Source organism: Luteimonas sp. J29 (genome assembly GCF_000472505.1).
In the GTDB taxonomy this organism is placed as follows: Bacteria; Pseudomonadota; Gammaproteobacteria; order Xanthomonadales; family Xanthomonadaceae; genus Luteimonas.
This window is the reverse complement of sequence record NZ_AWZR01000013.1, coordinates 56,832-110,561: the sequence shown is the minus strand read 5'-3', so window position 1 is coordinate 110,561 and position 53,730 is coordinate 56,832. Positions and strand designations below refer to the sequence as shown.

The following is a 53,730-nucleotide window of genomic DNA, read 5'->3' as shown; positions in this document are numbered from 1 at the left end:
CCGTTGGCCCGCGCGGCGAGCGCGTCCACGAAACGGAACCCGGCGTTGTGCCGGGTCCGTGCGTATTCCTGCCCCGGGTTGCCGAGGCCGACGATGAGCCGCAGTCCTTCCATCGGTCGGGTCCGGGCGGACGGAGCGAACCGCCGTCAGGCGGCGGAGGCCTGCGCGGCCCCCGCCTTCCCGAGGCGCGTGTGCCCCGCGCCATCGGCGCGGGACGCGCTCCATCCGGCAATCCGGATCACTCGGCCTTGTCGGCCTCGTCCTCGCCCGCTTCGGCGTCCGCCGCCGGCTCCGCGCGGCCGAGCTTGGCGGTCACCACGGCGTCGTCGTGGTCCTTGCCCAGCTTCAGCTGCGGGATCTCGACGCCCTTGGGCAGCTTCAGGTCCGACAGGTAGACGATGTCGCCGACCTTCAGCTCGGACAGGTCGACCTCGATCACCTCCGGGAGGTCGGATGGCAGGCACTCGACCGTGATCTCCTTGAGCTCGTGGGTGACCACGACCTCGGCCGACTTGCCGGCCGGCGACTTGTCCTCGTTGACGAAGTGCAGCGGCACCGACGTGCGCAGCGTCTCCTTCTCGTTCACGCGCTGGAAGTCCAGGTGCATGATCAGCTGCTTGTACGGATGGCGCTGGATGTCGCGCAGCAGCACCTTCTGGATGTCGCCGTTGAGGCTCAGGTCCAGGATCGACGAGTAGAACCACTCGTGCTGGCTCGCCAGCCACACCGGCTCGTGGTCGAGCTGGATGTTGACCGGGGCGAGCTCGCCACCGTAGACGATGGCCGGGATCTTGCCGCTGCGGCGAAGGCGGCGGCTCGCACCCTTCCCTTCGTCCGTACGGCGCTCGACCTTGATTTCGTGCGTCGTTGCCATGTTTGCTTCTCTTCTTCTGCAGGTAAATCCGCCTCGCGGCGGTGGGGATCGCTCACCCGCGACCAGGTGAGCGGCGGCGTCAGTCCACGTAAAGCGAGCTGACGGATTCTCCGAAGGCGATCCGGCGGATCGTCTCGGCCAGCATCTCGGCGACGCTGAGCTGGCGGATGCGGTCGCAGGCGCGGGCCGCTTCCGACAGCGGGATGGTGTCGGTGACCACCAGTTCGTCGAGCTGCGAACGGGTGATGTTGTCGATCGCCGCGCCCGACAGCACCGGATGGGTGCAGTAGGCCACGACCTTCTGCGCACCGTTGGCCTTGAGCGCACCGGCGGCGGCGCACAGCGTGCCCGCGGTGTCGACGATGTCGTCGACCAGCACGCAGGTCTTGCCGGCCACGTCGCCGATGATGTTCATCACCGTGGCCACGTTGGCCTTGGGGCGGCGCTTGTCGATGATCGCCAGGTCGGCGTCGTCCAGGCGCTTGGCCAGGGCCCGGGCGCGGACCACGCCGCCCACGTCCGGCGACACCACGATCACGTTGTCGGTGCCGTGCACGCGCCAGATGTCGGCGAGCAGCAGCGGCGAGGCGTAAACGTTGTCGACCGGGATGTCGAAGAAGCCCTGGATCTGGTCCGCGTGCAGGTCGACGGTGAGCATGCCGTCGGCGCCGGCGGCGCTGAACATCTTCGCGACCAGCTTGGCGGTGATCGGCACCCGCGACGAACGCATGCGCCGGTCCTGGCGCGCGTAGCCGAAGTACGGCACCACCGCGGTCACCGAGCTGGCCGAGGCGCGCTTGAGCGCGTCGATCAGCGCCAGCAGTTCCATCAGGTGCTCGGCCGAGGGCGCGTTGGTCGGCTGCAGGACGAACACGTCCTGGCGGCGCACGTTCTCCTCGATCTCGACCTGGACCTCGCCGTCGGAGAACGTCGAGACCAGCGCCTTGCCCGGCCGCACCCCGAGCTCGCGGCACACGGCCTGCGCCAGCGGCCGGTTCGCGTTGCCCGAGAAGATCAGCAGGTTCCGGTCTTCTTTCATGTCCTACTGCTCCGCCCCGACCGTGCGGTGGTGTGGGTTGTTGCGTGACAGGTTGCGGTCCGCCATCGCCAGCCCGCGCCAGGGGCTGGAATGGCAGGGGCGGAAGGATTCGAACCTACGCATGCCGGGATCAAAACCCGGTGCCTTAACCACTTGGCGACGCCCCTGCAGAGGCGACCGGTTGTTCGTGGCTGGGCGCTCGCCGCGCGAACCTCCAGCCACCAGCCACCGGTCATTGCGAATTCACCACACTCCCGCCACGTCCAGTCCTTCGAGCGCATCCAGCAACGGGGACCGCCGCGCGCCTGCCGCCACCCAGGCCCGCAGGCCCGGCGACAGCCGCGGCAACGCGGCGACGGCGGAGTCGCCATTGGCGAACTCCACGAAGCAGCCGCTGCCCGACCCGGTAAGCTGCGGCCGGCCGATCCGCGCCAGCACCGCGAACGCCGCTTCGACGGCGGGCTCGCGGCGGCGCAGCACCGGCTCGAACGCATTGCCGAGCCACGCTCCCGAAACGAAGTCGGCTATTGTCGCGGGCGCGGCATTTCGCGTCAATTCAGGGGCCTGGAACAGGTCGGCGGTGCGCGCGTGGACGCCCGGGTCGGCGAGCACGTACCAGGCGTCGGGGAGATCGAGCGGGGTCAGCCGCTCGCCCACCCCTTCGGCCCAGGCATTGCGGCCGCGCACGAACACGGGCACGTCGGCGCCCAGCGCCAGGCCCAGCGCGGCCAGCCGGTCCTCGCCCAGGCCCAGGCCCCAGAGCCGGTCGAGAGCCCGCAGCACGGTAGCCGCATCGGACGAGCCGCCGCCGAAGCCGGCGCCCGCCGGAATGCGCTTTTCGACGGAGATATCGGCACCAAGGCCGACGTTCGCCTCCGATTGCAGCAATCTGGCGGCGCGGACCAGGAGGTCTGCGTCTTCGTCCACGCCGGCCGCGGAAGGGCCGACGCGGCGGATGGCGCCGTCCCCGCGCAGCCGGATCCGGACCGTGTCGCCCCAGGCCAGCATCCGGAACACCGTCTGCAGCTCGTGGTAGCCGTCGGGCCGGCGCCGGGGGATGCGCAGGAACAGGTTGAGCTTGGCCGGCGCCGGCCAGCGGGTCCAGCCGTCGACGGGGTCCAGCCGCGCCACCGCTCAGCCCCCGTCGTCGCCCGCGCCGGCGGGTCCGGGCGGATCGCCCGACGGGCCGCCCGGCAGCACGGTCCAGCCATCCACCACCAGGCGCACCCGCGCATCGCCGCGCGTGGCCTCGATCCGGCGCGGCAGCGGCGGCTGCCCGATGCCGGCGGCGAACCACTCGCCATAACCGATCGTCCAGCCCGCCTGTTCCAGCCGGACCGGGAGCGCGTCCGCGCCGTAGTCCACCCGCGCCGGCCCGTGCATCGCCTCGGGCGCCGCCACGCCCCGGACCCAGGCCACCAGGGCCCGGACCGGGATGTCCCAGCCGGTGGCCTCGAACAGCAGCGCTTCGACGTCCGCGCCCTCGCGCGGCCCGCCCTCGACGCCCTCGAGCCGTGCGTGCCGGGCGTCCCCGCTCAGCCGCCACCCCTGCCGGGTCACCGGCGCCGACAGCGTGACGTCGTAGCGGCCGCCCGCCTGCGCCCAGTCCAGCCGTCCGCTGCCGCCCTGGCGTCCACCGGAGATCGCCACCCGCCCGGCCAGGCGCCAGGACTGCAGCGAGGCGCGCTCGGCATCGGCGCGCCCGGCCACCATCGGATCGACCTGCACCGGCGCGCGCACCGGCGGCGTGGCGCAACCGGCGAGCAGCAGTGCCGCGGCCAGCGCCGCGGCGGGGAGGCGGAAGCGGTTCATGCGCCGAGCTTCTCCAGCGCGCGCCGCAGCGCGCGGTTGTCGGGATCGAGCCGGCGCGCGTCGTCGAAGTAGCGCTGCGCCTCGTCGCGCCGCCCCAGCACCCACAGCACCTCGCCGATGTGCGCCGCGATCTCGGCGTCCTTCTGCAGGGTGTAGGCACGACGCAGTTCCGACAGCGCTTCCTCATGGCGGCCGAGGCGGTACAGCACCCAGCCGTAGCTGTCGATGATCGCGGCATTGCCGGGCTCGGCGACGCGCGCCCGGTCGATCAGCTCCAGCGCCTCGCGGTAGCGATCGGTGCGGTCGGCAAGGGTGTAGCCCAGGGCGTTGAGCGCGGCCACGTTCTCCGGATCGGCGACAAGGATCTTGCGCAGGTCGGCCTCGGCGCGCGCGATGTCGTCGTGCCGCTCCCACATCAGGGCGCGGGCATACAGCAGCGAAGGCTCGTCCGGCCAGTCGGCCAGGGCGCGGGCGTAGACCTCGTTCTCGGCCTCCAGGTCGCCGTCGCGCGCGCGCAGTTCGCCCTCGACCAGGTAGGCGGCGCGGCGCGCCTCCTCGTTGATCGAGCCATCCACCTGCATCCGCCGCAGGGCCGCGTACGCCTCTTCGCGCCGGTCCAGCTCGTGCAGCACGCGCGAGGCCTGCAAGCGCGCCTGCAGCCGCGCGTCGCCGCCGGCCACGCTCTCGTACCACTCCAGCGCCTCGGCATGCAGGTCGAGGAACTCGGCCACCTGGCCGAGCAGCAGGCGGTAGCCCGGGTCGGGATTGGAGGCTCCGCGCCGCAATTCCTCGTACAGGGCCCGCAGCGACTCCCGGTCTTCGGCCTTGGCCAGCAGCGAGGCCCGCACTGCCTGCACGTGGCGGTCCTGCGGCCCCCTCGCCAGGAGCTGCTCGGCGGTCGCCGGGTCGCCGATGGCGTCGTACTCCGCGGCCAGCGCCAGGCGCAGTTCGGGCAGGACCTCGACCACGGCGCCGGCCTCGGCCAGCGCGGCTCGCGCGCCCTCCAGATCGCCGGCCTCGCGCAATTGCGAAGCCCGCAGCAGCGCCACCCGCGGCTCGCCGGGGAAGCGTTCGACGATGCGGGCGATCACCCGCCGGGTCAGCTGCTCCTCGTCCAGGCGCTGGGCCAGATCGCCAAAGGCCAGCCAGGCCTGCAGGGTGCCCGGCACGGCGTCCTCGTCAAACAGCGCGCGCATGACCTTGGCCGAGACGGCCGGATCCCGCGGGCCGGTCGCGACCACCGAGAGAGCGTGCCGCCAGCCGGCCGGGTCCGGGTCGGCCATCAGCGCGCGCAGGTGGCGCAGCGCGCGGCGGCTGCGGCCGGTGCGCAGGGCCAGGGTGGCCTCGGCCGCGCGCATCGCCAGCGACGCCGGGGCGCGCTCGCGCCAGAGGTCCAGGGCCGCGGCCGCGGTGCGGTCGTCCTTGCCCAGCAGGGCGATCCGGGTGGCGCGTTCGGCCAGCCCGGCATCGTCCGGACCGGCCGCGCGGGCCGCGTCCAGGTACCAGCCGGCGGCCTCGTCGAGGCGTCCGGCCTGGAGCGCGAACTCGCCGGCCATGGTCGCGCCCAGCACGTCTTCACGCAGCCGATCGTCGGCCTGCGCCGGCGCCAGCCAGGCCAGCCAGAGGCAGCCCAGCAGGGCCGCGCGCGGCAGGAACCGGCGCACGGGATTCGGGAAAACGGGCATCGACGTCGGCCGGACCTTAGAATGGAGCACTCGAACCGGAAGCTTATCGCAAGCGCCTGAACGGTCACTCCGTACGGGCCGCCAGCCAAAGCGCATGACCCTGTACGCCCTCGGCATCAACCACCAGACCGCCCCGGTCGCCCTGCGCGAGCAGGTCGCGTTCGCCGAACGCGACGTGCCCGCCGCGCTGGCCGGCCTGCGCGCGCTGCCGGGGGTGCGCGAGGTGGCGCTGCTGTCGACGTGCAACCGCACCGAGCTCTACGCTTGCGCCGACGACGACGCGGCGCTGGCCGGATGGCTGGCGTCGCAACCGGGCGGCGGCGACGACCTGCACGCCTACCTGTACCGGCACGCGGGCGAAGGCGCGGCGCGGCACCTGTTCCGCGTCGCCTGCGGCCTGGATTCGATGGTGCTGGGCGAGCCGCAGATCCTGGGCCAGGTCAAGCAGGCCTGGTCGATGGCGCGCGAGTCCGGGACCCTCGGCAACGAACTCGACCGCCTGTTCCAGCACGCCTTCGTGACCGCCAAGCGCGTGCGCACCGAGACCCGGATCGGCTCGAGCCCGGTGTCGGTCGCCTCGCTGGCCGTGCGCCTGGCGCAGGAATCGTTCGCGCGCCCCGACGACTCGGTGGCGCTGCTGATCGGCGCCGGCGAGACCATTGAACTGGTCGCCCGCCACCTCGCCCAGGCGCGGGTGAAGCGGCTGCTGGTCGCCAACCGCACCTACCGCCACGCCCAGGAGCTGGCCGAGCGCCACGGCGGGGTGGCACTGCCGCTGGAGGAACTCGAGCACCACCTGTTCATGGCCGACGTGGTGTTCTCCGCCACCGCCAGCCAGACCCCGGTCCTCACCCGTGCCCGGGTCGAACAGGCGCTGTCGCTGCGCAAGCGCAGGCCGATGATGCTGCTCGACCTCGCGGTGCCGCGCGACATCGAACCCGAGGTCGCGGCGCTGGAGGATGCGTTCCTCTACACCGTCGACGACCTCGACCGCGTCGTCGAGCAGAACCGCCGCAGCCGCGGCGACGCCGCGCAGGAAGCCGAGACGATCGTCGACCTGCAGGTCGCGCGCTACGCCCAGGCGCTGGCGCTGGGCGCGCGCAACGAGCCGCTCAAGCGGCTGCGCGCGCACGGCGACGCGACCCGCGCCGAACTGGTGTCGCGCGCGCACCAGCAGCTGGCGCACGGGCTCGATCCGGCGGCGGTCGTGGACCAGCTCGCCCACGCCCTGTCCAACCGCCTGCTGCACGTGCCCACCGCCGTCCTGCGCGACGCCGCCGCGCAGGGCAACCTGGACCTGCTGCGCGCATTCGAGCCGCTGCTGCCACCGCTCCAGAACCGCGACGATGCTGCCGACCCTGCGCCGTAAGCTGGAGGCGCTGGCCGAACGCCGCGACGAACTCGAACGCCTGCTCGCCGACCCGGCGGTGGCGGGCGACCAGGAACGCTTCCGCGCGCTCTCGCGCGAGTTCTCCCGGCTCCAGCCGCTGGCGACCGCGATGGCCGACCAGGCCCGCGCCCGCGCCGACCTCGAGGCCGCGCGGGAGATGCGCAACGACCCCGAGCTGCGCGACCTGGCCGAGGAGGAGATCGCCGCCGCCCAGGCCCGCCTCGACGCGCTTGAGGAGCAGCTGATGGCGCTGCTGGTGCCGCGCGACGCGCGCGACGACGGCGGCCTGTACCTGGAGATCCGCGCCGGCACCGGCGGCGACGAGGCCGCGATCTTCGCCGGCGACCTGCTGCGCATGTACACCCGCTACGCAGAGCGCCAGGGCTGGCGGGTGGAGATCGAGTCGGCCAACCCGGGCGAGCACGGCGGCTTCCGCGAGGTCATCGCCCGGGTCGAGGGCGAAGGCGCCTACGCGCGGCTCAAGTTCGAATCCGGCACCCACCGGGTGCAGCGCGTGCCCGAGACCGAATCGCAGGGCCGGATCCACACCTCCGCCGCGACGGTCGCGATCATCCCGATCGAGGACGACGGCGAGCCGGTGGAGATCAACCCGGCCGACCTGCGGATCGACACCTTCCGCTCCTCCGGCGCCGGCGGCCAGCACGTCAACAAGACCGATTCGGCGGTGCGCATCACCCACCTGCCCACCGGCATCGTGGTCGAGTCGCAGACCGAGCGCAGCCAGCACGCCAACCGCGACAAGGCGATGAAGCGCCTGCGCGCCACCATCGCCGGGATGGAGGCCGAGCGCCGCGCCGCCGCGACCGCGGCCAGCCGCAAGCTGCAGGTCGGCAGCGGCGACCGCAGCCAGCGCATCCGCACCTACAACTACCCGCAGGGGCGGATCACCGACCACCGCGTGGAAGGACTCACCCTGTACGACCTGCCCAACGTGCTCGAGGGCAACATCGACCCGCTCGTCGACCGCCTCTCGCGCGAACACCAGGCCGATGCGCTGGCCCGGCTCACCCAGGAATCCTGACCATGGCCGTCACCATCGACCACGTCCAGCCGGCAGACCTCGACGCGCTCGCGGCGCTGTTCGACGCCTACCGCCAGTTCTACGGCCAGCCCTCCGACCCTGCGGCCTCCCGCGACTGGCTGCGCCAGCGCCTGCGCTTCGGCGAGTCGCGGGCGCTGCTGGCGCGCCTGGACGGCAAGGCGGCCGGCTTCGCCCAGCTGTATCCGATGTTTTCATCGGTGCGGCTGGCGCGGATCTGGATCCTCAACGACCTGTTCGTGCTGCCGCAGATGCGCCGCCGGGGCGTGGCCCGGCGACTGCTCGACGCGGCCGCGGACTTCGCCCGCGAGGACGGCGCCGCCTGGATCCAGCTCGAGACCGCGCGCGACAACGAGGCCGCGCGCGCCACCTACCGCGCCGCCGGCTGGCGCGAGGACGCGACCCAGTGGTATTCGCTGGCCCTGCGCCAGGCATGACGCCACGCCGGCCGCGCGACTGCGGTACGCTCCGGCCATGACCGCCGCCGACGCCCCGATCCCGCTCACCCTCTGCGTGCTGACCGTCTCGGACTCGCGCACCCTGGCCGAGGACGGCTCGGGCGACTACCTGTGCTCCGCGCTGCAGGCCGACGGCCACCGCCTGGCCGAGCGCGCGCTGCTGCCGGACGACCGCTACGCGATGCGCGCGCTGGTGTCGAAGTGGATCGCCGACCCGGCGGTCGACGGCATCCTGGTCACCGGCGGCACCGGCTTCACCGGGCGCGACTCCACCCCCGAGGCGCTGCTGCCGCTGCTGGACAAGGTCATGCCGGGATTCGGAGAGTTGTTCCGCGCGCTGTCGTTCGAGGAGATCGGCACGTCCGCATTGCAGTCGCGCGCATTCGCCGGCCTGGCCAACGGCACCTTCCTGTTCGCGCTGCCCGGCTCGACCTCGGCCTGCCGCACCGCGTGGGAACGGATCATCCGCGCCCAGCTCGACGCGCGCACGCGCCCCTGCAACCTGGCTACCCTGCGCCCGCGCCTGAACGAATCCCGTTGACCCCGTTGTCGCGGCGTCCACCCCGCACGCCCCGCCCGGCACCATGCGCGCGACCGATGACACGAGGGCACGCCGGGATGATCCGATCTCCACGCCGTCGCGGATGCCCTTGACGCGAGGCCGGCGCCGGGCGGCGGCAATGCTGGCCGCCGTGGCCGTGTCCTCCGGCTGCATCGCCCCGTCGGCCGCCGGCGCCCGCCAACCTCCGGCAGACGCACGCGACCGGTCCGACGGGTCCGGGGGCGAGGTCGAACTGGCGCCGGTTCGCGTCGTCGCGCCGCGTCCGCCGGCCGACCCGTTCGCGTTCCGGAATCCGGTCGAGGTCGGGGGCACCGTGTTCTCGCGGCGCTGGGACGAGTCGCCGAGCCTGGAGGAGGTCGGCATGCGCGGCGGCTACGTGCAGATGGCGGTCAACCGGGGCCTGGGCGCAGTGGCCAAGGGCGTGCGCAGGCTGCCGGGCTGGCAGGACCAGGTGGTCGCGGCCGAGGTCCGGCCGCCGCCGCTGGAACACGACCACGCCGAGCGCGCGCGCCGGCTGTACGAGGGCGGAGCCGACCCGTCGGCCACGACGCCCTGACGCCGGGTGCGCGTCCGCGTCGCCGGCGCTAGTCGCCGGCGATCACGAAACCCTGGGGCACGTCCGGCGCCTGCGGCAGGTCGGTGCGCGCCAGGTGCTGCACGCGCGCCGCCGGCGGGCCGTCCTCCAGCCACTGCGCCAGCGCCTCGATCGCGGCATCACCGCCGACCGCCAGCACCTCCACCCCGCCGTCGACGAGATTGCGCACATGGCCGCGCAGCCCCAGCGCCAGCGCCTGCGCCCGGGTGGCGGCGCGGAAACCGACCCCCTGCACCCGGCCGTCGACCCGGAACAGCGCCGCCTTCATCACGCCTCCCCCGGCCCCGGCAGGCTCGACAGCGATTCGAGCGAGGGACCGCCACTGCCGGCGATCGCGGTCTCGATGTCCTTCGCCGTGACCGGGCCGAGGAACTGCCGCGCCACCTTCCCGTCGGGGGCGATCAGGTAGGTCATCGGCAGCCCGCGCGGGGTGTCGAAGTCGGCCGGCGGGTCGTAGACGTCGATGATCGCGATCGGGTAGGCCACCGGACGCTCGGCGAGGAACGACCGCATCGCCGGCACGTCGATCTCCTCGTAGGCCAGGCCGACCACGCTGATGTGCTCGCGCATCGTGTGCAGGGCGGAAAGCTCGGGCATCTCCTTCAGGCACGGCGAGCACCAGGTCGCCCAGAAGTTCACCACCACCCACTGGCCGCGATGCTGGGCGAGGTCGTATTCGCCGCCATCGACGGTCGTCACCTGCAGGGCCGGGGTATCCGGGCGCACCGGCTCCTCCGCGTCCGGCGCCCCGGCCTCGTCGGCGGGGACGGCCACCGCGGGCGCGCCCGCATCGCCATCGGCGGCCGGCTCGTCCGCCGGCGCGGTCGCCTGCCGGCACCCGGCCAGCAGCAGGAGGACGAGAAGGACTGCGGGGATCCTGGGGTTCATGCGGGTTCACCTGAGCGGGGGTAGAGGTTGGACACGTTGCGCCGGAGCAGGTCGCGCAGCGGCAGGCGGAGTTCGTCGAGCGCAGCCACGGCATCGGCGCCGAGCGGATCGTCCCGGCACGGCAGCCATGCCTCCGAGACCGGGATCCGCAACCTGCACGCCTCGTACAGGTCGGCGAGCGTGAGCGTATCGAGGTCGCGCGCGAGCAGCCACTGGCCGTCCTCGGCGCGCTTGAGCAGGTCGATTCCGGCCAGCTGGGCGAGGAAGCACTTGAGCTGCGAATCGGTGAGCATCGGCTCGATGTCGAGGATCTCCTCGGTGTGCAGCCCGCGCCCTTGTCGCCGCGACTGCACGAAGCGCCCGAGCAGGCGCAGCAGCCCGTACAGCTCGTAGCCCTCGGGCAGCCGCATCGCCGCCGGCTGGTAGCGGAACGCCGACACCGCGGAGGCGAACGAGGCACCCAGCAGCACCGACACCCAGCCCAGGTAGATCCAGATCATCAGGATGGGCAGCGCGGCCAGTGCGCCGTAGATGCGCTGGTAGGTCGTGAAGGTGCCCAGGTACACGCCCAGGCCCCACTTCACGATCTCGAGCAGCACCGTGGCGATCACCGCACCGGCCAAGGCGTGGCGCAGCGCCACCGTGCGGTGCGGCACCACGCGGTACAGCGCGGTGATCAGCAGCAGTTCGATCAGCACCGGCGCCGCCCGCAACGCGAACCCCGACAGCGCCCTGCCCTCGCTCGTGGAGAAGACCGGCAGCGCGAACAGCCACGCCGACAGCGCCAGCGAGGCGGCGGCCAGCATCGCGCCGAGGGTGAGCACGGTCCAGTACACCAGGAACCGCCCCAGCCGCGGGCGCGAGGCCGGCACGCGCCAGATCTGGTTGAACGTGCCTTCGATGCTGTTCAGGGTGATCAGCAGCGAGGCGATCAGGCCGATCGCGCCGGCCACGGTGATCGTGGTCGCGTCGCCCACCAGGCGCAGCAGGGTTTCCTTCACCGTGGCGGCTGCGCTGGGGACGAAGTTGGAGAAGATGTACTCGGTGAGCTGGTCGCGCCATTCGCCGAACACCGGGAACGCCGACAACACGCCCAGCACCACGATCGCCAACGGCACCAGGGCGAAGATCGTGGTGTAGGCCAGCGCCGCGGCGGCCTGGAACAGGCGGTCGTCGAGGAAGCGGCGGGCGAGGAAGCGGGCGAAGGTGCCGGCCCGCTCCCGGTCGCGGATCCGCTCCATCCACAGGTTCAGCGTCGCCAGCGGCTGCATCCGGGCAGCGTAGCAAATGCCCGGCGCGGTGAGCCGCGCCACAAAGCCTGTCAGAATGGCGCCCCGGCCGACGGAGGCAGCATGCCCGACATCCTGGTCCTGTATTACAGCCGCAACGGTTCGGTGGCGCGGCTCGCGCGCCAGGTCGCACGCGGGGTCGGCGAGGTGCCGGGCATGGCGGCGCGCCTGCGCACCGTGCCGCCGGTGGCGCCGGTCACCCGGGTCGCCGAGCCGCCGGTACCGGAGTCGGGCGCGCCCTACGTGGAGCGCGCGGACCTGGACGAATGCGCCGGCCTCGTCCTGGGCAGCCCGACCCGCTTCGGCAACATGGCCGCGCCGCTCAAGCACTTCGTCGACGGACTCGGCGCCGAATGGGCCAGCGGCACCCTGGTCGGCAAGCCCGCCGGCGTGTTCACCTCGACCACCAGCATGCACGGCGGCCAGGAATCGACCCTGCTGAGCATGATGCTGCCGCTGCTGCACCACGGCTGCGTGATCGCCGGCATCCCGTTCACCGAGCCGCGGCTGGCCACCACCCGCAGCGGCGGCACGCCGTACGGCGCCAGCCACGTCGCCGGCACCGGCGACGATCCCGAGCCAAGCGAGGACGAGGCCGTGCTGGCTCGTGCGCTGGGCCGGCGCATCGCCACCCTGGCCGCGAGGCTGGGCTGATGCCGGCGCGTTCGCACCGCACCGTGCCGTGCGCGCTGCTGGCTGCGCTGGCGGTGCTGTACCTGGCGTGGTTCGCCGGCGACGACCATTTCCTCGCCGCCCTGCTGGTGTTCGTGCTGCCGATCGCGCTGATGCTCGCGGCCGTCACCGCCGGCGGTGCCAGGGCGCCGTTCTGGGCCGCCGTGCTGGGGCTGCTGCTGTTCTGCCACGGGGTGATGACCGCATGGTCCGAACCGGGCGAGCGCGGCTTCGCCCTCGCCGCCACGGCGCTGTCGGTCGCGCTCGTGTTCGCCGCCACCTGGCCCGGCGTGCGCGCGCGCTTCGCCCGCGGGCGCTGAGCGCATTCAATATCCGGAGTCAACCCAAGATGGAAGAGCTTCTGATCGTCACCACCGGCGGGACCATCGACAAGACCTATTTCGACGACAAATCCGACTTCCAGGTCGGCGACCCGCAGATCGGGCGGCTGCTGTCGGAACTGGACGTCGCGTTCCGCTTCCGGGTCATCCCGATCCTGCGCAAGGATTCGCTGCACCTTGACGACCGGGACCGCGAACTCGTGCGCGCCGCCATCGCCGCACAGCCCACGCGCCACGTGCTGGTCACCCACGGCACCGACACCATGGTCGAGACGGCGCGGGTGCTGTCCACGCTCACCGACCGCACCATCGTGCTCACCGGCGCACTGAGCCCCGCCCGGTTCCGCGGTTCGGACGCGGAGTTCAACATCGGTACCGCCGTCGGCGCAGTCCAGGTGCTGCCCCCGGGCACCTACATCGCCATGAACGGCCGCATCTGGGACCCGGCGCGGGTGCGCAAGAACGTCGAGGCGAACCGCTTCGAGGCGATCGACTAGGCGCGCGCCCTCAGCGCTCGCGCATCGGCCGCCTGCCCGGCGGGTCGAACCCGAGCATGCGGTCGACCTCGATCGATTCGACCTCCGGGTCGGCGAGGAACGCCTCCACCAGGCGCCGCGCGGCCGCGCGGTCGAGGGGCCGGTCGAGGACGAACACGTCGCCGCCCACCGCCAGCCGGCGTTGCCACGACGCCGACGTCGCCGGTGCGAGGCCGGCTTCGTCCACGGTGCGCTGCAGGCGCCTGGCGGCCGCGGCCGGGTCGCCGGCCCCGGCGCTGTCGGCGCGGTAGCGGACGATGAACCGCTGGAACGGTCCCTCGCCCGGCAAGATGGCGTCGGCGGCGGGTGCCTGCATCGGCGTGTCCTCCTGGGCGTGGGCACAGCCTGCCAGCAGCAGGCAGGCCGTGGCCAGCATCGCCGCCATCGCGAACGGACCGCAACCGCGCCCGGAGGGACCCATGGTGTCTCCTGCCGCCGGTGGCACCTTCCCGGGTGCGCCGTACCGCCGCCCGGCCCCGGCGAACCGGGACCGGGCAGGCGCCAGGCGCACTCAGAACGTGATGCTCCAGCTGTTGATGTAGCCGGTGTCACCCGACCAGTTGTCGTTCACCCGCAGCCGCCACGTGCCGTTGCGCGGCTCGCTCGAGAGGTTCACGGTGTAGGTGCCGATGATGTTGTCGGCGCTGCCGCCGGTGCGGTTGTGCAGCACGTAGACGCTGCCATCCGGGGCCACAAGGTCGACCTTCAGGTCCGCACGGTAGGTGTGGCGGATGTCCACCGCCACCGGGGTGTTGGACGGCGCGTTGCCGCTGCGCCCGGACACGGTGATCGGGCTCTCCACCGTCGCATGGTCGTTGATCGGATAGTCGGTACTGTTGGTATAGGTCTGGGTGCCGCCGCTCCCGGCCTGGTAGGACGCGGTGAGCGTCACCCCGGAGAACGCCGAGTAGCCGCGCAGCATCACGTACCAGGTCCCGGACTGCGGCGAGGCGAACGTGCAGGTCTCGTTGTTGCCGGTGAGGTACGGCCTGCAGTCGTAGCTGGTGGTCGTCGGCGGCGAGCCGCGGCGCACGTACAGGTCGGCATCGCCGCTGCCGCCCGCGATCTTCACGACCAGGTTGTTCGCCCCGGCCGGGACTTCGATGGTCCAGGTGCGCGTGCTTCCCGATGCACCGGACAGACCCGTCACCGGCACGCCGTTCTGGAGCACGTCGCCGCCGCCGGCGCCGACCGTCACCGCGCGCGTGCGGCTGCTGCTGGCGCCGTCGTCGTCGGTTACCGTGAGCGTCACGTTGTAGCTGCCGGCCGAAGCGTAGGTCTTGGACGGGTTGGCGGCGCTGGAACTGGTGCCGTCGCCGAAGTTCCAGCTGCGCGAGACGATGCTGCCGTCGCTGTCGGTCGAGGTGTCTGTGAACTGCACCGTGAGCCCGCTGACCGTGCTGGTGAAGTCGGCGTTGGGCGGGTTGTTGCCCGGCCCCGAGCCGCCCATCGCCGCGACCACCGCGGCATTGGCATCGACGATGCCCGCGCCGCAGCCGCCGCTGCAGCTGCCGGGCAGCGGCCGCGCGGTCTGCTTGAGGATCGTCTCGACCTGTGCCGGCGTGAGCGGGCTGGGCGCGGCCGCCTGCATCAGCGCGACCACGCCGGCCACGTGCGGCGCGGCCATCGAGGTGCCCTGGTAGGACGCGTAGGACTCGCTGCCGGGGGTCGTGCTGCCGCTGTTGAGCGTCGACCACACGCCCTGCGCGGGCGTGGCGGTCGAGCTGCAGCCGGTGTTGCTCGCGTTCGGCACGCAGGTCTCGCCGCCCGGCGCGGTGACGTCGATCAGGTTGCCGTAGTTGGAATACCAGGCGCGGTTGCCCTGGCGGTCGTTGGCGGCCACCGACACCACGTTGGCGCAGTTGCCCGGCGAGTATCCCGACACGTTCGCGTTGTCGTTGCCGGCGGCGACCACGATCGTGGTGCCGCGGCCCACCGCGCCGTTGATCGCGTTCTGCCACGTGGTCGAGCACGGCCCCTCGCCGCCGAGGCTGAGGTTGATCACCTCGGCCGGGTTGGCGTTGGCGGGCACGCCGGAGACGATGCCGCCGGAGGCCCAGGTGATCGCATCGATGATGTCCGAATCGTAGCCGCCGCCGCGCCCGAGCACGCGCACCGGCACGATCTTCGCGTTGAACGCCACGCCGGCGGCGCCGACGCCGTTGTTGGTGAGCGCGGCGATGGTGCCGGCGACATGGGTGCCGTGCCAGCTCGACGCGTAGCCACCGTAGAAGTCGCCCGGATCGCTGGGATCGCTGTCGCGGCCGTTGCCGTCGCCGGCCACGGTGGCGTTGGAGATGAAGTCGTAGCCCGGCAGGCGGTTGCCGTTGAGGTCGCTGTGCGAGGTGATGCCGGTGTCGAGCACCGCCACCACCACGCCGGCGCCGGTGGACTTGTCCCAGGCCGACGGCAGGTTCAGGCCGCCGGTCGCTTCGAAGTAGTGCCACTGGTCGGCGTAGCGCGGATCGTTGGGCGTGAAGAACGGCCGGTTGAGCTTGTCGACCTCGACGTACTCCACGTTCGGATCGGCCGCCAGCTGGCGGATCAGGGCCTCGGCATCGGCGCGCCCCAGCTTGCGGTCGACGCGGACCACGTCCGCGCCCACCGCCAGCCGGCGCTCGTGGGTCAGCCGCAACGACACGGCCGAGCCATCTGCCGCACGCAACGCACGGGAGCCTGCGGCGACGCTGCGCGCGGCGGCCTCGAGCCCGCGCGCGCGCAACGCCGGATCGGTGCGCTCGGGCGCGCCGTCCCGGTACCTGACGATGAACTGGTCGAAGGACGTGGCCGACTGCAGGCCACCAAGGTCGGCGCGGCCGGCGATCGCCGGCGCGGCCAGCGACGACAGCGCGAACGCGGTCGCCGCGAGTGCATGCACGGGCATGCGGCGGAAGGACATGCTGGACATCGGATACCTACCCTGGAAAAGGAAATGCCGCCTGGGCGGCGGGAGGGCCGGCCGGCACGGGACAGGAGGGCGTCTTGTCGCGTGGAACATCCCTGTGTCTCGCGTCATTCGACGTGAACGCGAACTGACAGCGCGGTTCGCGAATCGACGCTACACGACGGGAAAATCAGGCCGCAACGGGCGCGCGGCGATTGGTTGCACGTGAAATCGTGATTCCTTTCACGAATCCGGATTGTCTTCCGCTGTCTGCTGCCCTACAGCATGCCCGTTTCGAGGCGCGCGGCCTCGGACATCATGGTCTGGTTCCACGGCGGGTCGAACACCAGTTCGACGTCGGCCTCGACGACCGTCGGGATCAGCTCCAGCTTGTTGCGCACGTCGTCGACCAGGATCTCGCCCATGCCGCAGCCCGGGGCGGTCAGGGTCATCTTCACGTCGACCGCGCGCTTGCCCTCGCCGAGCGGGCGCAGCGAGGCCTCGTAGATCAGGCCCAGGTCCACCACGTTGATCGGGATCTCGGGATCGAAGCAGGTGCGCAGCTGCTTCCACACCAGCTGCTCGACCGCGGCGTCGTCGGCGCCGTCGGGCAGGGTCAGCGGCTCCGGCGGCTCCTTGCCGATCGCGTCGCCGTCCTTGCCGGCGATCCGGAACAGGTTGCCCTCGACGAACACGGTCCAGCTGCCGCCCAGCGCCTGGGTGATGTAGCCGACGCTGCCTGCGGGCAGGGTCACCGATTCGCCCTGCGGGACGAGGACGGCCTCGCAATCGCGCTCGAAGCGCACCGGTTCGCTGCTGCGTGAATACATGGGGTTGAGATGGAGGCGGCGTCGCGCCGCTCAAGGGCCGCCATTGTACCGGCGCCGAACGGGTATCCTGCCGCACCTGACCGTTTCGCCGTCGCGCATGACCGCTTCGTCCCCCGCCCGCTCCGCCCGGCTCGCCTTCCCGCTGCTCGCGCTGTCCTGCCTGGGATTCGCCGCCGCCTGGGTGCTGCTGGCCGCCTGGACGGGCCGCGGCTGCAGCGGCATGGCCGTGGTCGCCGGGCTGGACATGGCGCTGGTGCTGCGCATGGCGCGGGTCCCGCCCGGCGCAGGGCGCGCGGCGGCGGCCGTGCTCGCCACCACGATCACCATCCTCCTCGCGTGCTGGGGCATCGCCGCCGCATGGATCGGCGGGCCGCTCGGGCTCATGCCCTGGGAATCACTGTTGCGCATGGGCACGGAATTCGGCTGGCTGCTGGTGCGCCTGGGCACCTCCGCCTGGGACCTGGCCTGGTTCGCCGCCGGGCTGCTGGCCGCCATGCTCGCCTCACGCTGAGGGCGTCGGGAACAGCTCGTCCAGGCAGCCGGCGAAGAGCCACATGGCCTCGCGGATCTCGCGCACGGACAGGCCGCAGTAGCCCATCAGCAGGCCGGCGCGGTCCGGCGGGTCGGCATAGTAGGGCGCGATCGGGTACAGGCCGAGTCCGCGCGAACGGGCCAGCTCGATCAACGCATCGCCGTCGGCGCGGGAGCGGTCCCGCAGCCAGACCACCAGGTGCATGCCCGCGTGCGCATCGGCGATCTCCAGGCGCCCGCGGCTGCAGGCACGCAACCCCGCGATCAGGGTCGCGCGCCGCTCCTTCAGGGTGCGTGCGCTGCGCCGCAGGTGGCGCTCGAAACCGCCGTCGCGCATGAAATTGGCCAGCGCCACCTGCTCGATCGCAGGCGAGCCGAAGTCCTCGGCCCATTTCGCGGCCAGGAAATCATGACGCAGGGCCGGCGGCATCAGCAGGTATCCCATGCGCAGCGCGGGGAAGATCGCCTTCGAGAAGGTCCCGACGTAGACCACCCTGCCCTGCCGGTCGAGGGAACGCAGCGCCGCCAGCGGCCTACTGTCGTAGCGGAACTCGCCGTCGTAGTCGTCCTCGAAGATCCAGCTGCCGTGGCGCGCGGCATAGTCCAGCAGCTCCATGCGTCGGGCGAGCGACATCACCGCGCCGCTGGGGAACTGGTGCGATGGCGTGACGCAGACCAGCCTCGGGGCCGGTTCGGGCAGCAGGTCCACGCACAGGCCCTCGGCGTCGACCGGCACCGTGCGGACCCGCGCGCCGTGGATCTCCAGCCCCATCCGGATCGCGAAGTAGTGCGGATCCTCGATCGCGGCCGCCTCACCGGGGTCGAGCAGCACCCGCATGGTCAGCGAAAGCGCCTGCTGCGTACCCGCGACCACAAGCACGTCGTCGGGATCGGCGTGGATCCCGCGGCGGCGGGCCAGGTAGTCGCAGACCGCGGCGCGCAGCTCCGGCAGCCCCCGCACCCCGGGATAATCGGGCCGCGTGTAGCCGACCGCGTGCGACAACGCGCGCGCCCACGCCGTGGTCAGCAGCGGATTGGTCAGCGGTACGCCGTACTGGAACGAGTAGCGGATCCCCGCCACCGCGCGCCCGGGCATTCCGTCCGGGTCGTACACCGCGCGGGCACGCGCCGCGTAGCGCGATTGCGCGGCGACCGTCTCCGGCTGCGGGGCACGCACGTCGGCGGATGCGAACCGCTGCCGTGCGACATAGCTGCCCGATCCCACCCGTCCCTCGATGAAGCCCTCCGCGCGCAACTGCTCGTACGCGGCCAGGACCGTGTTGCGCGAGACCCCGAGCTCCTCGGCGAACCAGCGGGTCGGCGGCAGGCGGGTGCCGGCCGCGAACCTGCCCTGCAGGATGCCGGCCCTCAACGCGCGCGTGAGCTGCGCGTGCAGCGGCCCGTGCCCATCGAGAATCATCGCGTGTCCCCTGCGGGTGGAATTGGCACCATTCGATTACGCGCGATTGGCCCTTGATAGTACCAATTGGCTGCGGCCTGATGGGGCCAATCCCCCACGACGAATCCACGAACATGCAGACAACCGCAACAGGTTCCTTCGCACCCATGCGCCAGCCCGGCCTCCACCCCGCCGTCGCCTGCGGCCTGCTTGCAGCGACCCTGGACCTGACCCTCGCCGTCGCCTGGTGGGCCGCCGAGGGCGTGCCACCCGTGCGCGTGCTGCAGGCCGTCGCCGAGTGGGCAATTGGCGCGCGCGCCTACGGGATGGGCATGGCGTCGGCCGCGTTCGGCGTCGTGTTCTATGCCGCGTTGATGTGCGTGCTCGCCGCCCTCTACCGTGGACTTTCGCGCGGGTTCCCCGTGCTCCTGCGCCACGCCGTCGCATGCGGCGCCGCCTATGGGCTGGCGATGTACCTCCTGCTGTTCGGCGCGATCCTGCCTGCGCTCGTGGGCCGCCCGTTGTTCGGCCCGCAGGCCTGGATGGCTGCGTGCATGCTCGCCTACATGTTCCTGATCGGCGTTCCCTGTGCCCTGTTCGCGCGGGTTCCCGCCGGCTCGCCACAGGGACCGCGACGAGGCGCCGCGGCGCTTCTTCGCCTGCACGCGGCGAAGCCGGGCTGCTGATCCGGCATCGCCCCGGGCATCGCATTGGCTCCATCCACTGCGCCGCGGAAGGCTCTGGCCGGCCTTCCGCGTGCCGTTTTCCAATGCGCCAGGCCATCGGACGCACGCTGCAACCATGCACATGCCTTCTTCCCATCGCCCGATCCTGGCCGGCGGGCTCGTCGCCGGAACCCTGGACCTCGTCTACATCTGCACGCTGTGGGGCGCGAAGGGGGTCGCCCCCATCCGCATCCTGCACAGCATCGCGTCCGGTTGGGTGGGACGCGAGGCAGTCATCGCCGGCGGGATGCACACGGCGCTGCTGGGACTGGTTTCGCACTACGCCATCGCGACCTGCATGGCCGCCGCGTACTGGTGCGCCGCGCGCAGGCTGCCGGCGCTCGCCAGGCGGCCCTTCGCGTACGGGCCGCTTTACGGCGTCGTGCTCTACGTCGCGATGAACCACGTGGTCGTGCCGCTGTCCGCGGCCGGTCCCGCCGCACCGATGCCCGCATGGATGGTCGCTTCGCACCTCGCCGCGCACATGTTCCTGGTCGGCACGACCATCGCGTGGTTCGCGCACCGCGCAACGAACCTGCGCTGCGCCATGGCCGCGGCGCCCTGACGCCGCCGGCCCATGTCGCAACCGGGAGCAGCGGGGAGGAGACAGCAGCACCACGGCGAACCGCGCCGGCCCCTCATTCGCCGCCACAGGCGGTCATTGGCGTCCCGAGCGACTGCAGCAGCGCGCCGGTCGACGGCGACTCGACGAAGGCGACGATGCCCGCCTGCCGCGGCTCCAGGTCCGCCGGCAGGACCAGCCGCGTCCTGACCGTCAGCGCGTCCCCGGTGAACTTCCACGGACCTTCCATCGCGCGCACGACGCGGTCATGGCGCAACTGCCTCCCCTTGTTCTCGCCTGCCAGGATGGTGCTGGCCAGCCCGTCCTCGTAGGCCGCCACCCAGGCCCAGGCTTCCCCGATGGAAGCATCCGCACCCTCGAGCTCCAGCGTCACCCGCACCGCGCCTGCGTCCTGGTCGCTGGTCATGCGCATGCGGACCGGGGCCCGCCGTGCGCGCAGCTTCTCCAGCAGCTGGACGGCCTCGCCGCCCGCCGACCGCCCGCCACGCCACCGCACCCGGGTCGCATCCCCGATCATCACCTGCGGCGTGTAGACGACCCTCGATCCGGTCCTTGACACGCGCAGGTTCTGTCTTTGCGTGTACAGGCTGTCCGCGAACCTGTCGGGCCACCCGATGGAATCCCAGTAGTCGACGTGGAACGCCAGGAAGTGCGCCGCATCGCCTTCGCGGCGCGCCGCTTCCGCAAGCCACGCGTCGGCCGCCGGACAGTCGCTGCATCCTTCCGACGTGTAGAGCTCGACCAGCGGCACGACCCGTTCCCCGCTCTCGACCCGGCAGACGGCCGCGTCGGCCATCGCCGGCGACAGAACAAGCAGGATCATCGCCGGAAGCGCTGCGCGAAGCATGCGGATGTCCTCTCGACCCGACGGAGTGTCTCGATCGCGGATCGTAGCCGCCAGGCATGGCGGCCCATGTGCATGGCCGCGCACGTCGATGACCCTGAGCGTGGCCATTCCTGGTGACGCGGCAACCACGACTTCTGCACATCCACCGGGTCGCCTGCTGCGCATCCATCGGGGTTAACGGTTCGTAAATTCGAACCGTGCTGCCGGTGCGACGCAACGCCGCCGGCTGGTGCCTTCCCGAGCAAGCGAACCCGTCTGGAGAGGATGATGATCCCAAGAACCCACCGACTGCGCGACGCTATCGTGACCGCGCTGGTCGCCGGTCTCGCCGGCGCGACCCTGGCCGGCAGCGCGAACGCGCAGGACGCCAGCGAGGAGTCTTCCGCGCAGCCCACGCCAACCAGCCTCGACGCCGTCACCGTCACCGGCAGTCGCATCGCCGTCCCCGGCGTCACGTCGAGCAGCCCCGTCATGTCGGTCGACCGCGACGAATTCACGCTGACCCAACCCGTCGCTGTCGAGGAGTTCGTCAGGAACGTGCCCGCGATGACGCCCAGCATGGGCCCGGGCATGAACAACGGTACCGCCGGCGCGGCCACGATCGACCTGCGCGGACTCAACCGTGCGGGCAACGCCAACCGCACCCTCGTGCTCGTGGACGGTCGCCGGCCGGTGCCCTACAACCTGGGCAGCATCGTCGACACCAACACGATCCCGCTGTCCCTGCTGCAGAGCGTCGACATCCTGACCGGCGGCGCTTCCGTCGTCTACGGCGCGGACGCGGTCGCGGGCGTGGTCAATTTCATGCTGCGCCGGGACTTCGAGGGCATGGAGTTCTCGACCTCCTACGGCCAGTCCAAGTACGGCGACGGCGCGCGCCAGCGCATGGAACTGACTATCGGTGCCAACAGCGCCGATGGACGTGGCAACGTGGTCCTGAGCCTGAGCCAATCGAAGGTGGACCCGGTGCTTCAGGGCGACCGTCCCTGGAGCGTGTACGCACTCAGCTCGACGACCGGCGAGCCGGGCGGCTCCGGCACTGCGATCCCGGCGCGCTTCTCGGTCGCCAGCGTCGATCCTGCCAACATCCCCAGCATCAGCGGTCGCCAGATCGATCCCGAGACCGGCGGACTGGTGCCCACCTTCAGCCTATATAACTACAACCCCGCCAACTACTACCAGACCGGCCTCGATCGCTATCAGGCGACCGCACTGGGCCGCTTCCAGCTCAACGACAGTGCCGAGGTGTACGCCGACCTGAGCTACACCCGTTCGCGCGTCGATTCCAACGTCGCCGCCTCGGGCATTTTCGGCGAGGTCATCGATGTCCCGATCGGCAATCCCTACATGCCGGAGGCGATGCGGCAGCAGGTCTGCGAGGTCCGTGGCATCGCGGCCGCCGATTGCGTGTCCGGCCCCGGCGGTACCACCCTGGTTCCGATGAGCATCTTCCGCCGGATCGAGGAGTTCGGACCGCGCATCAACGATTTCAACACCAGGACCTTCCAGACCACGGTTGGCGTGCGCGGAGACATCGGCGACAGCTGGCGCTACGACGCGTTCTGGTCGCACGGCGAATCCAGCCAGCTGCAGACGCGCGTCAACTGGGGTTCGCTGTCGAAGGTGCGCCAGGCCCTCAACGCACTGAGCACCACCGAATGCGTCGATCCGAGCAACGGCTGTGTGCCGCTCAATGTCTGGGGTTTCGAGGGATCGATCACGCCCGAGATGGTGGACTTCATCAACCTCAACGCGTACCTGACCCAGGACGTGGAACAAAACAACGTCGCCTTCACCCTGTCCGGCGACCTCGGAGGGTTCAAGAGCCCCTGGTCCGACTATCCCATCGGCATCGCTGCCGGCACCGAGTACCGCAAGATGCTGGCTTACACCCGGTCGGATGCCGCCTCGCAGATCCTCGGCGAGGTCATGGGCACGGGCGCACCTTCGCCCGACACCGACGGTGATTTCAGGCTGATCGAAGGCTTCGTCGAAGCCATCGTCCCCCTGGTCAGCGGCAAGACCGGCGCCGAGAAGCTGTCCATGGAACTGGGCTATCGCCGGACAGACTTCAAGACCGGGGCCGGGACAGGCAGCGATTACGGCAGCTGGAAGTACGGCCTCGACTGGTCGCCGGTCAACAGCCTGCGCCTGCGCGGCATGTTCCAGCGTGCCACCCGCGCGCCCAATGTCGCCGAGCTGTTCACGCCGCAGCTGACCGCGCTGGACAACCTCAGCACCGACCCCTGCGCAGGCAGCGCCATCAACCTGGCCGAAGCCAATACGCCGGGAACATTGTCCAACCTGTGCCGCATGACCGGCGTACCACTGCCCTTCATCGGCGGCGTCGACGAGCCTTCTTCAGGACAGGTCAACGTCCTGATCGGCGGCAATCCCGCGCTCGCGCCGGAGCTCGCCGATACACAGACCGTCGGCCTGGTGTGGACGCCATCCAACGACTTCGCGTTGACCCTTGACTACTGGAAGATCGAGATCGAGGACGCAGTCTCCTCCAAGAGCGTGGCCGACGTCATCGAGGGCTGCTATTCGCGCGACCGCAACCCCGGCATGGAGTTCAACGAGGACTGCGCGCTGATCGGGCGCTCGCCGGCTAACGGCACCTTCAACGGTTCCGAGGCACGCGGCATCGCCCTGCTCACCTCCAACCTCGGCAGGATCGAACGCGACGGCGTCGACCTGGGCATCCGTTACACCACGCCGCTGCCGGGTGCCCTGGGCTCGCTCGACTTCGGCCTCGACCTCACCCGCTATCTCAGCGACGACTTCCAGGCCACGCCCACCTCGGAAATGCGCGACTGCCTGGGCTACTACAGCAAGAGCTGCACCCCGAGCCACAAGCTCAAGTCCGCGCTGCGCACGACCTGGACCGTCCACGACGTCGGCCTGTCGCTGATCTGGCGGCACCTGGACGCGATCGACTACGAGCCGATCGCCGAGGAGATCCTCGAGGACTTCAGGCACATCCCGTCGACCAACTACTTCGACTTCGCGGTGACGTACAGGGCGCCATTCAACGCCGACATCAGCCTGACGGTCGGCAACCTCACCGACCGGAAGCCGCCCATCATTGGCGCGGACACCGGCTCGACGTCGCAGAACAGCGGCAACACGTTCCCGACGTTCTACGACGCCATCGGCCGCTACATCACGCTGGGGGTGAACTTCCGGTTCTGATCTCCTCCCGGCGATGCCCGCTGGCGACGGCCCCGCAAGAGGGGCCGTCGCCATGTCCGGGGTCACGCGGGATTCGCCGTCCGGCGCCCGGCCGGCCGCGTGCAATTGGCCCCCTCGATGCCGGATGAATTGGGACCGCACGAGGCCAGTTGGACCCGGTAGCCTGAAACCTGTCATCGCAACGCCAATCCGTGCAGATGGATTCAGCAGGTTCGATCAAGCAGTTCCATCACCACCACCCCACGTGCACGGAGATCCCGCCTGCGGCCGCCGTCGCCGTCGGCCTGTCCGGCGATCTCGCGGGGCGTTCCGGGACGCCAGTGCGTTCCCATGCGCTTCGTTCCTTCACCCGGTTCGACCTGGCCGATTCACCGCCCGATGCCCTTCACGTGCTGGCTGCCGGTGGCCGCAGCCTCCAGGTCCTCGCCCCCGCCCGATGGGTGACCCTCTGGGTGCCATTGTCCGGCGCACTGGACATGACCGGACCCGATTCCCGCTGGCGCGTCTCGCCGGGCAAGGCGCTCGTGTGGCGTGACCGGCCGCTGCGCGTGGAGGTGCGACGCGCCGCGGGGTGGATCGCGGTCTGCGGCGCGCCGCAGGCCTGGGAACCGGTCCTGCAATCGCACGCGGATGGCGCGTCCGCGCTGTTTCCGTACCACGACGCCTGCCCCCGTGCGCTGCGACGACTCGCCGTGCGCGCCGCGCGCATGGCCCGCCATGCGGACGCCGGCCTGCTGGCCGGGACCGCGCTCTGGGCACTGGGCGAGGAACTGCTGGACTGGCAGCAATCGCTGCGCGACCTGCTCGCGCGCTGTACCGGGCGCACCCTGCGCCGCCGCAGGCAGACGCTCATGCGACTGCTGTGGGTGCGACACCTGATCGAGCACGGCGAGGATGGTCGCCTGGACCTGGCCACCCTCGCCGCCAACGCGAACTACTCGCCCTGCCACCTGGTCCGCAGCTATCGCAACGTGTTCGGCGAGACGCCCTTCGAGTACGCGGCACGATTACGCCTGCAGCGCGCCTGGCGGCTGGTCATGGAGAGCGGGATGCCGGTGTGCGAGATCGCTGAAATGCTCGGCTTCGAAAGCCAGAGCGCGTTCTGCCGGGCGTTCAGGAACGCCTTCGGCATGACCACCGGGCAGGCGCGGCAGCAGCACCGCGATCCCGGGAGCCGGATGGCCGCATGACCGGCGGCGTCAGTGGCCGCCGTCGAGCGCCTTGAGCTCGCTCACCAGCGCGTTGGCCATCGCCGCACCGTCGCCATAGAGCATGCGGGTGTTGTCGGCGTAGAACAGCGCGTTCTCGATCCCGGCGAAGCCGGTGCCCTTGCCGCGCTTGATCACGATGACGTTCTTCGAGTCCACCACGTCCAGAATCGGCATGCCGTAGATCGGGCTCGCCGGGTCGGTCTTGGCCACCGGATTGACCACGTCGTTGGCGCCGATCACCAGCGACACGTCGGTGGTCGGGAACTCCGGGTTGATGTCGTCCATGTCCGCGATCAGGTCGTAGGGCACGCCGGCCTCGGCCAGCAGCACGTTCATGTGCCCGGGCATGCGGCCGGCCACCGGGTGGATCGCGAACTTCACCTTGACCCCGCGCTCGATCAGCCGCTGGGCCAGCTCCCAGATCTTGTGCTGGGCCTGGGCGACGGCCATGCCGTAGCCGGGCACGATCACCACGCGCTCGGCGAAGGCCATCATCGCCGCCACGTCGGCCGCTTCGATCGGCTTCTGCGAACCGGTGATCTCGGCGCCCTCGGCCCCTGCCCCGCCGAAGTTCGAGAACAGCACGCTGCGGATCGAGCGGTTCATCGCCTTGGCCATGAGCCGGGTCAGCAGCATGCCGGCCGCGCCGACCATCATGCCGGCGATGATCAGCGCCTCGTTGCCGAGCACGTAGCCCTCGAACGCCACGGCGAGGCCGGTGAACGCGTTGTACAGCGAGATCACCACCGGCATGTCGGCGCCGCCGATCGGCAGCGTCATCAGCACGCCCAGTGCCAGCGCGGCGATGAAGAACACCACCACCCAGTGCAGGCCGAGCGTCCAGCCCGCCACCACCGCCAACGCCACCGTGCCCACCGCGACCAGGGCGTTGAATGCCTGCATCCCCGGGAACGCGTAGCGCTTGTCCATGCGCCCGTCGAGCTTGGCCCAGGCAATGATCGAGCCCGACAGGGCCACCGATCCGATCAGCGCGCCCAGCAGCGCCAGCACCAGCGGCACCGGGCCGGCGGCCACGCCTGCCGAGGACCAGCGCAGCAGTTCCACCGCGCCGATCGCCGCCGCCGAACCACCACCCAGGCCGTTGTACAGCGCCACCATCTGCGGCATGTCGGTGATCGCCACCCGCTTGCCCGACACCCAGGCCACCACCGTGCCGAGCACCGCCGCGGCCAGGATCAACGGCAGGTTATGCAGGCCGGGCAGGAAGAACGTGGCCACGGTGGCGATCACCATGCCCAGGCCGGCCCAGCGGATGCCGCTGCGCGCGGTCAGCGGCGAGGCCATCCGCTGCAGGCCGAGCAGGAACAGCGTCGCGGCGGCCAGGTAGCTGCTGCCGATCACCAGGTGCACGACCGCGGGCCCGCTCATGCCGACGGCTCCTGCTTCTTCGAGGGCTTGAACATCTCGAGCATGCGCTCGGTGACCACGTAGCCGCCGGCGGCGTTGCCGGCGCCCATCAGCACCGCGACGAAGCCGATCGCCTTCTCCAGGGTGGTGTCGGCGTGGCCCAGGACCACGATCGCGCCGATCAGGACGATGCCGTGGATGAAGTTGCTGCCCGACATCAGCGGCGTGTGCAGGATCACCGGCACCCGCGAGATGATCACGTGGCCGGCGATGGCCGCCAGCATGAAGATGTACAAGGCCACGAACCCGTCGCTCATCCCCGCCTCCCGCTGTGCTGTGCCGCGCATCATAACCGGCGCTGAACCGGGACTGGAGCCGTCAACCCGGGCCGCCCCCGGGCGTTGACCGGTCAGACCCAGGGTTTCCGGTGCAACTTCGGATGGATGGTGGATACCAGGGCGGACAGGCCCGCGCGGGCCTCGGCGCTCCCACGACGGCGGCAGCGGTTAGGCTGGCGCCCGTGGAGACGCACGCCGCCGAAGCCGAGGTGCCCGCGACGCTGGAACAGTTCCTGGCAGCGGTCTCGGCCCGCGCGTTCCGCTTCGCAGAACTCGGCCTGCGCCACCGCGAGGACGCCCTCGACGCGGTCCAGGACGCGATGGCGAAGATGCTGGCCTACCGCGACCGTCCCGCCGCGGAGTGGACCCCGCTGTTCTGGGCCGTGCTGCGCAGCCGCATCGTCGATCTGCAGCGCCGGCGCAGCTTCCGCCTGAAATGGTTCAGCGACGCGCGCGACGAGGACGGCGGCGAGATCGACTGGGCCGACGAGGCCACGCCCGATCCGGCGCGCGAGCACGACAGCCGCGAGGCGTGGTCCCGGCTCGCCGGCGCCCTGCGCGGGCTGCCTGCGCGCCAGCGCGAGGCGTTCACGCTGCGGGTGCTGGAGGAACTGGACGTGGAGACCACCGCGAAGGTCATGGGTTGCAGCGAGGGCTCGGTGAAGACCCACCTGTTCCGCGCCCGCGAAGCCCTGCAGAAGCAACTGGAGGAATTCCGATGAACATCGACGACACGGGCCAGGCCCGCTTCGACCAGGCCGCGCGCCGGGCGTATGCCGACGCGCAGGCCCGGGTGTCGGCCGGCACCATGGCGCAGCTGCACCGTCGTCGCCACGCCGCGCTGTCCACGCCGGCGCCGCGGCCGCGCTGGCGGCTGCCGGCCGCGGCCTTCGCCTCGCTGCTGGTACTGGGCGCCGGGCTCGGCATCGGCCTGCGCTGGGCCGGCGATGCGCCGCCTCCGCAGCCTGTCCCGCAGCTCGCCGCGGCGAGCGATCCCGGCATCGAGGCCGTGCTCGACGACCTCGACCAGAACCCCGACTTCTTCGTCTGGCTCGCTTCGGGCGACGCCGACCTGCTCGCGATGGAGTAAGCCATGGCCCTGCGCATTCCCGCCCGCATCCGCATCCTCGTCCTGGCGCTTTCCCTCGCCCCGCTGGCGGTGGTCGCGCAGTCGCAGGACGCCGCGTCCACGCCGCTGCCCGAATGGGACCGCCTCACCGCCGAACAGCGCGAGCTCCTGCTTGCACCGGTGCGCCACCGCTGGGACGCCAGTCCCCCGGAGAAGCGCCAGCACATGCTCGAACACGCGCGGCGCTGGCAGTCGATGACGCCCGAACAGCGCGAGCACGCACGCCACGGCATGCGCCGCTGGCACGACATGCCGCCCGAACAGCGCCGCCAGGCCCGGGCGCTGTTCGAGCACATCCGCGGATTGCCCGAGGCCGAGCGCAAGGCGATGGTCGAGCGCTGGAAGGCGATGACCCCGGCCGAGCGCAAGGCCTGGGTGGACGCGCATCCGCCGCGGGAGACGCCGCCGCGCTGACCGGGCGGCGCCGCGCGCGGCCGGCCACCGGTTCAGGCCGGGGCCGCCTCGCGCTCCGGCCAGACGGTCTTGGCCAGCAGCTCGTCGTCCCAGTCGAACTCGAGCCGGCCCCCGCGCAGCAGCAACGAGACGAAGTTGTAGAGGTTGCGGGCGAACATTTCGCTGGCGTGCAGGGCGCCCATGCTGGCCAGGTCCATGGGACCGGCCACGATCACGCCATTGGCGGTCTCGAAGGTCTCGCCGCGACGGGTCAGTTCGCAGTTGCCGCCGGTCTCGGCGGCCAGGTCCACGATCACGCTGCCGGGCTTCATCCCGTCCACCATCGCCGCGCTGATGATCTTCGGCGCCGGGCGCCCCGGCACCGCCGCGGTGCAGACGATCGCATCGATGCCGCGGATGTGGTCGGCCAGGCGCTGCTGCTGCAGCGCGCGCTCCTCGTCGGTGAGCGGGCGCGCGTAACCGCCCTCGCCCACCGCGCTCACGCCGAGGTCGAGGAACTTGCCGCCCAGCGACTCGACCTGCTCGCGCGTCTCCGGGCGCACGTCGAACCCCTCGACCTGCGCGCCCAGGCGCCGCGCCGTCGCCACCGCCTGCAGGCCGGCCACGCCGGCGCCCACCACCAGCACCTTCGACGGACGGATGGTGCCGGCGGCCGTGGTCAGCATGGGGAAGAAGCGCGGCGCCAGCTGGGCCGCGATCAGCACCGCCTTGTAGCCGGCCATGCCGGCCTGCGAGCTGAGGATGTCCATCGCCTGGGCGCGGGTGGTGCGCGGCAGGCGTTCGAGCGGGAAGGCCACGATGCCGCGCTCGCGGATCGCCGCCGCGCGCGCCTCGTCGGCCTGCGGGTGCAGCGCCCCGACCAGCACCGCGCCGGACTTCATGCCCGCGATCGCGGCCGCGGGCGGCGGCTGCACGCACAGCACCACGTCGGCGTCGGCGAGCACGTCGCCGTCCACCAGTTCGGCGCCGGCATCGGCGTAAGCCTGGTCGGGGAAGCGCGCGAGCGCACCCAGCCCCTTCTGCACGCGCACCACCGCGCCGGCCGCCATCAGCTTCTTCGCGGTTTCCGGCGTCAGCGCGACGCGGCGCTCGCCCGGCGCGCTCTCGCGCGCCACCCCGATGATCACCGCCATGCGATCCTCCCCACGACTGTCGGCGCCATCCTAGCGAATCGCCAGGGCGGGCGCGACGCGCGGTGCGTGCGTGGGCGATGGATCCGGATGTGACCGTCTCGCCGCGGCGACCGGGCGGTCAGGCGGTGCCGGTCCCCAGCGTCGGACCAGGCGGCGTGGACAGCTCCTGCGAGGTCGCGTTGATCCGCTGCCACAGCTGTTTCATGGCCTCGTCGAACGGCGAGTCCACCGAGCGCACCTGGGCGCGGCCCTCGGCCACCATCACCGCCAGCTCCTCCGGCGAGACCACCAGCTTGCGCACGCCGCGGCGGTTGACGATCAGGAAGCGGCCGGTGAGCGGGCTGATCCAGGCGATCCGGCCGGCGCTCTCGTGGCCGTCCTCGTCCACCAGGCGCAGGCCCTGGCCGACCCGCAACCGGCGCATGCGCGCCGCGATCGCCGGGTCGAACGCGAGCTGGGCGTTGCCGCCGGCCACGCGCAGCACGCCGTCGTCCTCGTCGGTCGGCTCCTCCGGCTGCGGCTGGTGCACGGTACGGGGGGTGTCGGGCAGCGCCAGCGCGGAGATGATCCGGGCCATCGCGTCGCGGGCCGAGCCTGCCTCCATGCCGCAGCTGGCGTAGCACTCGCCCAGCGGCACCTGCAGCGCCAGCAGCTGGCCGGCGACCACCGCGCCGCGCACTTCGGCGGCGTCGGCGTCCACCTGCACCATCGCGTCGCCCAGGTTGATCGCCGACAGGTGGCGCGGCGAATCCGGCCCATCGCGCAGCCAGGTCTGGGTGAGGTAGTGGCGCCAGTGGCGGTCGAGGAAGTGGGCGACCGCCGCGGTGAGCGGCCGTCCGGACAGGCGCGAGGCCACCAGGTCGGCGGCGCTGCGGCGCGCCTGCTGCAGCCGTTCGCGACCATGGATCGCCTCGGCCGCGCGCTTCTCTGTCAGTTCGGCGCGACGGCGCTGCTGGTCCAGGTGGTCGCGCAGCTCGGCCGCGGCCAGTTCGAAGATCGCCTGGTCCTCGCCGTACTCGCCCACCACCCGGTCCACCGCGTGGCCGGCCTGGTTGAGGGTTTCCTGGTCCTGCGGGGTCTTGCCCTCGTTGCCGTCGCAGGCCTCGGTGACGGCGTCGAGCAGGCGCCGCGCCGGGTGGCTGCGGCGGTTGAACAGCGAATCGTCGGTCAGCGCCACTTTCAGGTACGGCACCACCAGCTTGCCGTAGAGCTGGCGGGCCTGGCCGACCAGGTCGTTGGCGTCGAACAGCGACTGGAACAGGATGCCGATCAGGTCGATCGCATCCTCCTCGTCGCTGCTGAAGCGGGTATTGGCCGGGTCAAAGCCGATCTGGCGCACGCCGCTGAGCAGGGCGTGGCGGATGACCTCGGCGAGCGGGCGCCCGTCTTCGCCGGCCAGGACCTTCTCGAACGGCTCGGGATCGTCGCCCTGCAGCAGCGAGGCGAGGTTGAGCAGTTCGGCGGTCCCGAGGACGTGGGTCGCGCCCGGGGCCGGCTCGGACGCGGCCAGGCCGCGCGTCGGATCGAGCGGCTGGAGACTGTCCTGCGCCGAGGCACGGTTGCGCTCGCGCCAGGCGCGCAGCTGGTCGCGGACCAGGTCGCGGTAACGCAACGGGCGGCCGCTGGCCAGCGCCTCGGCCACCACGTCGTCCCGCGCCGGGGCGGCTTCCCCCGCGCCGCCCGCCGGCGACGCGGGGCGGCCGTGCCTGCCGTCGTAGGCGCCGCCCGGCGCTGGCGCGGAGTGGCCTCCGCCCTGCCCGCCCCCGATGCCGGCACCGGCCTCGGCCTCGTCCTGTCCGCCGCGTCGCGCCTGGACCCCAGGCCCGGTGTCGCCGCCGGTGCCGATGTGGGGAACGACCCCGCCATCGGGCACCCAGCCCTCGGCCTCCCCATGGGGGGCGGGGGCAGGCGGACGCGCCCGAGGCGCGGTACGCCGCGCCTCGGGCGCCAGACCCGAGAACGAGGCCGCGTCGAGGATCGCGTTCGCCTTCTCGTACAGCTCGCCGAGCACCTTGGGCAGGCGCTTGTCGAACTGCTGGAACACCATCGAGCGCAGGCCGGCGGTGAGGTCGTCCGGGCCGAACAGCGAGACGAAGGCGTTCACCGCCACTTCCGGACGCAGCGGATTGGGGCGGCGCCGGTCGATGCCCAGGGCGCTCGAGAGCTGCCGCAGCCGCTCGTCGAGCTGGGCCAGCGGGTGCAGGAACTGGTGGTCGAGCAGCTCGGTGATCTGCTGGCCGGCCAGGTGGACCTCCAGCTCCGACTCCGACATCAGGGTCAGCGAACGCTCGCGCGGCTGCGGCTCGTCAGACGCCTGCTCCCAGCGCTCGAACTCCTTCTCGATAGCCTCGCGGAAGCGGGTGGCCAGTTCCAGCGCGCGATGGCTCAGGGCCATCACCGCGACCCGGTCCTCCTGCACCGCGACGTAGTCGTGCCCGGCCAGCGCGGCCAGGCGCACCTGTTCCTCGATCCCGCTCCAGAACCCGGACAGCACGCCGCCCAGTTCGGTCACCGCCTCGTGCCGGAGGGCTTCCAGGACACGCGCAGGGGCGTGCTGCGAACCAGCGCGGCCCGGCGGGAAACCTGTCGGAACGGCACGAAGTGTCATTTTGGGGGGACAATGCACCTTCTAGGTCATCATCATTCTGCCTAAGTGGCGCCACGTCTGTGACTGCATCCGCAAATAGCTCTTCATCCGGCCCGATTCCGCTGGATTCGCGCCGCTCGGTCCCCGCCCGGATGCTCGGCGAGCCCGGTCCCGACGACGCCAGCCTGCTCCGGCTGCTGCAGTCGGCGGTCCGCGTGCCCGACCACGGCAAGCGGGTTCCGTTCAGGTTCATCCGGATCGCGGGCCCGGTCCGAGCCCGCCTCGGCGAGGCGCTGGCCGGGATCCTGCTGCGCCGCGAGCCGGACGCCAGTGCGGCGATGGTCGAGAAGGAGCGGCAGCGGTTCTGCCACGCGCCGGTGGTCGTGGCGGTGGTCGCGGTGCTGGACCCGGAGGATCGACAGATCCCGGAACAGGAGCGCCTGCTCAGCGCCGGCTGCACCTGCTTCGCCCTGCTCCAGGCCGCGCAGTCGCTAGGCTACGGGGCCAGCTGGGTCACGGGGTGGCCGGCCTACGACGCGGACGTGCACGGCCTGCTGGGCCTGTCCGCGAACGAGCGGATCGCCGGATTCATCCATCTCGGGACCCCCACCGCCGAGGTGCCCGAGCGCGACCGGCCGGACCCCCGCGCGCTGCTGACCGACCTGTCGCTGTGAACGCCGCCGGGGGAGCGCCCGCGGCCGGCGTACCGCTGTACCTGGTGGACGCCAGCCTGTACGTATTCCGCGCCTGGCACTCGATGCCGGACGAATTCCGCGACGCCGACGGCCAGCCGTGCAACGCGGTCCAGGGCTTCGCCCGGTTCCTGCTGGATCTGCTCGAACGCGAGCGGCCGCGCCACATCGCAGTGGCCTTCGACGAAGCGCTCGACAGCTGTTTCCGCAACGGCCTGTACCCGGCCTACAAGGCCAACCGGCCGCCGGCGCCGGAGGAACTGCGGCGCCAGTTCGCGCACTGCAAGGCGCTGTCGGCCGCGCTCGGGCTGAACGTGCTGGCGCACGACCGCTACGAGGCCGACGACCTGATCGGCAGCGCGTTGCACCAGGCGCGCGCGCATGGCCACCGCGGCGTGATCGTGTCGGCGGACAAGGACCTGTCGCAGCTGCTCGACGGCCACGACGAGCAGTGGGACTTCGCCCGCGGCCAGCGCTGGCGCGCGGCGGACGTGCGTGCGCGCCACGGCGTCGAGGCGCACCAGATCGCCGACTACCTCGCGCTGTGCGGCGACGCGATCGACAACATCCCGGGCGTGCCCGGGATCGGCGCCAAGACCGCGGCGGTGCTGCTGTCGCATTTCGGCAGCCTCGACGCATTGCTGGCGCGGGTGGACGAAGTCGGGTTCCTGCGCTTCCGCGGCGCGGCCCAGGCCGCGGCGAAGCTGCGCCTGCATCGCGAACAGGCGCTGCTGTGCCGGCAGCTGACCACGATCTCGCGCGAGGCGCCGCTGGGCGAAGCGGCGCCCCGCTTCGCACGCGGCAGCGCCGATGCCTCGGCCCTGGCCGAACTCTGCGCGCGGTTGCGCTTCGGCCCGCTCACGCGGCGGCGCCTGTACGCGGCCGCCGGGCTGGGCGAGCCGCCCCTGCCCTGATCGCCCCGACCGGGCGGGTTAACATCGCGCCCATGCAGACCAAGACCGACGAGACCGAACTGCTGTACGAAGGCAGGTGGCTGCGCCTGGTCCGGCGCGGCACCTGGGAAGCCTGCGAGCGCACCCACGGCGGGCAGGGGCTCGCGGTGCTGGTGGTGGCGGTGACGCCGGACGACGAAGTGCTGTTCGTCGAGCAGCCGCGCGCGGCGCTGGGCAAGCGCACCATCGAGATGCCGGCCGGGCTGGTCGGCGACGACGACGGCAGCGACACGCTCGAATCCGCGGCGCGACGCGAACTGGTCGAGGAGACCGGCTGGGAGCCCGGCCGGGTCGAGGTGCTGGTGATGGGGCCGACCACGCCCGGCATGAGCAACGAGCGCATCGCGCTGGTGCGGGCCTGGGACCTGCGCAGGGTCGGCGACGGCGGCGGCGTGGGCCTGGAATCGATCACGGTGCACACGGTGCCGCGTGCGCAGGCGCCGGCCTGGCTGATGCAGAAGCAGCGCGAGGGCTTCGAGCTGGACCTGAAGCTGTGGGCCGGGCTGTGGATGCTCGAGCACGCGCTGGACGGATCGCGCCGCGACTGAGCCATGCAGCCTGTCGCCACCCTGCTGTCGCCGCTGGATCCCGCACCGGTCCAGGTGCTGCGCGAGGGCGGGCGCTCGCCATTCCTGCTGATCGCCGACCACGCCGGCCGGGCCGTGCCGTCCGCGCTGGGGCGGCTCGGGCTGCCGCAGTCCGAACTCGACCGCCACATCGGCTGGGACATCGGCATCGCCGGCACCACCGCGCGGCTGTCGGAACGGTTGGACGCGTGCGCGATCCTGCAGGCGTACTCACGGCTGGTGATCGACTGCAACCGGCCGCTCGACTCGCCCGGCTCGATCGTCGAGCGCAGCGACGGCACGCCGGTACCGGGCAACCTCGACCTCGACGCGCACCAGCGCGCGCAGCGGATCGCGGAGATCTTCGAGCCCTACCACGCGCGCATCGCGGCCGAACTCGACCGCCGCGCCAGTGCCGGCCGGCCGGTGGTCCTGGTGGCGATGCACAGCTTCACCCCCTCGATGGCCGGGAATGACCGGCCGTGGCACGCGGGCGTGCTCTACCAGCGCGACGCGCGCTTCGCCCATGCGCTGCTCGAGGCGCTGCGCGACGAGGGCGACCTGGTGGTCGGCGACAACGAGCCCTACCGGGTGAGCGACGCGACCGACTATGCGATCCCGGTGCACGCCGAGCGCCGCGGCCTGCCGCACGTCGAACTGGAGATCCGCCAGGACCTGATCGCCGACGAGGCGGGACAGCAGGCATGGGCGCAACGCCTTGCGCGACTGTTCACCGCGCTCCAGGACAGGTTCGCGCGTTCCTGACCCTGCGCACCGCGCCGCCGCGGCACGCGACGGGGGCGCATCCAGGCCAGTCCGCAACGTTGCGGCGAGGAGGCAGGCCGGCACGATCGCGACACCACCGCGACCGCCCCCTTCGCCGGACGGGCGCCCGCTGCGCCCCGCCGCCTGGTACCGGCAGGCGCGCTACGCGAAGGCGTCGGTGGCGCGCACCAGCGCGTCGACGTTCTCGGCCTCGAACGCCGAGTGGCCGGACGCCGGCGTGATCACCAGCTCGGCCTTGGGCCAGGCCTGGTGCAGGTCCCAGGCGTTCTGCACCGGGCAGACCACGTCGTAGCGGCCGTGCACGATCACGCCCGGGATGCCGGCGATGCGGTAGGCGTCGCGCAGCAGCTGGTCGTCGACCTCGAAGAAGCCCTTGTTCGTGAAGTAGTGGTTCTCGATCCGGGCGAAGGCCAGGGCGAAACGCGGATCCTCGTGGCTGTTCACGAAGTCGGGGTCGACGTGCAGGAACGAGGTCGCGGCTTCCCACACGCTCCAGGCGCGCGCGGCGGCCAGGCGCGTGGCCTCGTCCTCCGAGGTCAGGCGGCGGTGGTAGGCGGCGATCAGGTCGTGCCGCTCGTCCTCCGGGATCGCGGCGAGGTACTGCTGCCAGGCCTCCGGGAACAGGCGCGAGGCGCCCTCCTGGTAGAACCACTGCAGCTCCCAGCGGCGGAGCATGAAGATGCCGCGCAGCACCAGTTCGGTCACCCGCAGGGGATGCGACTGGGCGTAGGCCAGGGCCAGGGTGGACCCCCAGGAACCGCCGAACACCTGCCAGCGCTCGATGCCCAGGTGCTCGCGCAGCGCTTCGATGTCGGCCACCAGGTGCCAGGTGGTGTTGTCGACCAGGTCGGCGTGCGGGGTCGACCGTCCGGCGCCGCGCTGGTCGAACAGCACGATCCGGTACTTCGACGGGTCGTGGAAGCGCCGCATCTTGGCGCTGCAGCCGCCGCCCGGACCGCCATGCAGCAGCACCACCGGCTTGCCCTTCGGGTTGCCGCACTGCTCGTAGTACAGGGTGTGGCGCCCGTCGACCGGCAGCATGCCGCTGTCGAAGGGTTCGATGTCCGGGTACAGCGTGCGCATGGGGTCGCCCTGTGGCCTGAGTTGCGCACAGTCTAGCGAGTGCGCCCCGCCTCAGCCGGGCCGCCGCCCGATTCCGACGCGGTCGCGCCCTTCGAGGTCGCGCCCGGTCCCGACCTCGTCGAACCCGGCCTCGCGCAGCAGCGCGCGCACGGCCGGACCCTGGTCGTGGCCGTGTTCGAGCAACAGCCAGCCGCCGGGGCGCAGATGCTTTGGCGCGTCGCGCACGATGCAGCGGATCGCGTCGAGTCCGTCCGGTCCGGAGGCCAGCGCCAGCGGCGGTTCGTGCGGCAGGTCGCCCTGGGCCAGGTGCGGGTCGCCCTCGGCGATGTAGGGCGGGTTGCTGGCGACCAGGTCGTAACGGCGCCCGGCCAGGGACCCGAACCAGGATCCGAGGTGGAACGAAACATTGCCGATACCGGCCGCGGTCGCGTTGGCCCGCGCGACTTCGAGCGCGGCTGCGCTGGCGTCGACCGCGTCCACCCGCGCCCGCGGCCGCTCGACCGCCAGGGCCAGGGCGATCGCGCCGCTGCCGGTGCCCAGGTCGGCCAGCACGGGCGACGACCCGGGCGGCAGCCGCTCCAGCGCCAGCTCCACCAGCCGTTCCGTTTCCGGGCGCGGGATCAGGGTGTCGCGCGTGACCGCGAGGTCCAGGGTCCAGAACCCCTGGCGGCCGCGCAGGTAGGCGACCGGCTCCCCCGCGCGCCTGCGCGCGAGCAGCTGTTCGAAGCGTGCGCGGGCGGCGGCATCGACCGGATCGGCACCGTGCGCGTAGAGCCAGGCGCGGTCGCGGCCCAGGGCGTGGGCCAGCAGCAGCTGGGCGTCGGCGGGATCGAGCCCGGCGCCGGCCTGGTCCAGGAGGGCGCGGACGGTGGGAAGGTCGGACATAACCGCGGCATGGTAGGCGAGCGCCGGTCCCGGCCGGCGGGGCACGATCCGGCGGCCCGCCGGATCGCCTCCGGCCGCCGGAAAAAACGAGGCGGCCACGAGGGCCGCCTTGAAGATTCCGTACCGCGTGTGGGAGGGAGGAGAGACGGATACGGAACGCGGCCGGGGCGCCTGGGCGCGGGTCCGACCCTGCACCACCCCGGGGTTCCGGCCCTTGGGCCACTGCGCCCCGGACAGCAGTGCATGGGATGAATATGCTGCAGCGCAAAATGCATTGCAAGCGGTTCCGGGCGCGAAAACCGGTCGATTTCGGGCTTGCTTGATTGAAGCTATCTATCGATTGTATAATTTAATTCGATTTTACCAATCGATAGTTGGTCCCTATCATTTCCCCATCGATCCGCACAGCCGTGGATCGAGACCGTCTGCAACCACCAACCCAGAGGAACCTGCATGTCCCTGATCAACACCCAGGTCCAGCCCTTCAAGGCCACCGCCTTCCACAACGGCGAGTTCGTCGAGGTCACCGACGCCAGCCTCAAGGGCAAGTGGTCGGTCCTGATCTTCATGCCCGCCGCCTTCACCTTCAACTGCCCGACCGAGGTCGAGGACGCCGCGGACAACTACGCCGAGTTCCAGAAGCTGGGCGCGGAGGTCTACATCGTCACCACCGACACCCACTTCTCGCACAAGGTGTGGCACGAGACCTCGGCCGCGGTGGGCAAGGCCCAGTTCCCGCTGGTCGGCGACCCGACCCACCAGCTGACCCGCGCCTTCGGCGTGCACATCGACGAGGAAGGCCTGGCCCTGCGCGGCACCTTCATCATCAACCCGGAAGGCGTGATCAAGACCGTCGAGATCCACGACAACGCCATCGCCCGCGACATCAGCGAGACCCTGCGCAAGCTCAAGGCCGCCCAGTACGTCGCCGCGCATCCGAACGAGGTGTGCCCGGCGAAGTGGAAGGAAGGCGAGAAGACCCTCAAGCCGTCGCTCGACCTGGTCGGCAAGATCTGATCGCTCCCCGCGACCGATCGCACCATCCCGCCCCGTGCCGCCCCACGGCGGCGCGGGAGCGGAACGGAGCCGATGCCGGCACAGCCAGCGGGTGGACTCCCTCCCCTCCCGCCATCCGCAAGCCAGCCGGCGTCGGTTCCGTTCCGCTTCCGCATAGCCTCCCCCCGCAGGAATTCCCGTGCTCGACAACGATCTCAAGGCCCAGCTCAAGGGCTACCTCGAACGCCTCCAGCGCCCGGTCGTGATCACCGCCTCGGTGGACGACGGCGACAAGTCGCGCGAGATGCTCGAACTGCTCGAGGACATCCGCAACCAGTCCGACCGGATCACGGTCGAGGTGCGCCGCGACGACGCCGAGCGCAAGCCGTCCTTCGCCCTGTCGACGCCCGGCCAGGACATCTCGCTGCGCTTCGCCGGACTGCCGATGGGCCACGAGTTCACCTCGCTGGTGCTGGCGCTGCTGCAGGTCGGCGGGCATCCGTCCAAGGCCGCGCCGGAGCTGCTCGAGCAGGCCCGTGCGCTCGAGGGCGATTACCGTTTCGAGACCTACTACTCGCTCAGCTGCCAGAACTGCCCAGACGTGGTCCAGGCGCTGAACCTGCTGGCGGTGCTCAATCCCAACGTCTCGCACGTGGCCATCGACGGCGCCCTGTTCCAGGACGAGGTCGAGGCCCGCCAGGTGATGTCGGTGCCCTCGATCTTCCTCAACGGCGATCTGTTCGACCAGGGCCGGATGGGCCTGGAGCAGATCCTCGCCCGGCTCGACACCGGCGCCGCGAAGCGCGAGGCGGAGAAGATCGCGAACAAGGAGCCGTTCGACGTGCTCGTGGTCGGCGGCGGCCCGGCCGGCGCCGCGGCCGCGATCTACGCCGCGCGCAAGGGCATCCGCACCGGCATCGCCGCCGAGCGCTTCGGCGGCCAGGTGCTCGACACCATGGCGATCGAGAACTTCATCTCGGTGCCGCATACCGAAGGCCCGAAGCTCGCCGCGCAGCTCGAGCAGCACGTGCGCGAGTACGAGGTCGACGTGATGAACCTGCAGCGCGCGACCCGCCTGGTGCCGGCGGGCGACGACGGCCTGGCGACCGTGGAGCTCGAGAACGGCGCCGCGCTGCGCTCGAAGACCGTGATCCTGTCCACCGGCGCGCGCTGGCGGCAGATGAACGTGCCCGGCGAGAACGAGTACCGCAACAAGGGCGTGGCCTACTGCCCGCACTGCGACGGGCCGCTGTTCAAGGGCAAGCGCGTGGCGGTGATCGGCGGCGGCAACTCCGGCGTCGAGGCCGCGATCGACCTGGCCGGCCTGGTCGCGCACGTCACCCTGATCGAGTTCGACGCCAGGCTGCGCGCCGACGAGGTGCTGCAGCGCAAGCTGCGCAGCCTGCCGAACGTGGCGATCATCACCAGCGCCCAGACCACCGAGGTGCTCGGTGACGGGCAGAAGGTCACCGGCCTGGTGTACAAGGACCGGGTGGGCGGCGACAGCCACCGCGTGGAGCTGGAGGGTGTGTTCGTGCAGATCGGCCTGCTGCCCAATACCGAATGGCTCAGGGGCACGGTGGAACTGAGCCCACGCGGCGAGATCGTGGTCGACGACCGGGGCCAGACCAGCGTCCCGGGCGTGTTCGCGGCCGGCGACTGCACCACGGTGCCGTACAAGCAGATCGTGATCGCCATGGGCGAAGGCTCGAAGGCGGCGCTGGCGGCCTTCGACCACCTGGTCCGGACCTCGGCCCCCGCGCCGCAGGTCGAGGCCTGCGCGGTCTGAGCCGATGAACCTGCGCGACCTGCGCTACCTGATCGCAGTCGCCGAACACCGGCATTTCGGGCGCGCGGCGGCGGCCAGCTTCGTCAGCCAGCCCACGCTCTCCACCCAGCTGCGCAAGCTGGAGGAGGAGCTGGGCGTGGCCCTGGTCGAACGCGCGCCGCGCAAGGTGATGCTGACCCCGATCGGGGTCGAGATCGTCGAGCGCGCGCGCCGCGTGGTGGCCGAGGTCGAGCAGATGAAGGAGGCCGCGCGGCGCAGCCAGCGGCCCGAGGCCGGCACGGTGCGCCTGGGGATCTTCCCCACCCTCGGCCCATACCTGCTGCCGCACGTGGTGCCCGGCATCCGCGACCGCTTCCCCGACCTGCAGCTGCTGCTGGTCGAGGAGAAGAGCGACGAGCTGCTCGCGCGCCTGCGCGACGGCCGGCTGGACGCCGCGATCCTCGCCCTGCCCGTGCACGACGACCAGCTACAGCACGAGTTCCTGTTCGAGGAACCCTTCGTGCTGGCGGTCCCCGAGCGGCACCCCCTGGCGGGGCGCGAGTCGCTGGGGGTGGGCGACCTGGCCAGCGAGAACCTGCTGCTGCTCGAGGACGGCCACTGCCTGCGCCGCCAGACCCTGGACGTGTGCCAGCTGGCCGGCGCCCACGAACGCAGCGAGTTCCGCGCCACCAGCCTCGAGACCCTGCGCCAGATGGTGGCCGCAAACGTCGGCATCACCCTGCTGCCGGCGCTCGCGGTGCAGCCGCCGGTCGCGCATCCGCCGGGCATCCGCCTGCTGCGGTTCAGCGACTCCCAGCCGAGCCGGCAGATCGCGCTGTTCTGGCGCCGCAGCTCGGCCATGTCTGGCTTCCTGTCGCGCCTGGCCGACGCGTTCCGGGCCCTCCCCCGGGAACTGCTCACGGCCCCGTCCGGTCCCGCCGACGGGGTCCGGCGCGCCTCCCCGCCCGACATGCTGTGACCGGGGCCGGCCGGGCCTCTTGAAGGCCCACGCGGGGGGCGCTACGGTAGTCCTACCAGAGCGGGCGACGCGCCGGACGCGCCGTCCGTTTTTCTTTATCGGTGAGCCGGACCACCGGCCATCCCGAACGGAGCCACGCACATGACTTCACCCACCAGCGGCGGAGTGCCGCCGCCGATCGTCGTTTCCCGCCGTGACGCAGCGCGCCTGGAAGCGCTGATCGACCAGCCCCGCTGGCAGAACGACAGGACCGCCTCGGCCCTGCTCGACGAGCTGACCCGCGCGGCGATCGTCGACGACGCCGACATGCCGGCCGACGTGGTCGGCATGAACTCGCGCGTGGAATGCGTCGACGAGAACAGCGGCGAACGCCACGAGCTCACCCTGGTGTTCCCGGGCGAGGCCGACGCGGGCGCCGGCAAGGTGTCGGTGTTCGCGCCGGTGGGCAGCGCCCTGCTCGGCCTGTCAGTGGGCCAGACCATCGACTGGACCACGCCCGAGGGCCGCGCGCTGCGCCTGCGCGTGACCCGGGTGAGCAGGGCCGCGCAGGACTGATCCTGGATGGGGCGCAGGCTGGCGCTGGCCGCGCTCCTGGCCGGCGCGACCGGCTGGTGGTACTCGCCCTGCTCGCCGCGCGTCCCGGGCGTCCCGGACCCCGCGCCCGGCAGCAACGCCTGCGCCCTGCCGCCCGGACGCGACCCGGCGGACGGCCCGCTGCAGACGGACGTCGACGACCGGATCGCGCCCTTCCGGTTCGGGGATGGCCAGGTCCGGCCGCTGGCCGGCTTCCGGATCCATGCGCGCGTGCTCGCGCGCGAGGACTACGCGACCGGTCGCGAGGCGCGCTTCTCCCCCACCGACCTCGCCCTGGGCTGGGGCCGGATGGGCGATGACGCGGTGCTCTCGCGACTGCGCATCACCCAGTCCGGACGCTGGTACCACTACCGTTGGTCGGGCGATCCGCCGATCCCGCGCGCGGAGATCGTCCGCAGCAGCGCGAACATGCACATGGTGCCGGCCGACGCCACGGTCGCGCGCGCACTGCGCCGCGTGCGCGAGGACGACCGGCTCCTGATCCGCGGCTGGCTGGTCAGGATCGAGACGCCCGACGGGTGGCGCTGGCGCAGTTCGCTCAGCCGCGAGGACTCCGGCAACGGCGCCTGCGAGCTGGTGTACGTCTGCGCGATCGAGGTGACCGGCACGCACTAACCCGCGCTGCGCTGGCTCCGCGCGGGCGGACGCCACGCCTGCCTGCGGTGGCGACCCGGTGGCGGTGCATGCGCAGGACGACGCACTTGCCCGGCAGTCGCGACATCTCCGCGCGGGCCGCGCATTCCAGCCCCATGATCCGCGCTACGCGCCGAGGCCGATCGGACAGGACACCCCGGTGCCGCCGATCCCGCAGTAGCCGTTCGGGTTCTTGGCCAGGTACTGCTGGTGGTAGTCCTCGGCGTAGTAGAAGGGCGGCGCGGCGGCGCGGATCTCGGTGGTGATGGTGCCGTATCCGGCCGCGGCCAACCGCGCCTGGTAGGCGTCGCGGCTGGCCAGCGCGAGCGCGTGCTGGTCGGCGTCGTAGCAGTAGATCGCCGAACGGTACTGGGTGCCGATGTCGCTGCCCTGGCGCATGCCCTGGGTCGGATCGTGATTCTCCCAGAACGTCGCCAGCAGGGTCTCGAACGCGAGCAGCCGCGGGTCGTACACCACCAGCACCACTTCGGCGTGCCCGGTCTGGCCGCTGCACACCTCCTGGTAGGTGGGGTTGGGCGTTTCGCCGCCGGCGTAGCCCGCGGCGGTCGAGAACACGCCGGGCATGCCCCAGAACCTGCGCTCCACGCCCCAGAAGCAGCCCATGCCGAACTGGATCCGCGCGTAGCCCTCGAAGCGGTCGCGCAGCGGGGTACCGAGCACATGGTGGCGATTGTCGAGCGGCATCTCCTCCGCGCGCCCGGGCAGGGCCTCGCCCGGCCGTGGCAGCCGCTGCTTCCAGGCACCGATTCCGATCATGGCCATGCTCCGCGTGGACGGGCGTCCATTCTGGGGCCGGGCCGCGCGACTTCAAACCGCGCGCGCGGCGCGCTCAGCGGAACACTGCGGGCGCCACCTGCACGCAATTGCGGCCATTGGCCTTGGCGGCGTACAGCGCGCGGTCGGCGCGGCCGAGCGTGGCTTCCGGGCCTTCCTCGTGCTCGAGCCGCGTCGCCACGCCGACGCTGACCGTGAGCCTGAGCGGGCGGCCGCCGCATTCGGGACGCAGCGCCTCGACCTCCATCCGCAGGTGCTCGGCCACCGCGCGCGCCGCCGCGCCGCCGCGACCGGGCAGGATCACGATGAACTCCTCGCCGCCGTATCGGCCGAACAGGTCGCCCTCCTGCAACCCGGCGCGCAGCGCGCGCGCCACCTCGCGCAGGCAGGCATCGCCGCAGGCATGTCCGAACCGGTCGTTGATCGACTTGAAGTGGTCCAGGTCGATGAAAAGCACCGACACCGGCTGGCCGCTGCGCGCGGCCTCGGCGAAGGTGCGGGTCAGCCAGTGGTCGATGGTCCGGCGGTTGAAGCTGCCGGTCAGCGCGTCGAGCTCGGCCGAGCGCCGCAGTTGCACCGCCGCCATCGCCTGGTCCAGGTGCAGCAGCGCCTGGCGCGCGAAGTCGCCGGCCAGCGACAGCTCCTCGGTGGCGAAGCCGTCGGCGCCGCGGCGCTGGAGCAGCACCGCGCCCCATGCCGGCGCCCGGATCGGCAACGGCACCACGGCTTCGATCGCCACCACCGAAGGATGGCCCGCCTCGGTCACCGGCTGCTGCAGGGTGATGCCGTTGGCCGCCTGCCGGCGCAGCGCCAGCTGCCTGCGGCCGATCTGGGCGCGCACCGCGTCGGTGTCGCCGACCGGGTCCACCAGCAGCACGTCCTGGCCGTGCAGCCCCTGGGCCACGACCACCAGCCGCTCGACCGCCAGCAGCGGACGCAACCGGTCGAGCAGCAACCGGAACGCCGACCAGGGGATGTCCTCGGGCGACAGCGAGCGCAGCCGCAGCTGGAGTTCCGACACCAGCTCCGAACGCGCGGCCTCGCGCTGCATCCGGCGCTCGGTGTCGGCGCGCGCCAGCAGCTCGCGGTCGCGCTGGCGGCGGTACTCCGCGATGCGGCCCACCAGGCCCACGGCCAGGATCGCCACCCCGGCCACGATCGCCAGCTGGTAGCCATAGCGCACCAGCACGCCGTCCAGGCGATGCCCGCGCGTGGACAGCTCGAGCAGGATCACCCCCGCCAGCGCCAGCACCGCCAGCGCGGCCAGCGGCAGCGCCATCAGCGTGCGCCTGCGCGCGGCATCGACCAGCAGGACCAGGCCCAGGACCAGCGCCAGGCCGAACGGCACCGTCTGCACCTGGGCGAGGACCCGCGCCAGCTGCGGCACGTTCACCAGGCACAGCGCCACCAGCCCGACCAGCGCCAGCGACACCCCGTCCACCAGCCCCTTCCAGCGCGGGCGCTGGTCGTCCATGCCGGCGTACTGCAGCAGCATCTGCAGCCAGGCCGCGCACAGCAGCATCACCAGCGCGACCACGCCCTGGCCGCGCCAGAACGCGAACAGCCGCAGGCCCGGCACCTGGTAGAGATGGCCGTTGATCGCCGAAAGGGCCGCCATCGCCACCACGGTGAAACCGAACAGGGCCAGGAACAGGCGGTCGCGCGCGGCCGAGTACAGCGCCAGCGACAGCAGACCGATCGTGAACAGGCTGGCGTAGATCGTCGCGCTGGCGGCGACCGCGTAGTGCTCCAGGTGCATGGCATGGCCCGCGTCCATCACCTGCGGATGCAACGCGCGCGGCGCGTCGCCGGTGCTGTGCAGTTCCAGCTCGACGGGACCCGACCACGACGCCGGCAGGTCGAACACGTAGCTGCCGGGCAGGACCCCCGCCTCGTGGCCGGGCTGGAAGAAGCCCTGCACCGGGCTGTGCCAGTCCCCTGCCTCCAGCCAGACCGCGTCGACCGCCTCGCGCTCCAGGCGCAACACCCAGCGCGCCTCCGGGTTCGCCGGCGGCAGCTCGAACCTCAGCACCGAGGCGGAATGGATGCTGCCCGGGGGAAGGCCGTCCGGCCGCTGCACGTCGGTCAGCGGCCCCACCCTGACGGGGACCCGGCCGCCCTCCGGCACCACGCCGGCCATGGCCACGGCGACCAGCCCCAGCAGCAGCAGGCAAATGGCGATCAGTCCCTCGTGGCGTCCGCCCGGGGCGTTGCGCTGGCTGCTCAGGGTCGTTCCTCCGGATTCGATGCCGCCCTTGGCCACCCACGATGCGCGGCCGGCGGTTCGCGGGCGCCGGCTGCCCGGCAACGGGGCGGTTTGGGACATTCCCAATCGTCCTGGGGGAGTGGTTAGCAAGCCTCGTGCCGACAATTGCGGCCGGCTGTCACATTATCAGACACCATTCACCCACCCGAACGCCACCCGGCCCGAACCGGGGGCTCGGCTACACTGTCGCCCTGTTCCCCACGCCCGTGCCATGAACCAGCCCGACCCGGTCTCCGACCCCCCTGCGACGGCCGCCCCCGGCGACGCCGGCCGCAACGACTTCATCCGCCAGATCGTCCGCGAGGACCTGGCCAGCGGCAGGCACACCGCGATCCGGACCCGCTTCCCGCCGGAGCCCAACGGCTACCTGCACATCGGCCACGCCAAGGCCATCTGCCTGGACTTCGGCATCGCCGAGGAGTTCGGCGGGCGCTGCAACCTGCGCTTCGACGACACCAACCCGGCCAGGGAAGATCCGGTCTTCGTCCAGGCCATCCAGGAGGACGTGCGCTGGCTGGGCTTCGACTGGGCCGAGCTGCGCCACGCCTCGGACTACTTCGAGGTCTATTACCTCGCCGCCGAGAAGCTGATCCGCCAGGGCGATGCCTTCGTCTGCGACCTCACCCCCGAGCAGGTGCGCCAGTACCGCGGCACCCTGACCGAACCTGGTCGCAATTCGCCCTTCCGCGACAGGTCGGTGGAAGAGAACCTGGACCTGTTCCGGCGCATGCGCGCCGGCGAGTTCCCCGACGGGTCGCGGACCCTGCGGGCGAAGATCGACATGGCCAGCGGCAACATCAACCTGCGCGATCCGGCCCTGTACCGGATCAAGCACATGCCGCACCCGATCGCGGGCGAGGGCTGGTGCATCTACCCGATGTACGACTTCGCCCATGCCCTGGGCGACGCCATCGAGGGCATCACCCACTCGCTGTGCACGCTGGAGTTCGAGGACCACCGTCCGCTGTACGACTGGTGCGTGGACCGCGTCGACCTGGCCGGCAATCCCGAGCTGCTGGCGCCGCTGGTTGCCAGGGGCCTGCCGAACGTGGCCGCCAAGCCGCGCCAGATCGAGTTCTCGCGGCTCAACATCAACTACACGGTGATGAGCAAGCGCAAGCTCACCCAGCTCGTCGCAGAGGGCCTGGTGGACGGCTGGGACGACCCGCGCATGTACACCCTGCAGGGCCTGCGCCGGCGCGGCTACACGCCGTCGGCGCTGCGCCTGTTCGTGGACCGGGTCGGGATCAGCAAGCAGAACTCGGTGATCGACTTCTCGGTGCTCGAGGGGGCGCTGCGCGAGGACCTCGACGCCGCCGCCCCGCGGCGCATGGCGGTGGTCGAGCCGCTCAGGCTGGTGCTGGCCAACCTGCCCGAAGACCACGAGGAGTCGCTGACGTTCGCCAACCATCCCAAGGACGAGTCGTTCGGCAGCCGCCGGGTGCCGTTCTCGCGCGAGGTGTGGATCGAACGCGAGGACTTCGCCGAAGTCCCGCCCAAGGGCTGGAAGCGGCTCGTGCCCGGCGGCGAAGTGCGCCTGCGCGGCGCCGGCATCGCCCGCGTGGACGAGGTGGTCAAGGACGCCGACGGCAACATCGTCGAACTTCGCGCTTGGCTCGACCCCGAATCGCGCCCCGGCATGGAAGGCGCCAACCGCAAGGTCAAGGGCACGATCCACTGGGTCAGCGCCCGGCACGCGGTGGAGGCGGAGATCCGGCTCTACGACCGGCTGTTCTCGGTCGCCGATCCGGACGACGAGAGCGGCGGCAGGACCTACCGCGACCACATCAATCCCGAGTCGCGCCGCACCGTGCGCGGCTACGTCGAGCCGGCCGCGGCCGCCGCGGCGCCGGAGCAGTCGTTCCAGTTCGAGCGGCTGGGCTACTTCGTCGCCGACCGCCGCGACCACCGCGCCGACCGGCCCGTGTTCAACCGCAGCGTGTCGCTGCGCGACACCTGGGCGGCGAAGGCCTGAGCGATGCCGCTGCGCGCCGCCCTCGTCGCGCTGTGCCTGGCCCTCGCCACCGTCGCCTGCGCGCCGGCGGGACCGGCAACGTCGGCAAGGCCGCCGGCGCCGGATGCCCTGCCGCAGCTCGACCGCAGCTGCCGCGTCGCCGCCGACTGCGAGGTCAAGAACGTGGGCAACTGCTGCGGCTACCAGCCGGCGTGCGTCAACCGCGGCGCCACGCCCGACCCGGACGCGGTGCGCGCCGAATGCGCGCGCAGGGGGATGGCCTCGGTGTGCGGCTGGCGCGAGATCCAGGCCTGCGACTGCGTGCAGGGCCGCTGCGAGTCCGTGCCGGGTCCGATCGGGAGGGAACGCTGATGCTGCCCGCCACCGTCCAGCTCGACCTGCCCGAATGGGCGCACGGGGTCGTGGACCCGGCGCGCACCTGGCCCGGCGACGAGGCCAAGGTGCGCCTGGCGATCGATCTGTCCCGGCGCAACATCGAGGCGCAGAGCGGCGGCCCGTTCGGTGCCGCGGTGTTCGATGCCGACGACCGGCTGGTCGCGATCGGCGTCAACCGGGTGCTGCCGCAGCACTGCTCGGTCGCGCACGCCGAAACCATGGCGCTGATGCTGGCCCAGCAGCACCTGGGACGCGCCCGGCTCAACCGCGACCTCGACGGCCTTCCCGTGGGCCGCTACGTGCTGGCGACCTCGGCCCAGCCCTGCTGCCAGTGCTACGGCGCGACCGTCTGGGCCGGCATCGACCGGCTGCTGATCGGCGCGCGATCGGCCGACGTCGAAGCACTCACCGAGTTCGACGAAGGCCCGCTGCCCGCCGACTGGCCGGGGGAGCTCGAGCGCCGCGGCATCGAAGTGGTGCGCGACATCGCGCGCGAGGCCGCGTGCGAGGTACTGGCCGCCTACGGCAGTTCCGGCGCGCGTCACTACTGAGGCGCGGTCGTGGACGGCCTGCTGTGCTGGTGCCGCGCCGGCTTCGAGCCGGACCTGGCGGCGGAACTCACCGACCGCGCCGCCGCGGCCGGCCTCTACGGACATGCGCGCGCCAACCGTGGCGACGGCTACGTGCTGTTCATCGGCGACGCGAGCCTGGACGATGCGCTGCCGTGGACGCGACTGGTGTTCGCGCGGCAGTCGCTGCGCCTGCTGGACGAACTGCGCGGCCTGGACCCGCGCGACCGGGTCACGCCGATCGTGGAGGCGGTTGCCGCGTCGCGTCCCGACGGCGGATACGGCGCGCTTCTGGTCGAACACCCGGATTCGGACGCGGGCAAGCCGCTGTCGGCGCTCGCCCGCAGTTTCGGCAACGCGCTGCGCCCCGCGCTGCGCCGGCGCGGCCTGCTCTCCGCGCAGGACCAGCCCGGGGCGATGCGGCTGCACGTGTGCTTCGCGGCCGGCGACCACGTGCTGCTGGCCGAATCCGATCCGGCGCGTTCGGCGCCATGGCCGATGGGCGTGCCGCGCCTGCGCCTGCACCCCGATGCACCGTCGCGTTCGGCCCTGAAGCTGGAGGAGGCACTGCTGACCCTGCTCGACGAGGACCAGCGCCGCGAGCACCTGCGGCCCGGGATGCGCGCCGCCGACCTCGGCGCCGCGCCGGGCGGCTGGACCTGGGTGCTGGTGCGCCACGGCCTGCACGTGACCGCGATCGACAACGGCCCGCTGCGCCCGCACGTGCTCGACTCCGGCCTGGTCGAGCACCTGCACGCCGACGGTTTCCGCTGGCAGCCGCCGCGCCCCCTGGACTGGATGGTGTGCGACATGGTCGAGCAGCCCTCGCGCGTGGCGCGGCGCATGGGCCAGTGGCTGCGCGAAGGCTGGTGCCGGTACACGATCTTCAACCTCAAGCTGCCGATGAAGAAGCGCTGGCTGGAGACGCAGCGCAGCCTGGCGATGTTCGAGGAGGAAGCCGGCCTGCCTCTGTTCGTGCGCGCGCGCCAGCTCTACCACGACCGCGAGGAGATCACGGTCCACGCGCGCCCCCGGACCGGGCGCTGAACGGACCGCTTCGCGCCCGCGCCGCTTGACGGGCGTTTCATCGCGGCGCGGCGAGCATGGCCTCGACCCAGCGTGAGGTACCGTGCGATGCATACCCGGATCCCCGGCCCCGCCGCCACCCTGTGCCTGCTTGCGGGAATCGCCGTCGCCGGCGCGCCGGCCATGGCCGCGCCTCCGGACCCGCCGGTCGCGGGCCGGCAGCGCGCCGAGGGCATCACGGTCCGGCAGGTGGCGCCCGACGTCTCCCTGCGCACCCGCGTCGCCGATCCCGCGCTACTGCAGGCCAGTCGCCGCTTCGACGCCCTCGACGCCAACGCCGACGGCGTGCTGGACCCGGACGAGGCCGAGGCCGGCACGTTGGACCGCCTGGACGCCGACGGCAACGGCCGCATCGACCGCGACGAATACACCGCGCAGGCGCGCCGCTGACGCGGGCGGCCGCCAGCCCGCCGCCCGCTACAATCGGCCGCCCCCCCCTTTCGGCCCGCCCATGGCCTCCAGCCTCCTCGTCCTGCTCGACGACATCGCCACGATCCTCGACGACGTGGCGGCGATGACCAAGGTCGCGGCGAAGAAGACCGCCGGCGTGCTCGGCGACGACCTCGCGCTCAACGCCGAGCAGGTCAGCGGCGTGCGCGCCGCGCGCGAGCTGCCCGTGGTCTGGGCGGTCGCCAAGGGCTCGATGGTCAACAAGGCGATCCTGGTCCCGGCCGCACTGGCGATCAGCGCCTTCCTGCCGTGGGCGGTGACCCCGCTGCTGATGGCCGGCGGCCTGTTCCTCTGCTACGAGGGCGTGGAGAAGGTGTGGCACAAGTTCTTCGCCCGCGAACGGGAAGCCGCGCACCACGCGGCGCACCTGCAGGCACTGGCGGCCTCGGACGCCGACCTGCTGGCGCGCGAGAAGGACAAGGTCAAGGGTGCCATCCGCACCGACTTCATCCTCTCGGCGGAGATCATCGTGATCTCGCTCGGCACCGTCGCCGGGAAGGATTTCCCGGTCCAGCTGGGCGTGCTCGCCGGCATCGCGGTGCTGATGACCGTCGGCGTGTACGGGCTGGTGGCCGCGATCGTGAAGCTCGACGACTTCGGCCTCTACCTCAACCGGTCGACCGGCGCGGCCACGCGCGCGATCGGGACCGCGATCCTGCGCGCCGCGCCGTGGCTGATGAAGGGACTTGCGATCGCCGGCACCGCGGCGATGTTCCTGGTCGGCGGCGGCATCCTGGTGCACGGCTTCCACGCCGTGTCGGAATGGGTCGAACACCAGGCGCTCGACGCGGCGGCCGTGCCCGGCATCGGCGTCGTGCTCGGCGCGATCACGCCGATGCTGATGAACGTCGTGGTCGGCGTGGTCGCGGGCGCGCTGGCGGTCGGCTGCGTGGCGCTGTTCCAGCGGCTGCGCCGGCCGCCGTCCGCCGACGCGGCCGCCTAGGCGCCGGCCGCGCGGCGCCAGAACAGGTCGACCAGCGGCGGCAGCCGCCCGGCCAGGCCGAGCAGGTGCCCGCGCAGCAGGGTCGGCACCGGCGCATCGTTCGAGAACAGCAGGTTGAGACCCTCGAAGGCATAGGCCGCCACCGCGCTGTCGCTGCGCCGCGCGCGCGCCCAGCGCGCCAGGCGGTGCGGCGCGTCCCACGCGCTGCCGCGGCCGCGGGCATCGGCGACCAGGTCGCGCAGCGCAGCGACGTCGCGCAGGCCCAGGTTCACGCCCTGCCCCGCCAGCGGGTGCACCGCGTGCGCCGCATCGCCCACCACCAGCACCCGGCCGGCGTGCTGGGCGTCGCTGAGCTGGCGCCGCAGCGGGAAGCCGGCCCGGCGGCCCACCGGGCGGATGTCTCCGAGCCTGGCGTCGAAGGCGATCGTGATCTCGCGGGCGAACGCAGCGTCGTCCAGGGCCAGCACGCGCGCCGCTTCGTCGGCCGGCAGGGTCCAGACGATCGAACACATGCCGTCCGCCCAGGGCAGCAGGGCCAGCGGTCCGGTCGGCAGGAAACGCTGCCACGCGGTGTCCTGGTGCGGCTGCGCAGGGCGCACGTAGCCGACGATGCCCTGTTGGCCGTAGTCGTGGCCGTCGGCGCCGATCCCGGCCATGCGCCGCAGCGGGGAGGCCGCGCCGTCGGCGGCGACCGCGACGCGCGCGGCCACGGTGGTCCCGTCCTCCAGGCGCAGCAGCGCGGACTCCTCGCCTTGTTCCAGCGCCTCGACGCGCGCCGGGCAGGACACGCGCACGCCGGCGCGGTCCAGCGCGCGCCACAGCACGTCCACCAGCAGACCGTTCTCGACGATCCAGCCGAGCTGCGGCCGGGCGAGCGCGTCGGCGTCGAACACGATCGGATCGCCGCCACCCGCATCCCAGACCTCCATGCGCCGGTAAGCCTGGGCGCGCGCGTCGCGCACGTCGGCCCAGGCGCCGAGCGAGTCGAGCAGCGCCACGTTGTCCGGAGCGAGCGCGTACACGCGCAGGTCGGGCTCCGCGGCCGACCACGGCGGCGGCCGCCTGGCCTCCAGCAGGCGCACGTCCAGTCCCTGGCGGGCCAGCGCGAGCGCGCAGGCCGCGCCGACCACGCCGCCCCCGACCACCGCCACGTCGTGGGGTTCGCGCCGCCTCATGCCGCCACCCCGCGGCACAGCGCGGGCACGTCGCCACGGTAACCCATCGCGCCGCCCGCCAGCAGGGCCTGCAGCGTCGGCACCCGGTCCAGGGCCAGCAGGCCGAGGCTGCGCAGCGGCCGCAACAGCGGCGCGTCGTTGGACGTCAGGCGCGCCAGTCCATCTGAAAACGCGAGGGTGCGCTCGCGGTCGTCCGCGCGCCGCGCGGCGTGGGCCTCCAGCACGGCGTCGCTGCCGGGGTCCTCCGCCTCCGCCAGCAGTTCGGCGAGGGTCAGCGCGTCGCGCAGCCCGAGGTTGAACCCCTGGGCGCCGATCGGATGGATGGTCTGGGCGGCGTTGCCCACCAGGACCGCGCGCTGCGCGATGGTGCGGTCGGCCACCACCCGCCGCAGCGGATAGGCGCTGCGCGGACCGGCCTCGAGCAGGCGTCCGGCGCGCCAGCCCAGGGCGCCCTGGACCCGGGCCAGGAAGCCGGCCTCGTCCAGCCGGGCCACGGCGTCGGCGTCGTCCGCGGCCACGCCGTGGACCAGGCCATGGGCCCCGTCGCCGCGCGGCAGCAGGGCGGTCGGGCCGTCCGCGCGCAGGCGTTCCCACGCGGTCCCGTCCGGAGCCCGCTGCGCACGCACCCGGGCCACGAACAGGTGCTGGCGGTAATCGTGCACCTCCGCGGCGATCCCCAGGGCCGCGCGCACCACGCTGTCGGTTCCGTCCGCCGCCACCACCAGGCGCGCGCGCAGGGTGGACTCGCCGGCCTCTCCCGCCAGGCGCACCTCGCGGATCCCGTCCGTGCAGGCCCCGAGACCCACGAAGCGCGCCGGGCGCAGCCGGCGCACGCGGCTGGTCGACGACAGGCGCGCTTCCAGCGCATCGCCGAAATCGCGCGCGACCACCACCTGGCCGAAGGCCTCGCGTCCGTAGTCGCGGGCGTCGAGCAGCACCCGGCCGAAGTCGCCCTCGCGGCTGGCGTGGATGCGGCGGATCGCGCCCGCCGGGATTCGCAGGTGCTGCAGCACCCCCAGCGCCGTGAGCGCGTTGACGCTGGCCTCGGCGAAGCTCAGGTTGCGCTGGTCGAACACCGCGGGCAAGGCGCCTGCCGGCGTGGTCTCGACCAGGGTGGCGCCGACGCCGGCGCGATCGAGGGCGATGGCGAGGCTGGCGCCCACCAGGCCGCCGCCGATGATCACCACCTGGTGGACGTCTGCGTGCATGCGCCGATGATACCGGCTCGCCCCGCCTCCCCCCGGCCGGGGCTGCGGTTAGAATGCGCCTGATCCCTCACGCAACGACGATCCGCCATGACCCGACCCGCTTCCGCCATCTCCCTCGCACCCGGCCCGCTCGTGCTGGCGGCGATGATCCTGCTGGCCGCGATGTCGCGCTGGCTGCCGCTGCCGCCCAACTTCGCCCCGATCGAGGCGATCGCCCTGTTCGGTGGCGCCTATTTCGCCAGCCGCCGCATGGCCGTGCTGGTGCCGGTGCTGGCGATGGTGGTGTCGGACCTGGGCCTGGGCCTGGCGCGCGGCGCCGTCTACCTCGACTACCTGACCTCGGCCGCCTACCTGCCGAGCCTGGCCGCCAACTACCTGTGCGTGCTCGCCACCGTCGCCCTGGCCTTCGGCCTGCGCGGCCGGGTCACGGGCGGCCGCGTGCTGGGCTACGCGCTCGCCGGCTCGGTGCTGTTCTTCCTGGTCAGCAATTTCGCGGTCTGGGTCACCGCCTTCGCGGTGCCCGGCTACCCGGCCTGCAGCGCGGGCCTGGTGCCCTGCTACGTCGCCGCGCTGCCGTT

The 53,730-nt window shown here is 72.1% G+C and carries 56 protein-coding genes and 1 tRNA gene (2 of these 57 running past the window's edge); 32 read left to right on the top strand and 25 right to left on the bottom strand.

Annotated elements, in window-relative coordinates; translation table 11 throughout:
- The 7 genes from pth to LUTJ29_RS17585 all read right to left on the bottom strand — a co-directional run.
- On the bottom strand, positions 1–113 hold the 5' portion of the coding sequence (gene pth / locus LUTJ29_RS0113860) for an aminoacyl-tRNA hydrolase (protein WP_027073038.1). The gene continues 469 nt to the left of window position 1, outside the view; the window shows 113 of its 582 coding nt (coding positions 1–113); it begins with the start codon at positions 111–113; the stop codon falls past the left edge of the window.
- A gap of 125 nt (positions 114–238) precedes the next feature.
- Positions 239–874 carry a 50S ribosomal protein L25/general stress protein Ctc gene (locus LUTJ29_RS0113855; protein WP_027073037.1) on the bottom strand — a complete coding sequence of 212 codons (636 nt, stop codon included), beginning with the start codon at positions 872–874 and terminating at the stop codon, positions 239–241.
- 79 nt (positions 875–953) lie between these two features.
- A complete protein-coding gene (locus tag LUTJ29_RS0113850; RefSeq protein WP_027073036.1) occupies positions 954–1,913 on the bottom strand; it encodes a ribose-phosphate diphosphokinase in 960 nt (319 codons plus the stop codon).
- A gap of 91 nt (positions 1,914–2,004) precedes the next feature.
- Positions 2,005–2,080 (bottom strand) — tRNA-Gln (locus tag LUTJ29_RS0113845).
- Between the two features lie 76 nt (positions 2,081–2,156).
- Positions 2,157–3,035 carry a 4-(cytidine 5'-diphospho)-2-C-methyl-D-erythritol kinase gene (gene ispE / locus LUTJ29_RS0113840; RefSeq protein WP_027073035.1) on the bottom strand — a complete coding sequence of 293 codons (879 nt, stop codon included), beginning with the start codon at positions 3,033–3,035 and terminating at the stop codon, positions 2,157–2,159.
- A 12-nt stretch (positions 3,036–3,047) separates the two neighbouring features.
- Positions 3,048–3,725 carry a lipoprotein insertase outer membrane protein LolB gene (gene lolB / locus LUTJ29_RS17590; RefSeq protein ID WP_051323035.1) on the bottom strand — a complete coding sequence of 226 codons (678 nt, stop codon included), beginning with the start codon at positions 3,723–3,725 and terminating at the stop codon, positions 3,048–3,050.
- Positions 3,722–5,410, bottom strand: a complete 1,689-nt coding sequence (locus LUTJ29_RS17585; RefSeq protein WP_084524890.1) for a tetratricopeptide repeat protein — start codon at positions 5,408–5,410, stop codon at positions 3,722–3,724. The genes lolB and LUTJ29_RS17585 overlap by 4 nt, the downstream gene beginning before the upstream one ends.
- Positions 5,411–5,504: 94 nt before the next feature.
- On the opposite strand from LUTJ29_RS17585, the gene hemA reads away from it, so the two are divergent.
- From hemA to LUTJ29_RS17580, 5 genes are all read left to right on the top strand, one after another.
- Positions 5,505–6,779 (top strand): glutamyl-tRNA reductase, encoded by a 1,275-nt coding sequence (gene hemA, locus LUTJ29_RS0113825; RefSeq protein ID WP_027073034.1) that lies wholly within the window; start codon positions 5,505–5,507, stop codon positions 6,777–6,779.
- Entirely contained in the window at positions 6,757–7,842 is a 1,086-nt protein-coding gene (prfA, locus tag LUTJ29_RS0113820; RefSeq protein WP_027073033.1) for a peptide chain release factor 1, read from the top strand. The genes hemA and prfA overlap by 23 nt, the downstream gene beginning before the upstream one ends.
- Positions 7,843–7,844: 2 nt before the next feature.
- Positions 7,845–8,297 carry a GNAT family N-acetyltransferase gene (locus LUTJ29_RS0113815; protein ID WP_027073032.1) on the top strand — a complete coding sequence of 151 codons (453 nt, stop codon included), beginning with the start codon at positions 7,845–7,847 and terminating at the stop codon, positions 8,295–8,297.
- Between the two features lie 37 nt (positions 8,298–8,334).
- Positions 8,335–8,859: a molybdenum cofactor biosynthesis protein B gene (gene moaB / locus LUTJ29_RS0113810; RefSeq protein ID WP_027073031.1), complete on the top strand. Its 525-nt coding sequence runs from the start codon at positions 8,335–8,337 to the stop codon at positions 8,857–8,859.
- 151 nt (positions 8,860–9,010) lie between these two features.
- A complete protein-coding gene (locus LUTJ29_RS17580) occupies positions 9,011–9,436 on the top strand; it encodes a hypothetical protein (protein ID WP_144774598.1) in 426 nt (141 codons plus the stop codon).
- A gap of 28 nt (positions 9,437–9,464) precedes the next feature.
- Here LUTJ29_RS17580 and LUTJ29_RS0113800 read toward each other — a convergent pair whose 3' ends face one another.
- From LUTJ29_RS0113800 to LUTJ29_RS0113790, 3 genes are read right to left on the bottom strand one after another with little or no spacing between them, the layout of a single operon-like run.
- Positions 9,465–9,743: an acylphosphatase gene (locus tag LUTJ29_RS0113800; RefSeq protein ID WP_027073030.1), complete on the bottom strand. Its 279-nt coding sequence runs from the start codon at positions 9,741–9,743 to the stop codon at positions 9,465–9,467.
- Positions 9,743–10,363 (bottom strand): TlpA disulfide reductase family protein, encoded by a 621-nt coding sequence (locus tag LUTJ29_RS17575; RefSeq protein WP_051323032.1) that lies wholly within the window; start codon positions 10,361–10,363, stop codon positions 9,743–9,745. Before LUTJ29_RS17575 ends, LUTJ29_RS0113800 begins: the two co-directional genes overlap by 1 nt.
- Entirely contained in the window at positions 10,360–11,634 is a 1,275-nt protein-coding gene (locus LUTJ29_RS0113790; protein WP_027073029.1) for a YihY family inner membrane protein, read from the bottom strand. Before LUTJ29_RS0113790 ends, LUTJ29_RS17575 begins: the two co-directional genes overlap by 4 nt.
- An 81-nt stretch (positions 11,635–11,715) precedes the next feature.
- Here LUTJ29_RS0113790 and wrbA point away from each other — a divergent pair, with 81 nt between their 5' ends.
- Genes wrbA through LUTJ29_RS0113775 form a run of 3 tightly spaced genes read left to right on the top strand, consistent with a single transcriptional unit; the run spans position 11,716 to position 13,162 of the window.
- Positions 11,716–12,306: an NAD(P)H:quinone oxidoreductase gene (gene wrbA, locus LUTJ29_RS0113785; RefSeq protein WP_027073028.1), complete on the top strand. Its 591-nt coding sequence runs from the start codon at positions 11,716–11,718 to the stop codon at positions 12,304–12,306.
- A complete protein-coding gene (locus LUTJ29_RS0113780) occupies positions 12,306–12,644 on the top strand; it encodes a DUF2069 domain-containing protein (RefSeq protein ID WP_027073027.1) in 339 nt (112 codons plus the stop codon). The genes wrbA and LUTJ29_RS0113780 overlap by 1 nt, the downstream gene beginning before the upstream one ends.
- 29 nt (positions 12,645–12,673) lie before the next feature.
- A complete protein-coding gene (locus tag LUTJ29_RS0113775; RefSeq protein WP_027073026.1) occupies positions 12,674–13,162 on the top strand; it encodes an asparaginase domain-containing protein in 489 nt (162 codons plus the stop codon).
- Positions 13,163–13,172: 10 nt separating this feature from the next.
- On the opposite strand, the gene LUTJ29_RS0113770 is transcribed toward LUTJ29_RS0113775, so the two are convergent.
- The 3 genes from LUTJ29_RS0113770 to sufT all read right to left on the bottom strand — a co-directional run bounded on the left by LUTJ29_RS0113770 (position 13,173) and on the right by sufT (position 16,915).
- A complete protein-coding gene (locus LUTJ29_RS0113770) occupies positions 13,173–13,622 on the bottom strand; it encodes a hypothetical protein (protein WP_144774597.1) in 450 nt (149 codons plus the stop codon).
- Between the two features lie 90 nt (positions 13,623–13,712).
- On the bottom strand, positions 13,713–16,100 hold the full coding sequence (locus tag LUTJ29_RS18870; RefSeq protein WP_051323038.1) for a S8 family serine peptidase: 2,388 nt from the start codon (positions 16,098–16,100) through the stop codon (positions 13,713–13,715).
- A gap of 263 nt (positions 16,101–16,363) precedes the next feature.
- Positions 16,364–16,915 (bottom strand): putative Fe-S cluster assembly protein SufT, encoded by a 552-nt coding sequence (gene sufT / locus LUTJ29_RS0113760; RefSeq protein WP_027073024.1) that lies wholly within the window; start codon positions 16,913–16,915, stop codon positions 16,364–16,366.
- Positions 16,916–17,012: 97 nt separating this feature from the next.
- Here sufT and LUTJ29_RS0113755 point away from each other — a divergent pair, with 97 nt between their 5' ends.
- On the top strand, positions 17,013–17,426 hold the full coding sequence (locus LUTJ29_RS0113755) for a hypothetical protein (RefSeq protein ID WP_043741506.1): 414 nt from the start codon (positions 17,013–17,015) through the stop codon (positions 17,424–17,426).
- On the opposite strand, the gene LUTJ29_RS0113750 is transcribed toward LUTJ29_RS0113755, so the two are convergent.
- Positions 17,418–18,866, bottom strand: a complete 1,449-nt coding sequence (locus LUTJ29_RS0113750) for a PLP-dependent aminotransferase family protein (RefSeq protein WP_027073022.1) — start codon at positions 18,864–18,866, stop codon at positions 17,418–17,420. The genes LUTJ29_RS0113755 and LUTJ29_RS0113750 overlap by 9 nt on opposite strands.
- Before the next feature lie 113 nt (positions 18,867–18,979).
- Here LUTJ29_RS0113750 and LUTJ29_RS18210 point away from each other — a divergent pair, with 113 nt between their 5' ends.
- Both LUTJ29_RS18210 and LUTJ29_RS17560 read left to right on the top strand, forming a co-directional pair.
- Positions 18,980–19,531, top strand: coding sequence for a hypothetical protein (locus tag LUTJ29_RS18210; RefSeq protein WP_144774264.1), 552 nt, complete (start codon positions 18,980–18,982; stop codon positions 19,529–19,531).
- A 115-nt stretch (positions 19,532–19,646) separates the two neighbouring features.
- Positions 19,647–20,135 (top strand): hypothetical protein, encoded by a 489-nt coding sequence (locus LUTJ29_RS17560; RefSeq protein WP_051323030.1) that lies wholly within the window; start codon positions 19,647–19,649, stop codon positions 20,133–20,135.
- Between the two features lie 73 nt (positions 20,136–20,208).
- On the opposite strand, the gene LUTJ29_RS17555 is transcribed toward LUTJ29_RS17560, so the two are convergent.
- A complete protein-coding gene (locus LUTJ29_RS17555; protein WP_186441948.1) occupies positions 20,209–21,108 on the bottom strand; it encodes a DUF1223 domain-containing protein in 900 nt (299 codons plus the stop codon).
- Between the two features lie 156 nt (positions 21,109–21,264).
- Here LUTJ29_RS17555 and LUTJ29_RS0113730 point away from each other — a divergent pair, with 156 nt between their 5' ends.
- Together LUTJ29_RS0113730 and LUTJ29_RS18205 are read left to right on the top strand one after the other, a co-directional pair.
- The gene (locus tag LUTJ29_RS0113730; protein WP_232221220.1) at positions 21,265–24,195 is read left to right on the top strand and encodes a TonB-dependent receptor; all 2,931 of its coding nucleotides are present in this window, start codon (positions 21,265–21,267) and stop codon (positions 24,193–24,195) included.
- Positions 24,196–24,392: 197 nt separating this feature from the next.
- The gene (locus tag LUTJ29_RS18205) at positions 24,393–25,385 is read left to right on the top strand and encodes an AraC family transcriptional regulator (protein WP_084524887.1); all 993 of its coding nucleotides are present in this window, start codon (positions 24,393–24,395) and stop codon (positions 25,383–25,385) included.
- Between the two features lie 9 nt (positions 25,386–25,394).
- On the opposite strand, the gene LUTJ29_RS0113720 is transcribed toward LUTJ29_RS18205, so the two are convergent.
- The gene (locus tag LUTJ29_RS0113720) at positions 25,395–26,795 is read right to left on the bottom strand and encodes an NAD(P)(+) transhydrogenase (Re/Si-specific) subunit beta (protein WP_027073020.1); all 1,401 of its coding nucleotides are present in this window, start codon (positions 26,793–26,795) and stop codon (positions 25,395–25,397) included.
- Entirely contained in the window at positions 26,792–27,091 is a 300-nt protein-coding gene (locus tag LUTJ29_RS0113715; protein WP_027073019.1) for an NAD(P) transhydrogenase subunit alpha, read from the bottom strand. The genes LUTJ29_RS0113720 and LUTJ29_RS0113715 overlap by 4 nt, the downstream gene beginning before the upstream one ends.
- A 194-nt stretch (positions 27,092–27,285) precedes the next feature.
- Here LUTJ29_RS0113715 and LUTJ29_RS0113710 point away from each other — a divergent pair, with 194 nt between their 5' ends.
- Genes LUTJ29_RS0113710 through LUTJ29_RS0113700 form a run of 3 tightly spaced genes read left to right on the top strand, consistent with a single transcriptional unit; the run spans position 27,286 to position 28,655 of the window.
- Positions 27,286–27,834 carry an RNA polymerase sigma factor gene (locus LUTJ29_RS0113710; protein ID WP_051323037.1) on the top strand — a complete coding sequence of 183 codons (549 nt, stop codon included), beginning with the start codon at positions 27,286–27,288 and terminating at the stop codon, positions 27,832–27,834.
- Positions 27,831–28,202 carry a hypothetical protein gene (locus LUTJ29_RS17545; RefSeq protein ID WP_051323027.1) on the top strand — a complete coding sequence of 124 codons (372 nt, stop codon included), beginning with the start codon at positions 27,831–27,833 and terminating at the stop codon, positions 28,200–28,202. Before LUTJ29_RS0113710 ends, LUTJ29_RS17545 begins: the two co-directional genes overlap by 4 nt.
- A 3-nt stretch (positions 28,203–28,205) precedes the next feature.
- On the top strand, positions 28,206–28,655 hold the full coding sequence (locus LUTJ29_RS0113700; protein WP_043741501.1) for a DUF3106 domain-containing protein: 450 nt from the start codon (positions 28,206–28,208) through the stop codon (positions 28,653–28,655).
- Positions 28,656–28,687: 32 nt separating this feature from the next.
- On the opposite strand, the gene LUTJ29_RS0113695 is transcribed toward LUTJ29_RS0113700, so the two are convergent.
- Both LUTJ29_RS0113695 and LUTJ29_RS0113690 read right to left on the bottom strand, forming a co-directional pair.
- Positions 28,688–29,788: an NAD(P) transhydrogenase subunit alpha gene (locus tag LUTJ29_RS0113695; protein ID WP_027073016.1), complete on the bottom strand. Its 1,101-nt coding sequence runs from the start codon at positions 29,786–29,788 to the stop codon at positions 28,688–28,690.
- Between the two features lie 118 nt (positions 29,789–29,906).
- Positions 29,907–32,396 (bottom strand): DUF1631 family protein, encoded by a 2,490-nt coding sequence (locus LUTJ29_RS0113690; RefSeq protein ID WP_084524885.1) that lies wholly within the window; start codon positions 32,394–32,396, stop codon positions 29,907–29,909.
- A gap of 131 nt (positions 32,397–32,527) precedes the next feature.
- On the opposite strand from LUTJ29_RS0113690, the gene LUTJ29_RS0113685 reads away from it, so the two are divergent.
- The 4 genes from LUTJ29_RS0113685 to LUTJ29_RS0113670 are packed head-to-tail and all read left to right on the top strand — an operon-like array spanning position 32,528 to position 35,351.
- Positions 32,528–33,049 (top strand): nitroreductase, encoded by a 522-nt coding sequence (locus tag LUTJ29_RS0113685; RefSeq protein WP_051323026.1) that lies wholly within the window; start codon positions 32,528–32,530, stop codon positions 33,047–33,049.
- A complete protein-coding gene (locus LUTJ29_RS0113680) occupies positions 33,046–33,981 on the top strand; it encodes a 5'-3' exonuclease H3TH domain-containing protein (RefSeq protein WP_027073013.1) in 936 nt (311 codons plus the stop codon). Before LUTJ29_RS0113685 ends, LUTJ29_RS0113680 begins: the two co-directional genes overlap by 4 nt.
- A 32-nt stretch (positions 33,982–34,013) precedes the next feature.
- Entirely contained in the window at positions 34,014–34,568 is a 555-nt protein-coding gene (locus LUTJ29_RS0113675) for an NUDIX hydrolase (RefSeq protein WP_027073012.1), read from the top strand.
- 3 nt (positions 34,569–34,571) lie between these two features.
- The gene (locus LUTJ29_RS0113670; RefSeq protein WP_027073011.1) at positions 34,572–35,351 is read left to right on the top strand and encodes an N-formylglutamate amidohydrolase; all 780 of its coding nucleotides are present in this window, start codon (positions 34,572–34,574) and stop codon (positions 35,349–35,351) included.
- 162 nt (positions 35,352–35,513) lie between these two features.
- Here LUTJ29_RS0113670 and pip read toward each other — a convergent pair whose 3' ends face one another.
- On the bottom strand, positions 35,514–36,455 hold the full coding sequence (pip, locus tag LUTJ29_RS0113665) for a prolyl aminopeptidase (protein WP_027073010.1): 942 nt from the start codon (positions 36,453–36,455) through the stop codon (positions 35,514–35,516).
- Positions 36,456–36,506: 51 nt separating this feature from the next.
- Positions 36,507–37,340 (bottom strand): peptide chain release factor N(5)-glutamine methyltransferase, encoded by an 834-nt coding sequence (gene prmC, locus LUTJ29_RS0113660; RefSeq protein ID WP_027073009.1) that lies wholly within the window; start codon positions 37,338–37,340, stop codon positions 36,507–36,509.
- A 453-nt stretch (positions 37,341–37,793) separates the two neighbouring features.
- Here prmC and ahpC point away from each other — a divergent pair, with 453 nt between their 5' ends.
- From ahpC to LUTJ29_RS18200, 5 genes are all read left to right on the top strand, one after another.
- Entirely contained in the window at positions 37,794–38,357 is a 564-nt protein-coding gene (ahpC, locus tag LUTJ29_RS0113655; RefSeq protein WP_027073008.1) for an alkyl hydroperoxide reductase subunit C, read from the top strand.
- Between the two features lie 178 nt (positions 38,358–38,535).
- Complete coding sequence (gene ahpF / locus LUTJ29_RS0113650; protein ID WP_027073007.1) at positions 38,536–40,125, top strand: alkyl hydroperoxide reductase subunit F; 1,590 nt, start codon at positions 38,536–38,538, stop codon at positions 40,123–40,125.
- Positions 40,126–40,129: 4 nt separating this feature from the next.
- Positions 40,130–41,083 carry a LysR substrate-binding domain-containing protein gene (locus LUTJ29_RS0113645; RefSeq protein WP_027073006.1) on the top strand — a complete coding sequence of 318 codons (954 nt, stop codon included), beginning with the start codon at positions 40,130–40,132 and terminating at the stop codon, positions 41,081–41,083.
- 141 nt (positions 41,084–41,224) lie between these two features.
- Entirely contained in the window at positions 41,225–41,638 is a 414-nt protein-coding gene (gene rnk, locus LUTJ29_RS0113640; protein ID WP_043741497.1) for a nucleoside diphosphate kinase regulator, read from the top strand.
- 6 nt (positions 41,639–41,644) lie between these two features.
- Positions 41,645–42,292 carry a hypothetical protein gene (locus tag LUTJ29_RS18200; RefSeq protein WP_051323025.1) on the top strand — a complete coding sequence of 216 codons (648 nt, stop codon included), beginning with the start codon at positions 41,645–41,647 and terminating at the stop codon, positions 42,290–42,292.
- Between the two features lie 144 nt (positions 42,293–42,436).
- Here the strand turns inward: LUTJ29_RS18200 and msrA are convergent, their stop codons facing one another.
- Positions 42,437–43,087, bottom strand: coding sequence for a peptide-methionine (S)-S-oxide reductase MsrA (gene msrA, locus LUTJ29_RS0113630; RefSeq protein ID WP_027073004.1), 651 nt, complete (start codon positions 43,085–43,087; stop codon positions 42,437–42,439).
- Between the two features lie 73 nt (positions 43,088–43,160).
- Positions 43,161–45,431, bottom strand: coding sequence for a GGDEF domain-containing protein (locus LUTJ29_RS18195; protein WP_084524884.1), 2,271 nt, complete (start codon positions 45,429–45,431; stop codon positions 43,161–43,163).
- A 151-nt stretch (positions 45,432–45,582) separates the two neighbouring features.
- Here LUTJ29_RS18195 and LUTJ29_RS0113620 point away from each other — a divergent pair, with 151 nt between their 5' ends.
- From LUTJ29_RS0113620 to LUTJ29_RS0113595, 6 genes are all read left to right on the top strand, one after another.
- Complete coding sequence (locus LUTJ29_RS0113620) at positions 45,583–47,346, top strand: glutamine--tRNA ligase/YqeY domain fusion protein (RefSeq protein WP_027073003.1); 1,764 nt, start codon at positions 45,583–45,585, stop codon at positions 47,344–47,346.
- Between the two features lie 3 nt (positions 47,347–47,349).
- Complete coding sequence (locus LUTJ29_RS0113615) at positions 47,350–47,697, top strand: hypothetical protein (protein ID WP_043741494.1); 348 nt, start codon at positions 47,350–47,352, stop codon at positions 47,695–47,697.
- Positions 47,697–48,272, top strand: a complete 576-nt coding sequence (locus LUTJ29_RS0113610) for a nucleoside deaminase (protein WP_027073001.1) — start codon at positions 47,697–47,699, stop codon at positions 48,270–48,272. The genes LUTJ29_RS0113615 and LUTJ29_RS0113610 overlap by 1 nt, the downstream gene beginning before the upstream one ends.
- A 9-nt stretch (positions 48,273–48,281) precedes the next feature.
- Positions 48,282–49,337: a 23S rRNA (cytidine(2498)-2'-O)-methyltransferase RlmM gene (rlmM, locus tag LUTJ29_RS0113605; protein ID WP_027073000.1), complete on the top strand. Its 1,056-nt coding sequence runs from the start codon at positions 48,282–48,284 to the stop codon at positions 49,335–49,337.
- Positions 49,338–49,424: 87 nt separating this feature from the next.
- Complete coding sequence (locus LUTJ29_RS17530; RefSeq protein ID WP_051323023.1) at positions 49,425–49,766, top strand: hypothetical protein; 342 nt, start codon at positions 49,425–49,427, stop codon at positions 49,764–49,766.
- Between the two features lie 61 nt (positions 49,767–49,827).
- Complete coding sequence (locus LUTJ29_RS0113595) at positions 49,828–50,769, top strand: DUF808 domain-containing protein (protein ID WP_027072999.1); 942 nt, start codon at positions 49,828–49,830, stop codon at positions 50,767–50,769.
- Here LUTJ29_RS0113595 and LUTJ29_RS0113590 read toward each other — a convergent pair.
- Both LUTJ29_RS0113590 and ubiH read right to left on the bottom strand, forming a co-directional pair.
- The gene (locus tag LUTJ29_RS0113590) at positions 50,766–51,944 is read right to left on the bottom strand and encodes an FAD-dependent oxidoreductase (protein ID WP_027072998.1); all 1,179 of its coding nucleotides are present in this window, start codon (positions 51,942–51,944) and stop codon (positions 50,766–50,768) included. The genes LUTJ29_RS0113595 and LUTJ29_RS0113590 overlap by 4 nt on opposite strands.
- Positions 51,941–53,152, bottom strand: coding sequence for a 2-octaprenyl-6-methoxyphenyl hydroxylase (gene ubiH, locus LUTJ29_RS0113585; RefSeq protein WP_043741491.1), 1,212 nt, complete (start codon positions 53,150–53,152; stop codon positions 51,941–51,943). Before ubiH ends, LUTJ29_RS0113590 begins: the two co-directional genes overlap by 4 nt.
- Before the next feature lie 87 nt (positions 53,153–53,239).
- Between ubiH and LUTJ29_RS0113580 the strand changes: the two genes are divergently transcribed.
- Positions 53,240–53,730, top strand: the 5' portion of a protein-coding gene (locus tag LUTJ29_RS0113580) for a DUF6580 family putative transport protein (protein ID WP_051323022.1). Its footprint extends 106 nt past the window's final position; the window shows 491 of its 597 coding nt (coding positions 1–491); the start codon lies at positions 53,240–53,242; its stop codon lies off the right edge, out of view.

What these genes read in the sequence shown, in the direction of transcription:
- LUTJ29_RS0113855 (WP_027073037.1), bottom strand. Translation starts at nt 874, where the DNA reads ATGGCAACGACGCACGAAATCAAGGTCGAGCGCCGTACGGACGAAGGG.
- LUTJ29_RS0113850 (WP_027073036.1), bottom strand. Translation starts at nt 1,913, where the DNA reads ATGAAAGAAGACCGGAACCTGCTGATCTTCTCGGGCAACGCGAACCGG.
- lolB (WP_051323035.1), bottom strand. Translation starts at nt 3,725, where the DNA reads ATGAACCGCTTCCGCCTCCCCGCCGCGGCGCTGGCCGCGGCACTGCTG.
- LUTJ29_RS17585 (WP_084524890.1), bottom strand. Translation starts at nt 5,410, where the DNA reads ATGCCCGTTTTCCCGAATCCCGTGCGCCGGTTCCTGCCGCGCGCGGCC.
- hemA (WP_027073034.1), top strand. Translation starts at nt 5,505, where the DNA reads ATGACCCTGTACGCCCTCGGCATCAACCACCAGACCGCCCCGGTCGCC.
- prfA (WP_027073033.1), top strand. Translation starts at nt 6,757, where the DNA reads ATGCTGCCGACCCTGCGCCGTAAGCTGGAGGCGCTGGCCGAACGCCGC.
- LUTJ29_RS0113815 (WP_027073032.1), top strand. Translation starts at nt 7,845, where the DNA reads ATGGCCGTCACCATCGACCACGTCCAGCCGGCAGACCTCGACGCGCTC.
- moaB (WP_027073031.1), top strand. Translation starts at nt 8,335, where the DNA reads ATGACCGCCGCCGACGCCCCGATCCCGCTCACCCTCTGCGTGCTGACC.
- LUTJ29_RS0113800 (WP_027073030.1), bottom strand. Translation starts at nt 9,743, where the DNA reads ATGAAGGCGGCGCTGTTCCGGGTCGACGGCCGGGTGCAGGGGGTCGGT.
- LUTJ29_RS17575 (WP_051323032.1), bottom strand. Translation starts at nt 10,363, where the DNA reads ATGAACCCCAGGATCCCCGCAGTCCTTCTCGTCCTCCTGCTGCTGGCC.
- LUTJ29_RS0113790 (WP_027073029.1), bottom strand. Translation starts at nt 11,634, where the DNA reads ATGCAGCCGCTGGCGACGCTGAACCTGTGGATGGAGCGGATCCGCGAC.
- wrbA (WP_027073028.1), top strand. Translation starts at nt 11,716, where the DNA reads ATGCCCGACATCCTGGTCCTGTATTACAGCCGCAACGGTTCGGTGGCG.
- LUTJ29_RS0113780 (WP_027073027.1), top strand. Translation starts at nt 12,306, where the DNA reads ATGCCGGCGCGTTCGCACCGCACCGTGCCGTGCGCGCTGCTGGCTGCG.
- LUTJ29_RS0113775 (WP_027073026.1), top strand. Translation starts at nt 12,674, where the DNA reads ATGGAAGAGCTTCTGATCGTCACCACCGGCGGGACCATCGACAAGACC.
- LUTJ29_RS0113770 (WP_144774597.1), bottom strand. Translation starts at nt 13,622, where the DNA reads ATGGGTCCCTCCGGGCGCGGTTGCGGTCCGTTCGCGATGGCGGCGATG.
- LUTJ29_RS18870 (WP_051323038.1), bottom strand. Translation starts at nt 16,100, where the DNA reads ATGTCCTTCCGCCGCATGCCCGTGCATGCACTCGCGGCGACCGCGTTC.
- sufT (WP_027073024.1), bottom strand. Translation starts at nt 16,915, where the DNA reads ATGTATTCACGCAGCAGCGAACCGGTGCGCTTCGAGCGCGATTGCGAG.
- LUTJ29_RS0113755 (WP_043741506.1), top strand. Translation starts at nt 17,013, where the DNA reads ATGACCGCTTCGTCCCCCGCCCGCTCCGCCCGGCTCGCCTTCCCGCTG.
- LUTJ29_RS0113750 (WP_027073022.1), bottom strand. Translation starts at nt 18,866, where the DNA reads ATGATTCTCGATGGGCACGGGCCGCTGCACGCGCAGCTCACGCGCGCG.
- LUTJ29_RS18210 (WP_144774264.1), top strand. Translation starts at nt 18,980, where the DNA reads ATGCAGACAACCGCAACAGGTTCCTTCGCACCCATGCGCCAGCCCGGC.
- LUTJ29_RS17560 (WP_051323030.1), top strand. Translation starts at nt 19,647, where the DNA reads ATGCACATGCCTTCTTCCCATCGCCCGATCCTGGCCGGCGGGCTCGTC.
- LUTJ29_RS17555 (WP_186441948.1), bottom strand. Translation starts at nt 21,108, where the DNA reads ATGGCCACGCTCAGGGTCATCGACGTGCGCGGCCATGCACATGGGCCG.
- LUTJ29_RS0113730 (WP_232221220.1), top strand. Translation starts at nt 21,265, where the DNA reads ATGATGATCCCAAGAACCCACCGACTGCGCGACGCTATCGTGACCGCG.
- LUTJ29_RS18205 (WP_084524887.1), top strand. Translation starts at nt 24,393, where the DNA reads ATGGATTCAGCAGGTTCGATCAAGCAGTTCCATCACCACCACCCCACG.
- LUTJ29_RS0113720 (WP_027073020.1), bottom strand. Translation starts at nt 26,795, where the DNA reads ATGAGCGGGCCCGCGGTCGTGCACCTGGTGATCGGCAGCAGCTACCTG.
- LUTJ29_RS0113715 (WP_027073019.1), bottom strand. Translation starts at nt 27,091, where the DNA reads ATGAGCGACGGGTTCGTGGCCTTGTACATCTTCATGCTGGCGGCCATC.
- LUTJ29_RS17545 (WP_051323027.1), top strand. Translation starts at nt 27,831, where the DNA reads ATGAACATCGACGACACGGGCCAGGCCCGCTTCGACCAGGCCGCGCGC.
- LUTJ29_RS0113700 (WP_043741501.1), top strand. Translation starts at nt 28,206, where the DNA reads ATGGCCCTGCGCATTCCCGCCCGCATCCGCATCCTCGTCCTGGCGCTT.
- LUTJ29_RS0113695 (WP_027073016.1), bottom strand. Translation starts at nt 29,788, where the DNA reads ATGGCGGTGATCATCGGGGTGGCGCGCGAGAGCGCGCCGGGCGAGCGC.
- LUTJ29_RS0113690 (WP_084524885.1), bottom strand. Translation starts at nt 32,396, where the DNA reads ATGACACTTCGTGCCGTTCCGACAGGTTTCCCGCCGGGCCGCGCTGGT.
- LUTJ29_RS0113685 (WP_051323026.1), top strand. Translation starts at nt 32,528, where the DNA reads ATGCTCGGCGAGCCCGGTCCCGACGACGCCAGCCTGCTCCGGCTGCTG.
- LUTJ29_RS0113675 (WP_027073012.1), top strand. Translation starts at nt 34,014, where the DNA reads ATGCAGACCAAGACCGACGAGACCGAACTGCTGTACGAAGGCAGGTGG.
- LUTJ29_RS0113670 (WP_027073011.1), top strand. Translation starts at nt 34,572, where the DNA reads ATGCAGCCTGTCGCCACCCTGCTGTCGCCGCTGGATCCCGCACCGGTC.
- pip (WP_027073010.1), bottom strand. Translation starts at nt 36,455, where the DNA reads ATGCGCACGCTGTACCCGGACATCGAACCCTTCGACAGCGGCATGCTG.
- prmC (WP_027073009.1), bottom strand. Translation starts at nt 37,340, where the DNA reads ATGTCCGACCTTCCCACCGTCCGCGCCCTCCTGGACCAGGCCGGCGCC.
- ahpC (WP_027073008.1), top strand. Translation starts at nt 37,794, where the DNA reads ATGTCCCTGATCAACACCCAGGTCCAGCCCTTCAAGGCCACCGCCTTC.
- LUTJ29_RS0113645 (WP_027073006.1), top strand. Translation starts at nt 40,130, where the DNA reads ATGAACCTGCGCGACCTGCGCTACCTGATCGCAGTCGCCGAACACCGG.
- rnk (WP_043741497.1), top strand. Translation starts at nt 41,225, where the DNA reads ATGACTTCACCCACCAGCGGCGGAGTGCCGCCGCCGATCGTCGTTTCC.
- LUTJ29_RS18200 (WP_051323025.1), top strand. Translation starts at nt 41,645, where the DNA reads ATGGGGCGCAGGCTGGCGCTGGCCGCGCTCCTGGCCGGCGCGACCGGC.
- msrA (WP_027073004.1), bottom strand. Translation starts at nt 43,087, where the DNA reads ATGATCGGAATCGGTGCCTGGAAGCAGCGGCTGCCACGGCCGGGCGAG.
- LUTJ29_RS18195 (WP_084524884.1), bottom strand. Translation starts at nt 45,431, where the DNA reads ATGTCCCAAACCGCCCCGTTGCCGGGCAGCCGGCGCCCGCGAACCGCC.
- LUTJ29_RS0113620 (WP_027073003.1), top strand. Translation starts at nt 45,583, where the DNA reads ATGAACCAGCCCGACCCGGTCTCCGACCCCCCTGCGACGGCCGCCCCC.
- LUTJ29_RS0113615 (WP_043741494.1), top strand. Translation starts at nt 47,350, where the DNA reads ATGCCGCTGCGCGCCGCCCTCGTCGCGCTGTGCCTGGCCCTCGCCACC.
- LUTJ29_RS0113610 (WP_027073001.1), top strand. Translation starts at nt 47,697, where the DNA reads ATGCTGCCCGCCACCGTCCAGCTCGACCTGCCCGAATGGGCGCACGGG.
- LUTJ29_RS17530 (WP_051323023.1), top strand. Translation starts at nt 49,425, where the DNA reads ATGCATACCCGGATCCCCGGCCCCGCCGCCACCCTGTGCCTGCTTGCG.
- LUTJ29_RS0113595 (WP_027072999.1), top strand. Translation starts at nt 49,828, where the DNA reads ATGGCCTCCAGCCTCCTCGTCCTGCTCGACGACATCGCCACGATCCTC.
- LUTJ29_RS0113590 (WP_027072998.1), bottom strand. Translation starts at nt 51,944, where the DNA reads ATGAGGCGGCGCGAACCCCACGACGTGGCGGTGGTCGGGGGCGGCGTG.
- ubiH (WP_043741491.1), bottom strand. Translation starts at nt 53,152, where the DNA reads ATGCACGCAGACGTCCACCAGGTGGTGATCATCGGCGGCGGCCTGGTG.